53 protein-coding genes and 1 pseudogene (1 of these 54 cut by a window edge) are annotated in these 56,044 nt (G+C 63.0%); 24 read left to right on the forward strand and 30 right to left on the reverse strand.

Going from position 1 to position 56,044, the window contains the following annotated elements; genetic code table 11:
• Nucleotides 1-347 precede the first annotated feature (347 nt).
• Together ACFX4T_RS19655 and ACFX4T_RS19660 are read left to right on the forward strand one after the other, a co-directional pair.
• Entirely contained in the window at nt 348-1,652 is a 1,305-nt protein-coding gene (locus ACFX4T_RS19655) for an APC family permease (RefSeq protein ID WP_377653506.1), read from the forward strand.
• Nucleotides 1,627-2,439: a hypothetical protein gene (locus ACFX4T_RS19660; protein WP_377653508.1), complete on the forward strand. Its 813-nt coding sequence runs from the start codon at nt 1,627-1,629 to the stop codon at nt 2,437-2,439. The genes ACFX4T_RS19655 and ACFX4T_RS19660 overlap by 26 nt, the downstream gene beginning before the upstream one ends.
• A gap of 94 nt (nt 2,440-2,533) precedes the next feature.
• Here ACFX4T_RS19660 and ACFX4T_RS19665 read toward each other — a convergent pair whose 3' ends face one another.
• A complete protein-coding gene (locus ACFX4T_RS19665) occupies nt 2,534-3,442 on the reverse strand; it encodes a sigma-70 family RNA polymerase sigma factor (protein WP_377653510.1) in 909 nt (302 codons plus the stop codon).
• 17 nt (nt 3,443-3,459) lie between these two features.
• The gene (locus ACFX4T_RS19670) at nt 3,460-3,918 is read right to left on the reverse strand and encodes a carboxymuconolactone decarboxylase family protein (protein ID WP_377653512.1); all 459 of its coding nucleotides are present in this window, start codon (nt 3,916-3,918) and stop codon (nt 3,460-3,462) included.
• Between the two features lie 93 nt (nt 3,919-4,011).
• On the opposite strand from ACFX4T_RS19670, the gene ACFX4T_RS19675 reads away from it, so the two are divergent.
• Nucleotides 4,012-5,049 carry a zinc-dependent alcohol dehydrogenase family protein gene (locus ACFX4T_RS19675; RefSeq protein WP_377653514.1) on the forward strand — a complete coding sequence of 346 codons (1,038 nt, stop codon included), beginning with the start codon at nt 4,012-4,014 and terminating at the stop codon, nt 5,047-5,049.
• 78 nt (nt 5,050-5,127) lie between these two features.
• On the opposite strand, the gene ACFX4T_RS19680 is transcribed toward ACFX4T_RS19675, so the two are convergent.
• The 14 genes from ACFX4T_RS19680 to ACFX4T_RS19745 all read right to left on the reverse strand — a co-directional run bounded on the left by ACFX4T_RS19680 (nt 5,128) and on the right by ACFX4T_RS19745 (nt 19,298).
• The gene (locus tag ACFX4T_RS19680; protein WP_377653674.1) at nt 5,128-6,354 is read right to left on the reverse strand and encodes a pyridoxal phosphate-dependent aminotransferase; all 1,227 of its coding nucleotides are present in this window, start codon (nt 6,352-6,354) and stop codon (nt 5,128-5,130) included.
• Between the two features lie 52 nt (nt 6,355-6,406).
• Nucleotides 6,407-7,336 (reverse strand): PASTA domain-containing protein, encoded by a 930-nt coding sequence (locus tag ACFX4T_RS19685; protein WP_377653516.1) that lies wholly within the window; start codon nt 7,334-7,336, stop codon nt 6,407-6,409.
• A 54-nt stretch (nt 7,337-7,390) separates the two neighbouring features.
• Entirely contained in the window at nt 7,391-7,867 is a 477-nt protein-coding gene (locus ACFX4T_RS19690) for a hypothetical protein (protein WP_223947037.1), read from the reverse strand.
• Nucleotides 7,868-7,873: 6 nt separating this feature from the next.
• Entirely contained in the window at nt 7,874-8,461 is a 588-nt protein-coding gene (locus ACFX4T_RS19695) for a hypothetical protein (protein WP_377653518.1), read from the reverse strand.
• On the reverse strand, nt 8,454-11,087 hold the full coding sequence (locus ACFX4T_RS19700; protein WP_377653520.1) for a baseplate J/gp47 family protein: 2,634 nt from the start codon (nt 11,085-11,087) through the stop codon (nt 8,454-8,456). Before ACFX4T_RS19700 ends, ACFX4T_RS19695 begins: the two co-directional genes overlap by 8 nt.
• Nucleotides 11,084-11,518 (reverse strand): GPW/gp25 family protein, encoded by a 435-nt coding sequence (locus ACFX4T_RS19705; protein ID WP_377653522.1) that lies wholly within the window; start codon nt 11,516-11,518, stop codon nt 11,084-11,086. Before ACFX4T_RS19705 ends, ACFX4T_RS19700 begins: the two co-directional genes overlap by 4 nt.
• Nucleotides 11,519-11,531: 13 nt before the next feature.
• Complete coding sequence (locus ACFX4T_RS19710; protein WP_377653524.1) at nt 11,532-11,870, reverse strand: hypothetical protein; 339 nt, start codon at nt 11,868-11,870, stop codon at nt 11,532-11,534.
• Nucleotides 11,871-11,873: 3 nt separating this feature from the next.
• Entirely contained in the window at nt 11,874-13,394 is a 1,521-nt protein-coding gene (locus ACFX4T_RS19715) for a phage baseplate assembly protein V (protein ID WP_377653526.1), read from the reverse strand.
• A gap of 13 nt (nt 13,395-13,407) precedes the next feature.
• Nucleotides 13,408-14,166 carry a hypothetical protein gene (locus ACFX4T_RS19720; protein WP_377653528.1) on the reverse strand — a complete coding sequence of 253 codons (759 nt, stop codon included), beginning with the start codon at nt 14,164-14,166 and terminating at the stop codon, nt 13,408-13,410.
• A 1,159-nt stretch (nt 14,167-15,325) separates the two neighbouring features.
• Entirely contained in the window at nt 15,326-15,472 is a 147-nt protein-coding gene (locus ACFX4T_RS19725; protein ID WP_377653530.1) for a hypothetical protein, read from the reverse strand.
• 54 nt (nt 15,473-15,526) lie between these two features.
• The gene (locus tag ACFX4T_RS19730; RefSeq protein WP_377653532.1) at nt 15,527-16,006 is read right to left on the reverse strand and encodes a phage tail protein; all 480 of its coding nucleotides are present in this window, start codon (nt 16,004-16,006) and stop codon (nt 15,527-15,529) included.
• 1 nt (nt 16,007) lies between these two features.
• Nucleotides 16,008-17,474 carry a phage tail sheath family protein gene (locus ACFX4T_RS19735; protein ID WP_377653534.1) on the reverse strand — a complete coding sequence of 489 codons (1,467 nt, stop codon included), beginning with the start codon at nt 17,472-17,474 and terminating at the stop codon, nt 16,008-16,010.
• A gap of 34 nt (nt 17,475-17,508) precedes the next feature.
• On the reverse strand, nt 17,509-18,162 hold the full coding sequence (locus ACFX4T_RS19740; RefSeq protein WP_223947029.1) for a hypothetical protein: 654 nt from the start codon (nt 18,160-18,162) through the stop codon (nt 17,509-17,511).
• Nucleotides 18,163-18,365: 203 nt separating this feature from the next.
• Nucleotides 18,366-19,298 (reverse strand): NAD-dependent epimerase/dehydratase family protein, encoded by a 933-nt coding sequence (locus ACFX4T_RS19745; protein WP_377653536.1) that lies wholly within the window; start codon nt 19,296-19,298, stop codon nt 18,366-18,368.
• A 137-nt stretch (nt 19,299-19,435) separates the two neighbouring features.
• On the opposite strand from ACFX4T_RS19745, the gene ACFX4T_RS19750 reads away from it, so the two are divergent.
• From ACFX4T_RS19750 to ACFX4T_RS19760, 3 genes are read left to right on the forward strand one after another with little or no spacing between them, the layout of a single operon-like run.
• Nucleotides 19,436-20,188, forward strand: a complete 753-nt coding sequence (locus tag ACFX4T_RS19750) for a TetR/AcrR family transcriptional regulator (RefSeq protein WP_377653538.1) — start codon at nt 19,436-19,438, stop codon at nt 20,186-20,188.
• Between the two features lie 41 nt (nt 20,189-20,229).
• Nucleotides 20,230-21,036: an oxygenase MpaB family protein gene (locus tag ACFX4T_RS19755; RefSeq protein WP_377653540.1), complete on the forward strand. Its 807-nt coding sequence runs from the start codon at nt 20,230-20,232 to the stop codon at nt 21,034-21,036.
• Nucleotides 21,029-21,961, forward strand: coding sequence for a DUF817 domain-containing protein (locus tag ACFX4T_RS19760; protein ID WP_377653542.1), 933 nt, complete (start codon nt 21,029-21,031; stop codon nt 21,959-21,961). Before ACFX4T_RS19755 ends, ACFX4T_RS19760 begins: the two co-directional genes overlap by 8 nt.
• A gap of 21 nt (nt 21,962-21,982) precedes the next feature.
• Here ACFX4T_RS19760 and ACFX4T_RS19765 read toward each other — a convergent pair whose 3' ends face one another.
• A complete protein-coding gene (locus ACFX4T_RS19765) occupies nt 21,983-22,549 on the reverse strand; it encodes a hypothetical protein (protein ID WP_377653544.1) in 567 nt (188 codons plus the stop codon).
• A 253-nt stretch (nt 22,550-22,802) separates the two neighbouring features.
• Here ACFX4T_RS19765 and dnaK point away from each other — a divergent pair, with 253 nt between their 5' ends.
• From dnaK to ACFX4T_RS19795, 6 genes are all read left to right on the forward strand, one after another.
• A complete protein-coding gene (gene dnaK / locus ACFX4T_RS19770) occupies nt 22,803-24,668 on the forward strand; it encodes a molecular chaperone DnaK (RefSeq protein ID WP_216926739.1) in 1,866 nt (621 codons plus the stop codon).
• Between the two features lie 2 nt (nt 24,669-24,670).
• Nucleotides 24,671-25,330 (forward strand): nucleotide exchange factor GrpE, encoded by a 660-nt coding sequence (locus ACFX4T_RS19775; RefSeq protein ID WP_216926738.1) that lies wholly within the window; start codon nt 24,671-24,673, stop codon nt 25,328-25,330.
• A gap of 178 nt (nt 25,331-25,508) precedes the next feature.
• Nucleotides 25,509-26,486 (forward strand): DnaJ C-terminal domain-containing protein, encoded by a 978-nt coding sequence (locus ACFX4T_RS19780; RefSeq protein WP_223947023.1) that lies wholly within the window; start codon nt 25,509-25,511, stop codon nt 26,484-26,486.
• 11 nt (nt 26,487-26,497) lie between these two features.
• A complete protein-coding gene (locus ACFX4T_RS19785; RefSeq protein ID WP_223947022.1) occupies nt 26,498-26,920 on the forward strand; it encodes a heat shock protein transcriptional repressor HspR in 423 nt (140 codons plus the stop codon).
• Nucleotides 26,921-27,043: 123 nt separating this feature from the next.
• A complete protein-coding gene (locus ACFX4T_RS19790; RefSeq protein WP_377653547.1) occupies nt 27,044-27,811 on the forward strand; it encodes a carboxymuconolactone decarboxylase family protein in 768 nt (255 codons plus the stop codon).
• Nucleotides 27,812-27,970: 159 nt separating this feature from the next.
• Nucleotides 27,971-28,273 carry a DUF3040 domain-containing protein gene (locus tag ACFX4T_RS19795; RefSeq protein WP_216926734.1) on the forward strand — a complete coding sequence of 101 codons (303 nt, stop codon included), beginning with the start codon at nt 27,971-27,973 and terminating at the stop codon, nt 28,271-28,273.
• Nucleotides 28,274-28,315: 42 nt separating this feature from the next.
• Here the strand turns inward: ACFX4T_RS19795 and ACFX4T_RS19800 are convergent, their stop codons facing one another.
• Both ACFX4T_RS19800 and ACFX4T_RS19805 read right to left on the reverse strand, forming a co-directional pair.
• Complete coding sequence (locus ACFX4T_RS19800; RefSeq protein WP_377653549.1) at nt 28,316-28,774, reverse strand: hypothetical protein; 459 nt, start codon at nt 28,772-28,774, stop codon at nt 28,316-28,318.
• Between the two features lie 86 nt (nt 28,775-28,860).
• Complete coding sequence (locus ACFX4T_RS19805; RefSeq protein WP_377653551.1) at nt 28,861-29,481, reverse strand: hypothetical protein; 621 nt, start codon at nt 29,479-29,481, stop codon at nt 28,861-28,863.
• 109 nt (nt 29,482-29,590) lie between these two features.
• Between ACFX4T_RS19805 and ACFX4T_RS19810 the strand changes: the two genes are divergently transcribed.
• Nucleotides 29,591-29,929: a hypothetical protein gene (locus tag ACFX4T_RS19810; RefSeq protein ID WP_216926732.1), complete on the forward strand. Its 339-nt coding sequence runs from the start codon at nt 29,591-29,593 to the stop codon at nt 29,927-29,929.
• Nucleotides 29,930-30,197: 268 nt separating this feature from the next.
• Here the strand turns inward: ACFX4T_RS19810 and ACFX4T_RS19815 are convergent, their stop codons facing one another.
• The 5 genes from ACFX4T_RS19815 to ACFX4T_RS19835 all read right to left on the reverse strand — a co-directional run bounded on the left by ACFX4T_RS19815 (nt 30,198) and on the right by ACFX4T_RS19835 (nt 35,207).
• A complete protein-coding gene (locus tag ACFX4T_RS19815; RefSeq protein ID WP_377653554.1) occupies nt 30,198-30,890 on the reverse strand; it encodes a hypothetical protein in 693 nt (230 codons plus the stop codon).
• Nucleotides 30,887-31,819, reverse strand: coding sequence for a carbohydrate ABC transporter permease (locus ACFX4T_RS19820; RefSeq protein ID WP_223947017.1), 933 nt, complete (start codon nt 31,817-31,819; stop codon nt 30,887-30,889). The genes ACFX4T_RS19815 and ACFX4T_RS19820 overlap by 4 nt, the downstream gene beginning before the upstream one ends.
• Complete coding sequence (locus ACFX4T_RS19825) at nt 31,819-32,745, reverse strand: carbohydrate ABC transporter permease (protein ID WP_377653557.1); 927 nt, start codon at nt 32,743-32,745, stop codon at nt 31,819-31,821. Before ACFX4T_RS19825 ends, ACFX4T_RS19820 begins: the two co-directional genes overlap by 1 nt.
• 103 nt (nt 32,746-32,848) lie before the next feature.
• Entirely contained in the window at nt 32,849-34,132 is a 1,284-nt protein-coding gene (locus ACFX4T_RS19830) for an ABC transporter substrate-binding protein (protein ID WP_377653559.1), read from the reverse strand.
• 61 nt (nt 34,133-34,193) lie between these two features.
• Entirely contained in the window at nt 34,194-35,207 is a 1,014-nt protein-coding gene (locus ACFX4T_RS19835) for a hydroxyacid dehydrogenase (RefSeq protein WP_377653560.1), read from the reverse strand.
• Nucleotides 35,208-35,372: 165 nt separating this feature from the next.
• Here ACFX4T_RS19835 and ACFX4T_RS19840 point away from each other — a divergent pair, with 165 nt between their 5' ends.
• The 4 genes and pseudogenes from ACFX4T_RS19840 to ACFX4T_RS19855 all read left to right on the forward strand — a co-directional run.
• A complete protein-coding gene (locus tag ACFX4T_RS19840) occupies nt 35,373-37,313 on the forward strand; it encodes a heparinase (RefSeq protein ID WP_377653562.1) in 1,941 nt (646 codons plus the stop codon).
• On the forward strand, nt 37,310-38,461 hold the full coding sequence (locus ACFX4T_RS19845; protein WP_377653564.1) for a LacI family DNA-binding transcriptional regulator: 1,152 nt from the start codon (nt 37,310-37,312) through the stop codon (nt 38,459-38,461). The genes ACFX4T_RS19840 and ACFX4T_RS19845 overlap by 4 nt, the downstream gene beginning before the upstream one ends.
• Nucleotides 38,461-40,341: a DUF2264 domain-containing protein gene (locus ACFX4T_RS19850; protein ID WP_377653566.1), complete on the forward strand. Its 1,881-nt coding sequence runs from the start codon at nt 38,461-38,463 to the stop codon at nt 40,339-40,341. The genes ACFX4T_RS19845 and ACFX4T_RS19850 overlap by 1 nt, the downstream gene beginning before the upstream one ends.
• Before the next feature lie 67 nt (nt 40,342-40,408).
• Nucleotides 40,409-40,651: pseudogene (locus tag ACFX4T_RS19855) on the forward strand (GNAT family N-acetyltransferase); the annotation flags it as partial.
• Nucleotides 40,652-40,758: 107 nt separating this feature from the next.
• Here ACFX4T_RS19855 and ACFX4T_RS19860 read toward each other — a convergent pair.
• Nucleotides 40,759-44,196, reverse strand: coding sequence for a glycoside hydrolase (locus ACFX4T_RS19860; protein ID WP_377653568.1), 3,438 nt, complete (start codon nt 44,194-44,196; stop codon nt 40,759-40,761).
• 362 nt (nt 44,197-44,558) lie between these two features.
• On the opposite strand from ACFX4T_RS19860, the gene ACFX4T_RS19865 reads away from it, so the two are divergent.
• From ACFX4T_RS19865 to ACFX4T_RS19875, 3 genes are all read left to right on the forward strand, one after another.
• On the forward strand, nt 44,559-45,224 hold the full coding sequence (locus ACFX4T_RS19865) for a GntR family transcriptional regulator (protein WP_377653570.1): 666 nt from the start codon (nt 44,559-44,561) through the stop codon (nt 45,222-45,224).
• Complete coding sequence (locus ACFX4T_RS19870) at nt 45,221-46,399, forward strand: MFS transporter (RefSeq protein WP_377653572.1); 1,179 nt, start codon at nt 45,221-45,223, stop codon at nt 46,397-46,399. Before ACFX4T_RS19865 ends, ACFX4T_RS19870 begins: the two co-directional genes overlap by 4 nt.
• Nucleotides 46,400-46,492: 93 nt before the next feature.
• Nucleotides 46,493-46,759, forward strand: a complete 267-nt coding sequence (locus ACFX4T_RS19875) for a hypothetical protein (RefSeq protein WP_377653574.1) — start codon at nt 46,493-46,495, stop codon at nt 46,757-46,759.
• A 61-nt stretch (nt 46,760-46,820) separates the two neighbouring features.
• Here ACFX4T_RS19875 and ACFX4T_RS19880 read toward each other — a convergent pair whose 3' ends face one another.
• Nucleotides 46,821-50,270, reverse strand: a complete 3,450-nt coding sequence (locus tag ACFX4T_RS19880; protein ID WP_377653576.1) for an SNF2-related protein — start codon at nt 50,268-50,270, stop codon at nt 46,821-46,823.
• Nucleotides 50,271-50,433: 163 nt separating this feature from the next.
• Here ACFX4T_RS19880 and ACFX4T_RS19885 point away from each other — a divergent pair, with 163 nt between their 5' ends.
• Complete coding sequence (locus ACFX4T_RS19885) at nt 50,434-51,282, forward strand: hypothetical protein (RefSeq protein WP_377653578.1); 849 nt, start codon at nt 50,434-50,436, stop codon at nt 51,280-51,282.
• A 217-nt stretch (nt 51,283-51,499) separates the two neighbouring features.
• Entirely contained in the window at nt 51,500-52,465 is a 966-nt protein-coding gene (locus ACFX4T_RS19890; protein ID WP_377653580.1) for a hypothetical protein, read from the forward strand.
• Nucleotides 52,466-52,557: 92 nt separating this feature from the next.
• Here ACFX4T_RS19890 and ACFX4T_RS19895 read toward each other — a convergent pair whose 3' ends face one another.
• Complete coding sequence (locus ACFX4T_RS19895; protein ID WP_377653582.1) at nt 52,558-53,106, reverse strand: hypothetical protein; 549 nt, start codon at nt 53,104-53,106, stop codon at nt 52,558-52,560.
• Between the two features lie 161 nt (nt 53,107-53,267).
• On the opposite strand from ACFX4T_RS19895, the gene ACFX4T_RS19900 reads away from it, so the two are divergent.
• On the forward strand, nt 53,268-53,765 hold the full coding sequence (locus tag ACFX4T_RS19900) for a sigma-70 family RNA polymerase sigma factor (protein WP_216927490.1): 498 nt from the start codon (nt 53,268-53,270) through the stop codon (nt 53,763-53,765).
• Entirely contained in the window at nt 53,762-54,436 is a 675-nt protein-coding gene (locus ACFX4T_RS19905; protein ID WP_377653584.1) for an anti-sigma factor family protein, read from the forward strand. The genes ACFX4T_RS19900 and ACFX4T_RS19905 overlap by 4 nt, the downstream gene beginning before the upstream one ends.
• Here the strand turns inward: ACFX4T_RS19905 and ACFX4T_RS19910 are convergent.
• The 3 genes in view from ACFX4T_RS19910 to trmB are tightly spaced (at most 22 nt apart) and all read right to left on the reverse strand, a layout consistent with a single transcriptional unit that may run on beyond the window.
• Nucleotides 54,425-54,907: a type II toxin-antitoxin system RatA family toxin gene (locus ACFX4T_RS19910; protein WP_377653586.1), complete on the reverse strand. Its 483-nt coding sequence runs from the start codon at nt 54,905-54,907 to the stop codon at nt 54,425-54,427. The genes ACFX4T_RS19905 and ACFX4T_RS19910 overlap by 12 nt on opposite strands.
• Complete coding sequence (locus ACFX4T_RS19915; protein ID WP_216927496.1) at nt 54,908-55,291, reverse strand: hypothetical protein; 384 nt, start codon at nt 55,289-55,291, stop codon at nt 54,908-54,910. It abuts the gene before it with no gap.
• 22 nt (nt 55,292-55,313) lie between these two features.
• Nucleotides 55,314-56,044: the 3' portion of a tRNA (guanosine(46)-N7)-methyltransferase TrmB gene (trmB, locus tag ACFX4T_RS19920; RefSeq protein ID WP_223946999.1), read on the reverse strand. The gene runs 175 nt beyond the window's last position; 731 of the gene's 906 nt are visible here — the last part of the coding sequence; the start codon falls outside the window, past its right edge; the stop codon is at nt 55,314-55,316.

Genomic DNA, 56,044 nt, shown 5'->3' on the forward strand with positions numbered 1-56,044 from the left:
GGAGCGGGAGGTACCGGACACGCGCACGGTGGGGGACCGGCGTCGAACGCTGTTGATACTTCCGGCGCCGCCGGACTATTGCTGGTGATCGGACTGGAAATCACGACGGCGCTACTCGCCGCTACCTTGGTGGCGCGGCTTCGGCGTCGGGTACAAATGGCCGCTGCTTCCTGACTCTCTTTGGCGTTGGTACGGCGGATAATCAGCCCTTTTGGGTTGCACAGTGCCCCGCCAAAATTCAAAGAGGGTCAGGAAGCACAAGCGCAGCAGGAATTCGGCAGGATATTGCCCCGAGCAGGCAGTTTCCCTGCTTGTTGCACGCGCCCCGAACACTGTTCAGTAGAGGGGTGAGTAGAGCTACCAGTAATTCGGGTAAATCCGGCCTTGGATTGTTCAGGGCCACGGGAATCTATGTAGGTGCCATTCTGGGGTCGGGTGTGCTGGTTCTGCCTGCGATCGCCGCCCAAGTTGCAGGGCCGGCGTCGTTGTTAGCATGGGCGCTGCTGTTGGTGTTCTGCACCCCGGTGGCGTTCAGTTTTGCTGAAATGTCCAGGCAGCAGCCCGACGCCGGAGGGATCGCCACGTTCGTGACCCGCGCTTTCGGGCAACGGGCCTCAGTTGTGGCCGGCTATCTCTTCTACTTCGCCATCCCGTTCGGGGCGCCCGCCACAGCGGTGATCGGCGGGGAGTACATCGCTCATGCCATGGGCGGTGGGCGGGAGACGGCCCTGATAGCAGCGGGGCTGATCCTGGCGGCAGGTTTCGTGAGCAACGCGGTGGGGATCCGTGTCTCAAGCAAACTCCAACTCCTCCTCATGGTGTTGCTCGTGGCGTTGCTTGCGCTCGCCGTAGCCGTGGCGGCGCCCTACGCCAAGGCAGAAAACTTTGTACCCTTCGCCCCCAACGGCTACTGGGCAGTGGGCGGTGCAGCGAGCCTGCTCTTCTTCTGTTTCGCCGGCTGGGAGGCCGTGACGCATCTGGCCGGCGAATTCCGCCACCCCGAACGCGACCTGAAGCGGGCCACCTGGCTAACGCTCGTCGTCGTCGGGGTTGTCTACATCGGCTTGGTGGCGGCGTGCGTCGCTGTTCTCGGTCCAGGACTCTCCGGCAGCAGCGTGCCGGTGGCCGAACTGCTGGCGAAAGGACTGGGACCGGCGGCGGCTCCGGTGACGGCAGTGGCGGCAGCCGTGTTGACGTTCGGACCCCTGAATACGTTCGTGGCTGGGGCCAGCAAGCTTGGCGCCAGGTTGGCGTCCGACGGCGTGCTGCCGCGGCCTTGGGCACGTGGCGTGGGTGCAGGGGAGGTGCCTTCCGTGAGCCTGGCGGCACTCGCTGTCATGACGTCGCTTTCCTTCGCCCTAGCAGTTGTGGGGTTCCTCAGCATGGAATTCCAGATAGGCGCCGCCTCGGCATGCTTCACGGCTGTGACCGCTTTTGGTCTGGCCGCCGGGGTACTCCTGTTGCCCCGCGGAACCGCGGCCTGGTACGGCGTGATCGTGGCCGCCGTCGTGATGCTCGTGGTCTTGCTCTTCAGCGGGTGGGCGTTGCTGGTTCCGGCCGTGCTGGGTGCTGCGGCATTGTTGGTGGGGCGCTTGTATTTGAAACCCCCGGTGCCACAATTGAGCCATGGCCGCAGCGTGGTCAATTCGTGAGGGGTTCCGCAGCGGGCCAGACCCCGATGCCCTGCGCCGTCCCTTCTTCATTGCGGCCGTCGTTGTCTTTGCCCTGGTAGTCCTGGCCGAGGTGGGGATGTCGCTCTTGCTGGGGCAGACAGCCGTCGACCCCGTCTCCGCAAGCGATGCCAACAACCTTGGCGTTCCGCTGGATGTCTTCCTCAAGACGCAGCGGGCCGATGCCGAACCGCCAGGCGCGGGCATCGGATTCCTTGCATTCCTGGATGGGTTGCTGCTGTTTACCGTGGTGATGCTGGGCCTCAGCCTGATCATCGACCTGCGAACCTATGGCCGTATCCAGGGCCTGGCAACGTTCATCGTGACGCTGCTGTGGGTTATCGCGGCGTTCCTTACGGCGATGTTGGCCTTGGCGAAGCTGTTCCTGATGATCGGGTTGTTCGTGGCCACCCCGTTTGGAACCATTGCGTACCTGGCCCTGTGGGGGAGCTTTCCGAAAGGGCAGGCAGCGGGGATCCTGGGTTTGCTGCTGGTCCTGAAAATCGTGTTTGCCATGCTGCTGATTCTCAGCCAACCCAAGTTCCTCAAAGTCACAGGGCTGGTGGTGCTGCTGGTGGTTTCCGTGCTGCTTCAGGTGATCCTGGGGCTGATCCACGGGTTCCTGCCCGGACCACTGGTGTCCATTGGGGATCAGTTCTGGGCGTTGATCACTGTGGTGGTGGCACTCGTGTGGGCACTGATCATGCTGATTGCGTCCATTCCCGCGATCATCAACGCTCTGCGCGTGAGCGGCTCGGCGGGGGACTAGCCTTGCCACCAGTCCGGTGACTTCGCGGGAAGCCTGCCAATTCGCAGGGAAGTTTCCCCGCGAACGCGCAGCTTTCCCGCTACCTCGAGCCAACTCACAGCGAAACCCGCGTCAATTTGTCAGGATTCGAGATCTGCCGCAACCCGCGGATGGTGCCGTCAGGGCCGCCGTCGAGCGCCAAGACATCGAGTACCAAGACGTCGGCACGGCCCGAGTGCCGGAGTACCAGCGCTGGTTCCCCGTTCACAGCGATGAGCTCGGCGGTGATGGGCTGTACGGGATCGAAGGCGGCTGCCTTGCCGAGGATGCCCACGAAGAACCGCCCGATTCGTTCGGCCCCGAACACCGGGTTCATTGCGCTCTTGACCTTGCCGCCGCCGTCGGCCCAGAGAACGGCGTCCCGATCGAGCATGGCCACTACCGTGTCAATGTCACCTTGCTCGATGGCCCCTGCCAGCTTCTCCAAGGCCGCGCGGTCCTTGGTCCTGGGCGCGGGAGCGTCCGGGTCGATGTCCAAACGGCGCTCGGCCCTGGAAATCATTTGGCGTACGGCAGCGGGGGTCTTTTCCAGGATGTCCGCGATTTCCGGCGCGGACATCCCAAAAGCGCGGTGGAGCACAAGCGCCGCACGGGCCTCCGGCGCCAGCTGCTCAGCCAGGTGAAGCAAGGTCAAGGACAGGAGCTCGCGGTTGGCCACGGTTTCCTCCGGAAGCCTGGAGGTATCTACAGGCTCCGGCAACCAAGGCCCCGTGTAGTCCTCGCGCACAGCGGCGAGTTGGCGCACCCGGTCAACCGAGCGCCGCACGCACACCGTTGTCAGCCACGCGGGCCAGGACTCCACGCGGTGGCCGTCGGCCTTCCGTTCCTGCCGGACGGCATCGATGGCAACCTCGGAGACGACGTCCTCGGCATGGCCGAAATCTCCCAACATCCGGTAGGCGATTCCCAGCAAACGATTCCGCTCGCTCTGCCAGGCGGCCGTGGCCGATACCGCAAGACTCATGCCCTCCACGCTACCCCTCAGACGATCGGGTTCTTCTCATCTACCGGCGGCTCCATTTGCGTGCTCACGGCAATCCTGTTCCACACATTGATCGTGGAGATGGCCAGAACCAAACCACCCATCTGGCTGTCGTCGAAATGGGTGGCGGCCGCGTTCCAGACCTCGTCGGTGACGGTGTCCGGCCCCAGCTGGGTTATGGCGTCGGTCAAGGCCAGCACGGCCTGCTCGCGGGCATCGAAGAAGACCTTTGAATGCTGCCACGCTGCCACGGCATGCAGTTTGCGGGTGGGAATCCCGCGCTTCCTGCCGTCGGTGGCATGCATGTCCACGCAGAAACCGCAGCCATTAAGGATGGAGGCGCGGAGCTTGATGAGTTCGTACAAATCGGGATCAACCGACTTCCGGGCGTAGCCTTCCAGCCCGATGACAGCGGCGTAGCCGAGTTTGTTGCTACGGCCGATATTGATGCGGGTCATGCTGTTTCCCTTCTGTGGTGGTGCTTTACATCAGGGATGTCGTAAGGGAGGGCCGAAGTGTGACAGCCTTGAGGACCTTGTTAGAGTCGGTGCGTGCGAGCAGTGATATTTGATGACGTCCGGGCCCGGCCTGAAGTGCGGGAAGTAACCACGCCTGAGGCCCCGGCCGGTGGAGTGGTGGTGAAGGTCGAGGCCACTGGCATGTGCCGCAGCGACTGGCACGCCTGGGCCGGACACGACGACATCGCCTTTCCCCACGTGCCCGGCCACGAGCTCGCCGGTGTCATTGCTGCCGTGGGCGAAGGCGTCCAGCGCTGGAAAACCGGCGACCGCGTAACTGTTCCTTTCGTCTGCGGATGCGGCAAATGTGAGTGGTGCTTGGCAGGAGAGGCCCAGGTCTGTCCGGAGCAGCAACAGCCAGGCTTTACCCACTGGGGATCCTTCGCCGAGTTTGTCGCCCTGCATGCTGCGGACAGCAACCTGGTGGCCATTCCTGACAGTGTTGAATTTACGACGGCGGCCAGCCTCGGCTGCCGCTTCGCCACCGCCTACCGGGCGCTCGCTGCCCGGGCGAAGGTGAAGGGCGGAGAATGGGTGACCGTTGTTGGCGCCGGGGGCGTGGGCCTGAGCGCGGTCATGATTGCCAAGGCGCTTGGAGCGCGGGTCGTGGCCGTGGACCGTAACCCTCAGGCGTTGGCTGTGGCTGCACGCCTGGGTGCCGAACACACCGTCCTTGCTGACGGCTCGGACATTCCGGAAGCCGTCAACCGGCTGACCGGGGGTGGCAGCCACGTGGCGATTGACGCCGTCGGAAGTGAACAAACGTGCGCCGACGCGATCCTCAGCCTTCGTCGTCGTGGAAGGCATGTCCAGATCGGCCTGTTGCCTTCCATTAACGGGCACCCGCGCGTCCCGATGGATCGCGTTATTGGCTGGGAGCTTGACCTGCTCGGCAGCCACGGCATGGCCGCAGTTGATTACCCAGGCATGATGGCGCTCATCGAACAAGGCTTGCTGCAACCACAGCTGCTGATTGAACGCACCATTGGCCTGGAGGAAGCGGCGGTCCTGTTGCCGAGCTTCGATACAGCGACCGTGGCCGGGATGACCATGATCGACCCGGCCCGCTAACTGCCTGGCACCCCCAACTAGGTCGCAGTTAAGCGCGTTTTGAGCCGTCAAAACGCGCACAAATGCGACCTACTTGGGTTAGTCCACCGGGCGGTTCCGGTACGCAGCGAGGAAGTGTTCGATCCTGCGCACCGCTTCCTCGATGTCCTCCACGGTCGGCAGGATCACGAAACGGAAGTGGTCCGGTGTGGGCCAGTTGAAGGCCGTGCCGTGCGAGACGAGGATCTTCTGTTCCTGCAGCAGTTGGAGGACGAACTTCTCGTCGCTTTCGATGGGATAGATCTCCGGGTCCAGCCGGGGGAACAGGTACATTGAGCCGGCCGCGGGGACGCACGAAACGCCGGGGATCGCCGTCAACAACTTCCACGCCAGATCCCGTTGCTCACGCAGGCGCCCGCCGGGACGAATGAGTGCTTCGATGCTCTGGTATCCACCCAGGCACGTCTGGATGGCGTGCTGGGCGGGAACGTTGGAGCACAACCGCAATGAGGCCAGCAGCTCCAAGGATTCCCGGTAGGCAGCTGTTGCGGTCAATGGTCCCGTCACGGCAACCCAACCTGCACGGTAGCCGGGCATGCGGTAGGCCTTGGAAAGTCCGCTGAACGTGAGAACCGGGATGTCGTCCGCCACCGCGGCGGTATGAATGTGCGGGGCGTCGACGTAGCGGATCTTCTCGTAGATCTCATCGGAAAACAGGACGAGATCATGCTTCCGCGCCAACGCCGCGAATTGCTCAAGGATGTGCCGGGGATAGACGGCACCCGTGGGATTGTTCGGGTTGATGATCACGATGCCCCGTGTGCGCGGAGTGATCTTCGCTTCGACGTCGGCCATGTCCGGCCACCAATTCTCGTCCTCATCGCAGAGGTAGTGCACGGCATTGCCACCCGTGAGGGTCACGGCCGCGGTCCAGAGCGGGTAGTCGGGTGCCGGGATGAGGATCTCGTCGCCGTTTTCCATGAACGCCTGCAGGGTCATGGAAATGAGTTCGCTGACGCCGTTGCCGATGAAGACATCCTCGACGCCGATCGTCATCAGTCCGCGCGTTTGGTAGTACTGCGAGATCGCGGTCCGGGCGGAGAAAATGCCTTTGGAATCGCTGTAGCCCTGGGCACCACGGATGTGGTGGATCATGTCCACCACCACTGACTCCGGCGCTTCCAACCCGAACGGTGCCGTGTCCCCAAGGTTCATCTTGAGGATGCGGTGTCCCTCGGCTTCCATGGCCTTGGCGGCCTGGAGGATGGGACCACGTAGTTCGTAGCGGACATTCTGGAGTTTGCTGGAGTGCTGCATCGGACGCATGGTTGATCTTTTCATGGCAGCTGCCCAGGCAGGCAAACGTGTCCGGAAATAGTCACGGGTTCAGCCGCACCTCGCAAAGTTGGGGGTTGCTCAGACAGATGTTCACCGGATCAACGATGATGCTGGACCTCAACTCAGTCCGTACCAAAACGAGCGCGTTGACGTTGACTTTGGTGCCGACGTCGGGATTGACGCCCACCACTACGCACCTCATCAGGGAGAGGGGCGGCGAGCTTTGGCAGGCGGAACCCTGGGTGAAGTCCAATTGCAGTTGCGCCGTCTGGAATGCGTTACGGGCTGTTTCAATCCGTGATCCCAGGACGCTGGGCACGGTGGCCTTCACGGGAACAGCAATTTCCAGGTTGACCGTGCTGCCGCGCCCTACCTTCTCGCCGCCCGCGGGACTCTGGTTGACTACCGTTCCTTCAGGCGAGGCGCTTTCGATTTCCGTCGTGGCCGCTTTGAAACCGGCGTCCGTCACGATCTTGACCGCCTCAGCCTGCGGTTTGGTTTTCACGTCCGGAACGTTGGCGTCCTTGAACATGAAGTACAGGATCACGCCGATAACCGCCAGCAGCACCACACCCCCGATGATCACCCACAACCACGGGAATCCCGGCTTGGGCTTCGGCTTTTCGGCCGCCGGAACAGTCAGGGTGACCACATGCGCCTGGTCCGCGTAGTCCTCGGGTGCGTCGTCGGCGGAGTAGGCGATGAGCTTCACCGGGTAGCTGCCCTCGGAAGCTCCTGCGGTGTCGAAGTTGACCACGTACTGTTCGGTGGCCCCGGCAGCGATGGTCCGCAGAGGGTTGGGGATGGTGGTGTACGTTTTCGACGGCGGATTGGTCACCTGCCCCGGGAAGGCGCCGAGCACCACACGCTCCGAAGTGGTGGAGCCGTTGGTGACGGAAGCTGTCAGCGATCCCTTCCCGTCGTTAAGAACCACATCCGGGGAGCTCAACGTCATGGTGATGGCAGTCATGGCACAACAACTCCTGGGATCGCGGTTTGTAGTTTCGGTGCATAGCAGCACATCTCAGCCTCCAGCTTCCTGGATCAGCAACACACAGGTCCCCAGACCGGGACAGACGATTCCCAGCTGTCCGCCCGAGGTCCCGAAGGTCAGGTCCACGGTTTTCCCTGGGCCTGAATTCTGCTCAGCCCGCGTGCCCTGCACCAACAGCGAGACGGTGACCGCCTGCTGCGGGGCGAGCCTTGCCCGCTTGGTGGGAGGTCCGAAATAGAACAGGCCTCCACCGAATTCCTTCACATCGAACACACACGCGCCCGTAACCACCAGTTGGGTATCCGATGCCGAACACGAACCGCCGTGGGCAGACAGGTCTGCCGAAGTGAGTTTCGCGCCCGCGGCTGCGCCGGAGAATCCGCCCTGCCAGTCCCGTGCTGCATCGTTGTTCCCGCCCCCGCAACTGACGCCGAACACCAGCACTAACAGCGCGATCACTCCACAGGCGACCACCACGAGAATTGGGGTTCGGTTCTCCTTATTCATGCCGGGTCATCCATTTGCCTGCACCGTGACCTCATCCGTCACGTGCGCGGGTTTCATGCCTTTGACGATCCGCCGGACCAACTCCAACTGCCCGCCCGCCTCCGCAGGAACCAGCACCCTGATATGGAAGGCACCCGGAACGGATTCCACCTCGAACCCCGGCACGCCAGTGGCCAGGTGCAGGAAACGGGTGAGACCGTCCACAGTGCCGCGCCGTGCAGAGAGTTGTGCCGCGGCCGCGATGAGGTCCCGCTGCCGCGATATGGGAATGGCACCGGTCCCGGGAATGCTGCCCGATCCAGCGCCGCCCTCCGGACCGGGAAGCGTCAACCAGTCCAGATCCACCCAGCGCGAAAGAAAAGGAATCAACGACGACGGCGCGCGCCCGGGATCGGGAACGGTATGGATGCGGTCCAAGACCTGCCGGACGGGCCCATGCATATCCTCGGCCACAGCAAGAAGGGCCTGCAGGGGAGAGCTGGTGTCGGCGGCCACCTGGAACACTTCCGGCAGGACCCTCAGCAGCTTGGACTCCTGAGGCACATTGGACTCCTCAGGCCCATTGGACTCCTGAGGCACATCGGACTCAGCCATTGCCATGGACCACCTCGATCCTGTGTTCACCCGAGCAGAACAGCCAGGTGTCGGGCAGCGTCACAACATCCTCCACCACGCGCCGCGTGCAACTTTCCCACTGAACGGCGTTGTCCCAGCTGCGATAAACGCCTTTGGGGCCGGCAGCAAGGACCACGGGCTTGCCGTCAAGGATGGCGCCGGACACGGAACGGACAGGCTCGAACCGGGTACGGTCCCTCAACGGCAGATTGCAGTTAACGTCCGGCACGCTCCACTGAGCTGACGCCTGGCCCAGCTGCAGCCGTAAGACCCCGCCGCTCTGGGTAGCGGCGTAGGCAGCGTCACCCATCACGTGGACACCCCAGCAACTGCCCCCGGTCCAGCCAGTGCTGAACTGCTCCCACGAATTCATGAAGGACTCATCAAAATCCGTGCGGCCCAGCTCGTCGATCTTCAGCCGCAGGCATCCCGTCCCTGCCCCTTCCGGCACTGCGCGGCCGAGCCACACGTAGCTCGCACCGCCGTCGTATTGGATGGTCATGCAGCGGATGTCCTCGCCAGCGGCCTTGACCTGCTTGAAGCTGTCCGCTGTACCGGCATCGGGGGAGAGCCAGACGCCTGCCGAGGCCTCGGCGGCCACCACAACACCTGTTCGCCCGCGGACGTCCACCAAGGCGTCCACGGCGTAAAAGCCACGATCCGGCTGGGACGTGTCCACGACGTTCTGTACGGGAATGGCACCCTGGCTCATCGGAAGTTCGTAGAGGCCGCGTTCGCCTGCCAGCAACAGCAACGGCTCACCCTGGCGGTCCACCCAACACAAATCCGCGACGACGAACCCCAGTTCCGCTGCTTTGCGCCACGATTCGCCGAGGTCCTCGCTGAGATAAATACGGGAACCCGTACCGGTCACCGTGCTCACGGCCACCATGCCCGGGTGCCGCTCCGGACCCAGCCGGCCAGGTGCGGGGGAACGGAACGGGGCGATGGCGCGGACGGTTTCTTCCGCCTGGTCGCCGCCGGAGGGATCTCCAAAATCCGCACAGGCTTCCCAGCCGTCGGCGGCGTTGGTGGTGCGGAACAGGGTGCCGCCCTGGGCCACGAACCACGTTTTGTCCTGGCCTTCAGCCTGGACCAAGGACACGGCATCACTGTCCGGAACTTTGTCCACTTCCAGCCTGACCCGGTCCACATACTGAACGCCAGGCTCGGCCTCCTCCATGGCGCGGTACAGATTGGAGACACGCAGTGGCTTCCCAAAGCCGGATCCGTAACCGGACGAATCCGGGCTCAGCGGACTGATCCCTTCAGACAGGCGGCCCACGATCCTGGATTTCACGGCCTCGGCATCCTCGTCGGGACGAACAACGATCCGCGCATCCACCAGCACCTGTTTGTAGAGGCCCCAGCGCACTACAGGCTCGGCGCCAACCGTGGACCGCCTGCGGAGATATTGTTCCACTTCGATTCGCACTTCGTCGCGTGCGTGTGACATAAGGTCCGCTGCGCGTAATGGTTGGGCCGCGCCTGCTCCGCCGCCGGGAACGAATGGGACCAGCACAATTTCCACTTCCCCGGGCCGGGCAAACGCCCACAGATCCTTGCGTGTGAAGGCCCTCGCACGGCCCACGCCGCCGTGCCGCCGTGCCAGGACCTCGTAGTCCCGGACGGTAACTGCGCGGTCGCGGGCTTGAAAATCCTGAGGCGCGCGCCTCAGGGCGTTCTCCAAGGACTCGCCGTCGCGGCCTCCCGTTGCCGGCTCCGGATTGGTGACCTTGGCTCCCGGGACAGGAGAACGGAGCACCGTGAGCTGACCCGCGCCGACGTTACCGCCGGAACCACCACCGCTGCGGTACCAAGCGCGAACTTCGGCACCTGCCCCTGGTACCAATGGCCCTTGCCCGGTTTCCGTCCGCGTCCTGGACTCTTCGTCCCACCACGCGAACACCGCGACGCCGGCACTTCGGTCGATCCGCACCGGCATCTCACCAGGCCTTGCGTCGGCGAACGCCTCCACTTCCCTGCAGTACCGGAAGGGTTTTCCGTCGACCAGCACAGCCTCGCCACTGCTTAGCCGCGTCCCTGCCGGAACTTCGACGGCGATTGCCAGCCCTGCGCCCGAGACGATCGGCGCGTTCGGGATCACGAAGCTCTGGCCCGGCCTGCCGGTCCCGGCACCAATCGGTACGGCGTCGTACATGGTGACATCGGCTGCGGGGACCAGGACGCTGCTCTCGCCGGGAGCCAAAGTGGCTGCCGCCGTCGTCGTAAATACCGGCTGGGGTGAGCCAGGAACGCCCGGTGGGCAGCTGACCTGCGTGCCGCGGGGGATCCGGATCTCCTGGCCTGCGGTTGTGCCAGTGGCGGATGAGCGGCTGAATTCCAGCATCGTTTCGGCCGTGCTCGGCGGGTACAGCGACGTGCCCAGGAGGTTCAGGTAAACGGCGTAAAGCTTGTCCGGCACACGGTTGAGCCGGTACATGAGCGTGTCCGTAAGGTAGGCGAAGGCCTCCACGATGGTGATGCCGGGATCGTGGACCGAGAGGTCCGTCCACTCAGGGGCAATTTGCTGGATGCGCTCGCGGGCGCCGGCCACGAGGTCCGCGAAGCTGCGATCGTCCAGGTTGGGCACGGGGACACTCATACTGCACCTCCGGATTCCACGGGCAATGCGATGGCGATCTCGTCCTCAAGCTGGGTGGTGCGGACACGGTACTTCAGCCGCACCTCGAGAACTTCGGGATCCTCCGGCGAGCGTGACGCGTCCAGGGAAAGGACCGTGATGCGTCGCTCCCACTGCGCCACCGCGCGGGCCACATAGTGGATGGCCAGTCCGGCGGTGGTGTCGTCAGCCGGAGCGAATGCCAAACGGAACAAGTGGCAGCCGTATGTCGGGCGGTTGACGCGCTCGCCGGGCCTGGTGCTCAGCAGGAGGAGGAGGGCCTGACGGATGGAGGCTGCGTCCGTAACAGTCGCCAACCTGCCTGCAGGGGTGATGCGCAGACCGGGGACGCCGGCTGCTGCGTCGAAATCCGGATGGATGAAAGCAATCGATGTGTAGCGTGGGGCGCTCATGACTGTCCCTTTTTCATGAACCCGACCCCACCAACGTTTGTCCGGGCCGCCGCACGTTGTACTTCACGGCGCCCGGGGGTGTGCCGTCGGTGAAGCCCTCCACAGTGTCAAGGCAGACGGCCTTGCCCCCGATTCTGATGAAGGTTGAATAGCCTTTGGTGACCGGCAGCGTCTTATTGCAAGGCTTGATGTTGATGCCAATATGAGGGCACATGCTGATGTCCCGGCCTTGGGGATCGTTGTCCACCAGCACCGGCGACCCCTTGACACGGACCCACTCCTGCGAGGGGACGTTCTCCACTTTGCCGTCGTGCCCGCACCGCAGGATAGCCTCCTTGACCAGGATCTTCATGGCTTAGGCCTCCTCGAAGTCGACTGATTTCGCACGGATTTTCATGGCTTTGCCCGGGGCTTCCAGCACCAGGTCCGTGGCAGCGGTGATGCGGAGCTTCTCCGGGCCCAGCTCCACTGACGAGCCGTGGCCGTCCGTGAAGCTCACGGTGCGCGCACCGCCGTCGAGCATTATTTGTTGGCCGTCCGCACTCCGGAACGTGTACCGGCTCTCCCGGGGAGTGTTGACGCGGTTGTCGGGCGTCTGTTCGCTGCCGTACAGGCCACCGAGGATGATGGCCTGAGCCGGATCCGTGGCGGGAAGCAGCACCAGGACGTGGTCGCCGGGAGCTGGCGGTGTGACCATCCCCTTGCCAGGACCAGCTGCTGCCGTGAGCACGGGAGCCCATGCGGTCTGCAGGTCCGGGTAGGCCGGTAGTTGCACACGCGCACGCCCACGGGCCTCGGGATCGTCAACGTCCACCACCGTGCCCAGAGTGAAGACGTCCGGGCGCCTTTCGGGAATCGGGCTCGGTGGTCGCGTGGTAAGGGTGGTTTCGTAGCCCGTGCCATCCAAACGGTGTGAGGCGCTCGCGATCAGGTACGTTCCTTCGATGGACGGCGCCACCCCCTTGATCCGCACGCGCCCACCCGCCCTGAGCCCGGGATTGCCCTCAGCCACGAACACTGCCGTGACCTGCCCGGCTATCCTGACGTCCAGCTCGGACTGCGCCAATCCATTCGCCTCCTGGGTGGAGTCGAGCACTTCGTTGTCCCGCCGGAGTTCGCCGCCTGCGCCCACGCTGGCCAATGTTGGGTCAGCTGCCACTTGGGCTTTGGCATCGCTGCTGCTCGTTTCGGCCTGGTGGACTGAAGCGTCCTCGGCACGCCAGCCGTTGATCATTGCGGACGCGTACGCGGGTTCCTGGCTGACCTCGATCTCCGCCGAATGCAGGGATTCCCCGAGGCTGAGCTCCAAGGGTTCGCCTTCGCCGTCGAGTCCTGTGAGCCTGAGGGTGCCGTCGTGCACCACAGGGTAGGCGCCCACCCGTGCACTCTGTTCAACGAGAAGGCTCAGGTCCGTGCGGGCGCACTGGTAGACCTGCCCGAGCTTGGCGCCGCCGCCCACTACATCCAGTCCGGTGCCCTCGCAGAGTTTTCTTGCCAGTCCGGCGAGATCGACGTCCTCGTGCAGCCTGGTGAATTGGCGCTTCCTCAGCCGGTGCAGGGCATCGTAGGCCCTGATACGGATTTCCTGACCGAGGTTGGCCCCGTAGCTGTACTCCACAACGGTCACCTCCCCCACGAAGAGCGGGGTCCGGTGGCCGCCGAGCTCAACCCGGAGGGCATCACCAGGGCCCGGATCGACGCCACCCCTTGCGGCGGCAGTCCTGCCCGGACCGGGCCGCCAGCTGATGAGGCACTGGGCCGGCCTGGCCAAGGATCCCAGCACCTGGACTGAAACGATGGCTGCCGTTTCCGCAGTTGTCAGTCTTCGCCTGCCCAACGTCACGACGAGCTCGGGAAGGCCCTGGACTTGCCTCATGATGCTTCACGCCTCATGGTGCTTCACCAACCGGAGGGACGGCGAGCGGCCCGCTGAAGTGAGCGGGGTCGTCGATATCGTTGTACTCCAGGAGCAGCTTCCAGAGCAGGGGCGTCCCGAAGGCTTCAACGGAAAGTCGCCCCAACTCAGCCGGCGGCACCTCAGGAAGGAGCTCGCCGCCGTCGGGCGTTGATGCGCCTCTGTCCGTGCTGCCGTCGCCTGTGACCGCCAACGTGTCCACGGGTGGGGCCGTCAGATCCACGGCAGGGAGCCGCTGGGCGAGCTCGTAATTCTCGCCGCCTTCCTGGTCCGCGGACTGGCCCACGCGAACAAAGACCATCCGCATCCAGGACCTGAGTGGTGAACCGTCAGGGGCAAAGCGATCGAAGCGCTCCGCAACCTCGGTCACGATTCCCGGCACATTCCACGCCCGGCCCCACACAAACCGGACCGACGGCGGCCTCCGCTGGCGCTCCACCTCCGCGCTGTTCTCGGCGAGCGCCCAGATGGGCCTGGTCATTTGCCGCACGTCCTGCACATGAAGCGACGCCGGCGCGAGGTCGACGTCGAAGAGCAGATCCAGCCTCAGCTCGGTGTGGCCGCCTCCCGTGAAGAGCAGGGGGTCATCGGCCAGTCCGCTGCCGCTGAGTTTGCCGCCCGCACTTCTCCGGGGCTCCACGCCGGCCGAGCGCTGCATCACTACCGTTTCCGGGTTGAGCAGGCAGCCGAGATGCTCCCCGGTGTCCTCGATCAGGAAGGCGACACGTTCCATGTCAGACCGCCCGTTGTTCGTCGGTGAGGCGGGCTTGGCGGGCGATCGCGTCGGTTACAGGGGCGGTTGCCGGGTTTGCCGTGGGCGCGGGCCGAGGGGCGAGCTCCGGCCAGGTTCCCTTGAGCGTCGGTGCGGGTGTGTGGGTGGGCGTGTGTTGTGGGGAAGGGGTGCGTTGTGAGGAAGGCGGGCGTTGTGGGGCCTGTTCTGCGCTCCATTTTTGGCTTGAAGCACGCATTTCGGGCCCCGCAACGAGGGGTGTTTCGGTTCGGTCCGTGCGAAGGCGGAGCCTGTGGGTGTGTTGCGGGGCCTGTTCTGCGCCCCATTTTTGGCTTGAAGCACGCACATCGGGCCCCGCAACGAGGGGTGTTTCGGTTCGGTCCGTGCGGAGGCGCAGTTTAGCGGTGTGTTGTGGGGCCTGTTCTGCGCCCCATTTTTGGCTTGAAGCACGCACATCGGGCCCCGCAACGTGGGTGGGGACGTTTTGTGGGGCCTGCTCTGTGCCCCATGTGGGCCTGGAATCGCGCATATCGTGCCCCGCAACGTGGGTGGGGATGTGTTGTGGGGCCTGNGGGTGGGGATGTGTTGTGGGGCCTGCTCTGTGCCCCATGTGGGCCTGGAATCGCGCATATCGTGCCCCGCAACGTGGGTGGGGATGTGTTGTGGGGCCTGCTCTGTGCCCCATGTGGGCCTGGAATCGCGCATATCGTGCCCCGCAACGTGGGTGGGGATGTGTTGTGGGGCCTGTTCTGCGCCCCATTCTTGGCTTGAAGCACGCATATCGGGCCCCGCAACGAGGGGTGTTTCGGGTCGGTCTGTGCGGAGGCGGAGCCTGGGGATGTCTTGTGGGGCCTGCTCTGCGTCCCATGTTCGTACGGAATCGCGCATATCGTGCCCCGCAACGAGGGGTGTTTCGGGTCGGTCTGTGCGGAGGCGCAGCATGGGGGTTTGTTGTGGGGCCTGCTCTGCGTCCCTTGTCGGCCTGGAATCGCGCATATCGGGCCCCGCAACGAGGGGTGTTGTACTGGGGGTGCGTTGCGGGGCCCGCTTTGCGCGCCAAGAGCGTCCCCAGGCACGCAGAGTGGGCCTCGCAACAGGAGGGGTGTTGGTCGGAACGGCAGGAGGAACCAACCCGGCGTCGCGCAGTAACTGAACCCAGTGCTCAGGTGCGCCTTCCACGTTCAGGCCGCGCACCGGCGTCGAACTTTCCCACGAAGACGGCTCCGAACCCGAAGACTCCGAACCCGAAGGTGCCGGCGCGCCCGCACCCGGAGAACCCGAGCCCCGGCCCGGCCCACGATCCAGCCACTCAGCCACACCTCGCAACCGATGCGCAGCCGCCCGCCGCCACGAGAAGCCAGGCTCAGGCGATGGGAGCGCGGGCATCGTCGAGCTCCAGGCGGTCGTATGCGATGCTGAGGGATTCGATGGCGAGATCCTTGCCCATGGCGTCAAGGGGTGCGCCGAACCAGTCGCACGGCCAGGCCCCCAGGAGGTTCCAGCGGCGCACTTCCACGGAACCGGCATCGTTGAGCATCGCAATAGAGACGTTCCGGCGTTCCACCTTTCCGTCTACGGCTTTGAAGAGCCACTGCAGCATCTCGGTGGAGTCGGTGAGCCCGTACTTCAACGTCACTGGGGTGTATTCCACTTGCCCGGGGATGACGCGGACTGTGCTGTTTTCGCCGCCTGAGCGGTAGAGGATCCGGTCGATTTTCAGGCCGAGGCCCTCCACTTTGGTGAAGTGGCCTTGAACCACGCCTTGGATGACGAGCTTGAAGTTGTAGGCCCGGTATGGGTCCACCACGTTGCCGGGCTGCGCTGCAGGTGTTGGGGTTGTCATGTCAGGCTCCTGCGCTCTCTGTCTCGCTGGTGTTGTCCGCCGACTGCATGAGCTTGAAGATCACAAACTCGGCCGGTTTCACGGGCGCGATCCCGATCAGCGTGACCACTTGCCCGGCGTCGCGGACCTCTGGAGGGTTGGTTTCTTCGTCGCACTTCACGAAAAATGCCTGTTGAGGAGTAGTCCCGAGCAGGGCGCCGTCCCGCCACACGTTGGTCAGGAACGCCCCGATGTCGCGCCGGATCGACTTCCACAGCGTGTGATCGTTGGGCTCAAACACCACCCAGCGCGTCCCGTCCGCCACCGACTCCTTGATCATGTTGGTTAGGCGACGCACATTCACGTACCGGTATTCGCTCGCTTCGGGAGCTTTGGTCCTGGCGCCCCAAATCCGGATGCCCTCGCCCGGGAAGTACCGGATGCAGTTCACGCCAGCCGGGTTCAGGACCTCCTGCTCACCGCGGCTCACGCGCCGCACAAGATCGATCGCGCCCTGGATGGGCTCGTTGGCTGGCGCCTTGTGGACGCCGCGGGTCGCGTCAACGCGTGCCCACACGCCTGCAATATGGCCCGACGGCGGCTGGGTCACCTTTTTCCCGGACACCGGATCGATCATCACGATCCACGGGAAATACAGGGCCGTGTAACCGCCGGGGGATTGCGGGGCGCCGAGGTCCTGCTGCTCGCTGGCTTCGCTGGATGCCCCTTCCCGGCTAGCTGCGGCGGAGGGTCGTGGTGAGTCGGGCCAGTCCGGAGCATCGGAGGAAACCGAGGAGGAGGACGACGGCGTGCTGTCGCTGCCTTCCGTGTCCACGGGTTCCTCAGACGCGTCTTCGGAATCGCCCGAGCCGGCGTCGTCACTTGGGCGGGCGTCGTCCGAGTCCCCATCGTCCGGGCCAGCGTCGCCGCCCGGACCCTCATCCGCCGTCGTCCGCTCGTCTGCGGCGCCGGGATCCCTCGCCCCCACCGGAACGCCGGACGTCGCGGCCCTGGTGAGCGCCCCGACGTCGTCGACTTTTTCCACAGTGTCCATGATGGCCATGCGGTCCTGGCGGAGCGGGTGCTCCACATGCGCCGCCAGTGCCGCGTAGGATTCAGCGTCCGCGAAGCCCGGCGCAGCCACCATGGAGATGTCGTCCACGGCTTCGAAAAGCGTGAGGCCTGTGGGCTTGGTGGCCGTGCCCGTGAGGCTGCCGTTGGCCCCAATGTTCACCACATAACAACGGCTTCCTCCGTTTGAGAAGAAGCCGTAAACAGCGTTGGAGAGCGGTGTGCCCGCTGTCGCGTTGCCGACATATTGGTCCACGAACTGGGTCCAGTTGTCCAGCACACGGAGTTCATCCACCAACGCGTCCTGGTCCGGAGCCACGCCTACGAACGCCGCGATGCTGGTGTTGACCTGCCCAATGGCACGTGCGCCGCTGGGCACTTCCTGAACATAAACTCCCGGCGCCTGATAGTTCGCCATGGTGCTCTCCCTTTCCTACCCGCAATCAAGCGGGTCAGGTCCACCGGATGATGACCGGCAGGCTGCTGGTGCTGGCCGAGACTTCCTTTTCGGTGCCGCTTACCGCTACGGCAAAGTGCTGGAGTTCATCCGCCGAGGCCAGGACCTCGAAGTGGCCGGTCGCATCGCTGACGACTGCCGTGGCGGAAGAATGGGCATGGATGTAGGCGTCCGGGATGCCTTTGTTGTGTACGTCCACGAGCCGTCCGTGGATTCGGCGGGCAACGCCGGTCTTGGCAATGAGCGGTTCAAGGACAGGCGGGCCGGCAGGTTCTTCGAAGCGCAGCGCCACGGGGATCCGGACCAGGAACCCGAGCCCTTGCCGGATGGCTCCGGAGTACTCCTCGGGACGGAATTCCCCGGTGGAAACTACCGAGTACTGGCTGTGGCGTTCCACGGCGAGGAGCAGTTGCTCCATGTTGTCCAGTTGTTGGGGGCCATGGCATTCCACTGCTACCCGCAGTTCGAGGTCCAAGACCGGGCCATCGCGACGCGACCTTCCCACGCGGTTGAGCGTGACTGCATGCACGGTGACCGGAGCGTCCGGGGTGGCAGCGACGGCGTCGGGGGAGCCGTCGTCGAACCTTACGCGCTGGGGAGTGACGGCGTCGGAAAGTACCCCCAGGAGGTCGGTCAACGACGAACGCACATAGCCCACGGCAGAACCCAGAACTCGAAAGGTGACCAGAATTGCAACTGGGACTAGGTTACTCCCGCTGTTGCGTGTAGTCACTGGGGAATCAGGAGTAACTCCATTCGATTGAATCTGCAGGTGGGCGCCCGCCGTCGTGCAGGACGTCGTCACAACCGTTCTAAACGCTCCACCGCCTGCCGCATGGAAAACCCTGCTGTCTACTTCAATTCCCGGACTGCGTCCTGCCACCATGCCACTGTTGCCGCGGCAGCTTCCGGGAGGGGCGTCGGTTCGAGGCCCAGGAGACGCTGGCTTTGCGAGGAATCCATCACGAACGGCCGCTCGAACTGGTAGAGCATTTCAGCAAGCTCGCGCATATCGGTCGAAAAGAGACCCGCGGTCCTCAATACCCATCCGGGAACAGCACTCACCTTCGGAACGGAAACGCCGGCAGCGTCAGCGAACGCCGTAGCAAGTTCGCGTTGGGTTAGCGCCGGACCGGTCGGAGCGTGGAGCACGGTGTTCCAAAGCTTTGGATCCCGGGCTGCCGCGATCATGGCGGCTGCCAGGTCAGGGACAAATGTGAACGAGTGCGGTTGCCCAGCGCTGCCAATCACCTGGACCGACTTTCCCTCCACAACCAGCGGGACCATTCGTTCGCCTGCATGCGCCGTCCGCACCAGCGGACCGAAGAAGTCGCCGGCCACAACACTCACAGTATTTGCAGCGTGCGCCTGCCGCGCGTTCAGCAGTTCCGTGCGGATGCCTCGTTTGCCTCCATCCGCCGCCCGTGGACCCGCTTCGGTCATCACACTGTCCGGCCGGCTATAGGAGTAGAGGCTCTCTGGAAATACGACGACGGCGCCCGCGGCTGCCGCTGCATCCATCACCACTTGTTCGGCTTGCGGAAGCTCGGCCGCCCACGCTGCGGCCCGGTATGCGGATCCGTGAATGCAATGGAAGACCGCGACAGCGCCGTTGAGTGCTTGGCCCAACTGCTGGGCATCGGAGGCATCGACGCGCATCCGTTCAATGAGGGGATGGTCCGGGCCGCTGCCGGACCGGGTGAGAATGCGGACGTTTTCCCCCTGCTCGGCGAGTTGTTCGGCGACGGTCCAACCAACGGGTCCTGCTCCGGTGACGACGTGCATGTTGATCTCTTTCCTCTAAGTCCAGTCCTAATAAGAGAGCACTGCTCTCTGAATCCAGAATGACCGTCAATCAAGTCAAAGTCAAGAGCGGTGCTCTCATTTGTTGATGGTGCTCTCTCTTGTGGCAAGCTGGTTGCATGCCTTCCACAGCGCCGGATGCCGAAGCTGCCCCTAAAGCCCAGCCGAAAGCCAAAACCCCAACGCCCCGCGAGCGTGCACGTGCCCAAACCATCGCTGATATCGTCCGTCTCGGCCGGGAGCACCTGGCGGTCCACGGTGCGGCCGGGCTATCGCTGCGGGCTGTTGCACGGGACCTTGGCGTCGTTTCTTCGGCCGTTTATCGCTACGTGGAAAGCAGGGACGAACTTCTCACGCTCTTGCTCATCGACGGCTACAACGAGCTCGGCGACGAAGTGGATACAGCGGTAGCGGCTGTTCCTGAGAATGATTTCGCAGGCCAGTTCCGTGCCTTGGGTAAGGCTGTTCGTGCGTGGGCGCTCAGGGAACCAGCCAGCTACGCCCTGCTCTTCGGCAGCCCCGTTCCCGGATATCAGGCGCCCGGTGAGCGAACCACGGTCCCCGGAACGCGTGTCATCTTTCGCCTCGTGAGCATCTTTGACGCAGCCCATCGCGCGGGCGCCCTGAAGACGCAGGCGAGTCCCGCCGTCGTTATCCCACCAGCCTTGGCGGTAGACATGGTGAATATCCGGACTGAACTTGGGATCACGGTGCCCGAGTCTGCGCTGGCGCGGGGCGTGCTGGCGTGGACGTCCGTCTTCGGGGCTGTGAGCTTTGAAGTGTTCGGCCAGTACGGGCGCGATACGTTTTCCGCGCGCGAGGAATTGTTCGAGCACCAGCTGCTCGTCCTCCAGGGCGTGGCGGGGCTGTGACCAGCGAGCCTGTGACCAGCACCAGACGGTAAAGTATCAAGATGGTTCGAGGGCTTGCTGACATCGGCGCGGAGGGCATATTGCTCGCCGGAGCCGGGCGCGCCATCCTCCTTCAGATCGCTGATCCGAGGGTGGGGCACGGCGTCGCCGATCACAGCGACTTTGTCCAACGGCCGCAGGATCGTTTACGAGCCACCCTGACATACGTTTATGCGATTGTTTACGGTTCAGACGAGCAAGTTGCTGCGGTTCGCCGCGCCGTCAACCGCGCCCACGCTCCAGTGCGCCGGAACCCTGATGATGCGACAAAGGGCTACAACGCTTTCGATCCCGAGTCGCAGCTTTGGGTTGTCGCCACCCTGTACGACACCGCCGTCACCGTTTACGAGCAAGTGCATGGACCGCTCGACGACGAGACTGCCGACCGCATGTACCGAGACTATGCGCGCATCGGGACGGCGTTGCAGCTTCCCGCGAATATGTGGCCGCCCGATCGCGCGGCCTTCGCCCGGTATTGGGCATCGCACGTGGATCGGCTTCGACCCGATGAAAAAGCCCGCAAGATAGCCAGGGACCTGCTGTATCCGGCGGGTGGACCGGCACCAATGCGCCTGGCGATGCCACTTGCCCGCTTCCTGACCGCCGGCCTGCTGCCCGACCACTTGCGCGAAGGCTTCGGCCTGGAGTGGACTCCCATCGATGACCGCCGCTTCGAGCGGACCATGCGGTGGCTGGGACGCGTATATCCCCGGATCCCGAAGCGGATACGGCATTGGCCCAGGGACTACTACCTCAGCCACCTGGAAACCGCCCCGTTCAAGACGAAGGGCGGGGCAGGGAATGCGTAATTCGACCTCGGTGGAGCAAGCCATCGATGACCTCGCCCACCGCTATCTGGACCGCGCCCATAGGGGCCCGCTCCGCCTACGGCTAACCGAGTTCGTGGTGTTCGGGCTGAAGCAGGCGTGGGCCTGCGTCTTCGGCGCAGCACTGCTCGCGGTGATCATCGCAGCTCGTCTCTGGTATCCGGACGACGCCGCCTTGGCCCGGAATGACTTCCTGACCATCTCCGCCGTCATCATTCAGGTCCTGATGATCAGCTTCAAACTGGAGACGCTGCGCGAATTGCGGGTGATCGTGCTGTTCCATGCGGTGGGAACGGTCATGGAGTTGTTCAAGACCGATGTGGGCTCGTGGTCTTACGAGGCCGAGGGCTTCCTCCGGGTCGGGGCTGTTCCGCTGTTCAGCGGGTTCATGTATGCGGCCGTTGGCTCGTACATGGTTCGTGTGTTCCGGCTCTTTGACCTCCACTTCGACCACTACCCGTGGCGCTGGATCACCGCACTCGTGGCGGCTGGGATCTACGTCAATTTCTTCTCCCACCACTACATCTTTGACGCGCGCTGGTTGCTGCTTGCCGCCGTCGTGCTTGTCTACGGGCGGTGCGTGATGCACTTCCGGGTGTTCCGTAAGCGCTTCCGGATGCCCATTCTGGCGTCTTTCCTCTTGGTGGCGCTCTTCATTTGGTTCGCCGAGAACATCGGCACGTGGTCCCATGCGTGGCTCTACCCCAACCAGTTGAATGGCTGGCAGGCGGTCTCGATCGATAAGCTCCTCGCCTGGTTCCTGCTGATGATCATCTCCGTGGTGCTCGTGGCGTGGGTGTATAAACCTGAGCCGCCGCCCAGCCGGACAAGCGCCACGCAAATCCCTGACGCCACGCAAATCCGCCAGGGACATCCGGATATCCGTGGCGCCCGCCCGCTGGACTGACGTCGGTGCGTTTGCGTGTCGTCACGCTTCGCCGCGGGCGGCCTTGAGCGCCGCGCGCCTGGCTTGGAGTAAAGGCTCGACGTCGGGAATCTGCCTGAGTTCCATGGCTTGCGTATCGCTACGGTGGCCCCGCGCGTCGATGACGATTCCGTAGCCGCCCGCACTCCCGGCCGCGAACCAGTAGTCGGTTCCGTTCCAGAGGGTGAAATCCGCGGGGATACCGTCCACCATGGCGCTCAGGTGCTCTGTAGTGTGTGCCGCGAACGTCGCGGATTGACTCTGCCATTCCTCCATTGACTTCGGCGGCCCGGCGATGGCCTGCCACCGGTTTCGCACCACTTCCAAGGGATCACGCGTGGTTGTGACCACTTCCATGAGTGGATCAGTGGCTGGGTTCGCAGGAAAGGCGTTCCCGTGCACCACGCCACCCTCGCTGGCGTCCATCTGCCATGAACCCAGCATCAACGGCCCGTCCCAGTCCACAAGACGGAACAAGGGGAGGCGCCCGGCGCCCTGCCGGACCCTCTCTTCCAGCTCGTCGTTCATAGCCCAGAACGCATCCGGCGGCACGAAGCCAGCGAACTCCATCGCGCAAGTCTGCCAGTTCACGCAGGGCGAAACCAGCCCTGGAAGCCGCGTACTTCCGGGGCAAATTTGAGCATGAAAGCCAAACTTGAGCGTACTTCACTCAACTTTGGATTGACATTGAAACGAGGCTGAGTACAGTTGAGTGCAGAACGCTCAACTAGCCGATTGTTGAGTGGGCTCCCAAAAACCCAACCGCCTGGCGGGCCGGTGCCGGGGGCAATCTCCAACATCGGCCATTGAAAGGAAACAAGATATGTCACGTGCAGTAGGTATCGACCTCGGAACCACTAACTCCGTGGTCTCTGTCCTTGAAGGTGGCGAGCCCACCGTCATCGCCAACGCAGAAGGCGGCCGCACCACGCCGTCGGTCGTTGCGTTCTCCAAGTCCGGCGAAGTCCTGGTCGGCGAGATCGCCAAGCGCCAGGCCGTCAACAACATCGATCGCACCATCGCTTCGGTCAAGCGCCACATGGGCACCGACTGGTCTGTCGCCATCGACGACAAGAAGTACACGCCGCAGGAAATCTCCGCGCGTATCCTCATGAAGCTCAAGAACGACGCCGAGAGCTACTTGGGTGAAAAGGTCACTGACGCCGTGATCACCGTTCCGGCATACTTCAACGACGCCGAGCGCCAGTCCACCAAGGAAGCCGGCGAAATCGCAGGCCTCAACGTCCTCCGCATCGTCAACGAGCCCACCGCGGCTGCACTGGCCTACGGTCTGGACAAGGGCAAGGAAGACGAACTCATCCTGGTCTTCGACCTCGGTGGCGGTACCTTCGACGTCTCCCTCCTCGAGGTCGGCAAGGACGAAGACAACTTCTCCACCATCCAGGTCCGTGCAACCGCAGGTGACAACCGCCTCGGTGGCGACGACTGGGACAACCGCGTCGTCGAGTGGCTGCTGAACCAGCTCAAGATCAAGGGCATCGATCTCTCCAAGGACAAGATCGCCCTCCAGCGTCTCCGTGAAGCTGCAGAGCAGGCAAAGAAGGAACTCTCCTCCTCCACCAGCACCAACATCTCCCTCCAGTACCTGTCCGTCACCCCCGACGGCCCGGTCCACCTGGACGAGCAGCTGACCCGTGCCAAGTTCCAGGACCTCACCAAGGACCTGCTGGACCGCACCAAGAAGCCGTTCCACGACGTCATCGCTGAAGCCGGCATCAAGGTCTCCGACATCGATCACATCGTGCTCGTCGGTGGCTCCACCCGCATGCCTGCTGTCTCCGAGCTCGTCAAGGAACTTGCTGGCGGCAAGGAGCCCAACAAGGGCGTCAACCCGGACGAAGTTGTGGCCGTCGGTGCTGCACTCCAGGCCGGTGTCCTGAAGGGTGAGCGCAAGGACGTCCTCCTCATCGACGTCACGCCGCTGTCCCTCGGCATCGAAACCAAGGGTGGCGTTATGACGCACCTCATCGAGCGCAACACGGCCATCCCCACCAAGCGTTCCGAGACCTTCACCACCGCAGACGACAACCAGCCGTCCGTGGCCATCCAGGTCTTCCAGGGCGAGCGTGAATTCACCCGCGACAACAAGCCGCTGGGCACGTTCGAACTGACCGGCATCGCTCCGGCACCCCGCGGTGTCCCGCAGGTGGAGGTCACCTTCGACATCGACGCCAACGGCATCGTCCACGTGTCCGCCAAGGACAAGGGCACCGGCAAGGAACAGTCCATGACCATCACCGGTGGCACGGCACTCTCCAAGGAAGACATCGACCGCATGGTCCGTGAAGCCGAGGAGCACGCTGCAGAGGACAAGGCCCGCCGCGAAGCTACGGACACCCGTAACTCCGCCGAGCAGCTCGCCTACTCAGTGGACAAGCTCATCGCCGACAACGACGACAAGCTGCCCGAAGAGGTCAAGACCGAGGTCAAGGCCGACGTCGACGCCCTCAAGTCCGCGCTGGAAGGCACCGACGACGCCGCTGTGAAGACGGCCTTCGAGAAGCTGCAGGCTTCCCAGACCAAGCTCGGCGAAGCCATCTACTCGCAGGCAGCCGCAGCTGACGCTCCGGGTGCCGGTGCTGAAGGCGCTCCGGCCGGCGAGAAGACTGCAGCAGACGAAGACATCGTCGACGCTGAAATCATCGACGAAGACGAAGCGAAGAAGTAGCCATGCCCCACCACGGCAACGAAGCAGAGCACTCTGAAGGCAACGAGCCGCGCAAGCCCGTAATTCGGGACAACCGCAAGGTTGACCCGGAAACCGGGGCTGCCCGCCACCCCGAAGGCGAAGCTGCTGCTCACACCGAAGGCAACGCCGCCCCCACGGAAGGTGACGCTCTCTCCCAGGCTGAGGAAATCCTCAACGGGGTAGAAGTCCCGGCCGAGGAATCGGTAGCCTCCGGCGCCGCGGCTGAAGCCCAGGCAGCGGAGCTCCGCAACGACCTCCTTCGCCTTCAGGCTGAATACGTCAACTACCGCAAGCGGGTCGAACGCGACCGCGCCGTAGCAGGGGAAATGGCCGTCATCGGCGTCCTGAACTCCCTGCTCCCGGTGCTGGACGACGTCGACGCCGCACGCCAGCACGGTGACCTCGAAGACGGCCCCTTCGCCGCCATCGCCACCAAACTGGAAAACGCGCTGAAGACGTACGGACTGGAACGCATCGCGGAAACCGGTGTCGAATTCGACCCCACCATCCACGAGGCACTCATCCAGCAGCCCGGCGAGGACATCGACGTGGACACGGTCAGCCAGGTGCTGCGCTCTGGATACCGCTCAGGTGAGCGGGTTCTGCGAGCAGCCCAGGTGATCGTGGCTGTACCGGCGTAGTCTCACGCTCCGCCTTCGCTGATGAGGGGGCCCCGCCCCTACGCCGGGTGGCTTGGGATCTTCGATCCAAAGCCACCCGGCTCCGGTAGGCCCGAAGCCACTCCCGGGCCCCCTCATCCGCTACGGCTAAGAGGTAGTCTCGCCGTACGCTTTTGTTAGTTTTAGAAAGGAAACGCTCTTGGCCAGCCAGGACTGGGTTGAAAAGGATTTTTACGCGATCCTTGGTATCGCCAAGGACGCGTCCGACGCGGATATTAAGAAGGCTTACCGCAAACTGGCGCGGCAGCATCATCCGGATACCAATTCCGGGAATGCTGCTGCGGAGAAGAAGTTTAAGGACATTTCCGAGGCCTATTCGGTCTTGTCGAATCCTGAGGACCGGCAGCAGTACGACGCCATCCGTGCCATGGGTGGCGCCCGGTTCGCTCCCGGTGCGGGGGCGGGGCGTGGCGGCGGTGCTGGCGCCAACGGTGGGTTCGAGGACCTGTTCGGTGGTTTGTTTGGTGGCGGCGCGCGTCAGCCTTCGGGTGCCGGTGGCATCCCTCCGGAGTTTGCTGACCTGTTTGGTGGCGGCTTTGGTGGAGGCCAGACCGGGTTCCAGCGGGCACCGCAGAAGGGCTCGGATCGCACTGCGACGACGTCCATCTCTTTTGCTGGTTCCATCAAGGGCACTACTGTGAGCCTGCGTGAAAGCAACGGCCACGTGATCGACGTCAAGATCCCCGCAGGCATCAAGGACGGGCAGAAAGTCCGGCAACGCGGCAAGGGCAACGTTGGCCCAGCCGGAAACGGTGACCTCATCATCACGGTGAACGTCAAGCCGCACGAGTTTTTCCAGCGCGACGGCGACAACATCCGCATCCACGTGCCCGTCACGTTCGCGGAAGCTGCACTGGGCGCGACCATTGAGGTTCCAACGCTCGACGGCGACACCGTCAAGGTGCGTGTCCCGGCCGGAACACCGTCGGGTCGTACCCTCCGGGTCAAGGGCCGGGGCGTGAAAACGTCAAAGGCGACCGGTGACCTCCTGGTGACTATCGACGTCGCCGTCCCCCAGAACCTGAACAAGGAAGCGGAGGAGGCCGTGAAGGCATTTGCTGCCGCGACCACCGACGCCAACCCGCGTCACGACCTGGCCGCGAAGGCCCGGTTGTAAGGAGACGGGTCATGGCAATCGACGTCAACCAGCCGATCTTTGTCATCTCCGTCGCCGCGGAGCTTGCCGACATGCATCCGCAGACGTTGCGCCAGTACGACCGCCTGGGCATCGTCTCGCCCAGCCGTGCCCCCGGGAAGTCGCGGCGGTACTCCCAGAACGACGTCGAAAAGCTGCGGGAGGTGCAGCGCCTCTCGCAGTCCGGCGTTTCGCTCGAAGGCATCAGGCGCATCCTGGACCTTGAAAACCAGGTAGCGGCGTTGCAGTACCGGGTGGCTGAGCTCACAGAAGAACTGACCCGCCGTCGAAGTCCCTTGGACACGCGCATATTCGCAGCTGGAGCAGCCGGCGACGTCGTCAGTCTGGCCCGCGGCCAACGACCCCGCGCGCGGTCGCAAGCCGTTGTGGTGTGGAGGCCCCGGCCGGGGGAGTAGCCACTCGGCCGTGGTCGTCACAGAGAGAACTTGCTGGGCGCTCACTCTATTGGGCTGGGCGGCTCTATTGGACTGGGCGCGGAAAAGGGGTGTCATTTAAGGTGACGAAAGAGAGGCCCCAAGATGTCACCCACCGAAACGGCCCGACGGAATCACGACGACCTCTTTCCCGGTCAGCTCCCCGTCTTGGCGGTAACAGACCCCGAACTCGTTGAGGTCTTCAACAACTTCGCCTTTGACGAGGTCTTGAGCCACGGGAGACTGGACGCCAGGACAAGGCTCATGGTCCAACTCGCATCCCTTATCGCGTCACAAGGAATGCGTGAATACCGTGCGTTGCTCGGCGCCGCCCTTACCGTTGGGGTGACCCCGGTGGAGGTGAAGGAACTTGTCTACCAAGCCGTCCCGTACGTCGGCATGGGCAAAGTTTCCGATTTCCTGCACGCCACCAATGAAATCCTCAAAGAATTCGGCGTGGAACTGCCTGTTCCCGGCCAGTCCACCACGACGCCCAAAGACCGGGCGGAGAAAGGGCTGGCGATCCAGAAAGAGATCATAGGCGCCGAAAGCATCGACGGGATGCGTGCCGCAGCAGCATCGGATGAGATGCACATCCAGGACTACCTGGCCGGTAACTGTTTCGGCGATTACCTGACACGTACCGGCATTGACGTCCCGAGGCGTGAACTCCTCACGTTGTCCATGCTTATCTCCCTGGGAGGCTGCGAACCACAGGTCAGGGGCCACGTCCTTGCCAATCTGAACGTAGGAAACAGCCGCGGGCTGATGCTCGACGTCATCACGCAATTGCTGCCCTACATCGGGTATCCGCGTACGCTCAACGCGCTGCGAATACTGAACGAGGTGGCCCCGGCACATGAGGACCAGTAGGCCTGAGGACCAGTACGACTGTTCACCTGGGTTCAGCTGTGGATAGTGGCCACAAAAGGACGATAATGAAGTCATGGCACGGCAAGAAGGGCACGTGCTAGTGGTTGGCGTGTAGGCGCTGGAAAGCGTCTCATGCTCGTGTAGTGAGGGAAGATTCCGATGTCGTTGTCGGATGAAGAACGCAGGAGTTTGGAAGAGCTTGAGCGGGATCTCGCTTCATCGGATCCTGACCTGGACCTCCAGCTGAAGTCAGGGCGCCCGCGCGGTGCTGTGGCGCGCTCAGTTTTTGGTGTCCTGGCAGTTTTGGCTGGTTTCGCGATGGTCATTGCCGGGATCATCACACAACTCGTCCTTGTGGGTGTGGTCGGGTTCCTGCTCGCTGGAACAGGCGCCTACTTACTGTTCAGCAGGATGGTCCTCAGGAGAAGGACGCGACGACACGATGAAGCCAAGCCGGACTAGCCCGGCAGGAACCGGACCAGCCGGACACTAATCCGACCTGCTTCAGTAAGTCTCCGGCGGCACCTCCGGAGACGGGGAAGAAGCGTCATCCGGTGGGGAAGGCTTGGTGGCCTTCATGGCCTGCTCGGCAGGGGCCGGCTCTCCGGGAGGCACCATCATTCGCCATGCGAGCACTAGGCCCGCCCCGACGCCAGCGACTGCTAAGGCAACCAACCACCCGGCACGCGGGGAACTCCGCTGGCTGGTTCGACGACTCAAAGTTTGCGTTGTCCTCTTGACCGCTCTGGTAGCGGTGCGCTGAGCCCTCTTTGCAGCTTTACGGTTCCCGGTCAGCGTGAGCATTACGCCGTGCACAACAGACGGGACATCGGCGTGATTGATCCGGGACAACGCCCAACCCACAACCGCGTCAGCTTGTGACGACGTGCCCTCCGCTGCGTGCTTCACCCACTCGGCTGCGAGGTCCTGTGCTGCGGGAATGATGTTTTGTGCTTTGTACATGTGAACCCCTCACGGAGTAGATGGCCCCGTTGCCAGACTACGCTGCGGGGTGCGCGACCAAAAGGTGCCCGAACGCAGCGCTCTTTTCAGGCCGGGATTATGGCTGCCAGCTCCACGGGGTTCTCCAGTCCGGCCCACTTGCCGCTGAGGGTCAACTCGCTGTGGAGCTCAGTTGCGACTTCCAGAACCCTGGCGACCTTCAAGCGCACTCCGCCTGCGTCGATAATCGTCACACCCGTGCCCGAAACCGGGGCCGAGGCACTCAGGGCGGGGACGCCGCCGTCGAGCGTTCCGCTTCCCTTCACGTTAACCGTGCTGGGCCGGGGCTCGGGCTCGCCATCCACGATCAGTGCAGCCTCTTCCTGGCCGGTGAGGATGGCGGTGGCGAGCGCCCTGACGTAGACGGGGTCGGCGCAGGCGTCGTAGACCCACCGCTTGCCAAGGACGGAGTGATCCATGGTGCCGATAAGCCATTCCTGGGCGCCTGCCAGTTCATATCCCCTGTAACTCAGGGGGACCTGGTAGATGCGCTCACCTGCGACGACGACGTGCGTCTCCAGCCCGACTTCGCCGGCGGGATCGTCAAAACGGTAGGCCCCAATGAGCTCCGGGGCACCACCCTGGATGAACCAGGGCTGCGTTGGCAGGTACCCAGCGATGAGCTCGAGCTTGGACGGGGACAGGGTTGCCTTGTGAATAATCGCCATGATCTCCAGCCTAGGCCAGTGCACGGTCCCGTTCGATACGGGGCCCAATGCGCGGCCTTGCCCCTGCACTGTTTACAATCGAAGGGACGCGCCGACTATTGAGGGAATCATGAAGAAACTCACCACTGTCTTGATCGCTGCCGGGCTGCTTGCCACGGCTTCAGCATGCTCTTCGCCGCAGCTGACCACCGCAGAAACGTGTGACCGGGTGGGTGTCGCCGTAGCCAGCCTCCCGAGCAACGCGAGCAAGACTGCGACCATTCGCGTCGCAAACGCCATCCGCCCCATTGAACCCGTTGCCTCCAACGAGATGAAGCCCGTGGTCACGGCCATCCTTGAATACTCGGATGAACTCGTGAAGGAATCCCCGGACGAGAACAAGATGGGCGAGCTTTCCGCCGCCTACCAGGAAGCCGGCACCAAGTACGGCGAGCTCTGCCGCGGCTAATGACATCCGCGGCCTAGCGGCCACTGAACGCGAAGAAGGGGACCAGCTGAGCTGGTCCCCTTCTTGCGTCGGGATGTGCGAGAGGAACCGTGAAGACGCGTCGGGATGTGCGAGAGGAACCGATTCGGGTCAGGCAACCCTGGATGCTCTCTCACATCACAGCCCTTAATCCGGAACGTTCTCTCACATCATGTGAGGGAGGAACCGGGAAAACGCGTCAGGATGTGAGAGAGCATCGGAATTGGCGGGCACGCTGTCGCGCCCTGGGCTATGCCTCGCGCAGCACGGCGTGGAAAGCGTACGTAGCGTTGCTCCAGATCACGAACAGCAGCGGCGCGGGCGCCAGTGCGATGCCCAGGATTGGTTGGAGCACGGCCGCGGACACGATGATTCCCAGCAGGACCAGCATGGCCAGGCTCAGGTACCAGCGCTGAATCACAAGAAACAACGAGGCCTTGAGGATGCTTTTGAGCTTCGCTTCGGGCAAAAGTACGACGCCGGCAATCGCCGTAACGGCCAGGCTCACCGTTACGGCGGCTACTACGACGATCAGCGGTACCAGAAGTGCAGCAGCCGGCATGGACTGGATAATGGCCAGGTCCACTCCCAGGAACACCAGCAGCGCCACCGCGCCCAAACCCAACGGGGCGGAACGAGTGAAACTGCGCTTGTATCCCCGAAGGAACGCGACAACCGGCTTGACCGCGCCGCCGTCGTCGTTCAACGCCTTGAATGCAGTGAAGATGCCGGCGAGCGATGGCGTTATGGTGACCGAGAGCGCCAGGAAGAACGGCCACGCGGTTGCGGGGTCTGCAACCAACGCGAGGCAGAGCACCAGGGGAGCGTTGGCCACCGCGAGCAGGACGTTTCCGGCCAGGAAGGTGTAGATGAACCCGAAGATGCTTCCGAAGGTCTCGAATCCTGGCCCGGTCCAGCGCCGGGGAGCGCGCAAGGTACTCATCCCTTCATCCCGCTCGTCGCGATGCCCTGGATGAAGTAGCGCTGTCCGATGAGGAAGATGATGAGGATCGGGATTACCGAGATCACGGAACCGGTCATGATCATGGCGTATTCGGCGTCGAACTGGCCCACGAAGGAACGCAGGCCCAGCTGTACGGTCCAGAGCCGGTTGGACGTGAGGTAGATGAATGGGCCCATGTAGTCGTTCCACGTGTTCACGAACGTGAGCAGGGCCAGGCTGGCGAGGGCGGGCTTGGACAGCGGGAGGATAACGCGGGCCCAGATGCCGTACTCGCTCAGGCCATCGATGCGGGCAGCTTCGCAAAGTTCATCCGGGATGGTCATGTAGTACTGGCGCATCAGGAACACCCCGAACGCGCCGAAGGCCTGCAGCAGGATCAGGGCGTTGAAGCTGTTCGTAAGGCCGAGCTGCTGCATCATGATGTACTGCGGCACCATGTAGGCCTGCCACGGAACGGCGATGGTGCCGATGTAGCAGAGAAACAGCACGTCGCGTCCGGGAAAGCGGACTTTCGAGAATCCGTAGGCGGCGAGTGAGCCCGTGAGGACCTGGAGGCACGTGATGACCACTGCGAGGTACAGCGAGTTCTGCAGGTAACCCATCATGGGGATGCGGGTCCAGATATCCGTGTAATTGCTCCACACGAATTCGGAGGGAATCCACTGGATGGGGACGGTCAGGACCTGGTTGTTCTCCTTCAACGACGAGGAGAGCATCCAGATGAAGGGCACCATGAGCGCCACCACCAGGACCACGAGCACGCCGTAGATAATTACGTTCGCGGTGCGCTTCTTCTGCTCGCGCGGGGAGCGCTTGCGGTCAGTACGACGGCGGTCTTCCGCAGCTTCCGTGATCCTGGTACCGAGGAATGGAGCCTCGGCTTTGAGGTCTTCGGCCATGTTGGTCATCAGCGTTCCCTCCGCTGTTGGATCTTGAATTGCAGGACGGTGACCGTCAACACGATGATGAACAGGACCAGCGAGATGGCCGAGGAGTAGCCGAACTTTCCTTCGCCGATGCCTTCCTGGTAGATGAGCTGGGACAGCACGGTAGTGGACCGTCCGGGACCACCACCGGTCATGACCACGATCAGGTCGAACACCTTGAAGCTGGAGACGGTCAGCATGACCACCACAAAGAAGGTGGTGGGGCGCAAGGACGGAATGGTGACGTTCCAGAAGCGCTGCCAGGCGCTGGCGCCGTCAACTTCGGCTGCTTCGTACAGCTCGGTAGGGATGGCTTGCAGGCCGGCCAGGTACAGCACCATGTAATAGCCCATGTCGCGCCATACGCTGGTGATGATCACTGCCGGAAGTGCCCAGTCGGAGCTGGAGGTCCAGCCGGGCGCGTTGGCGATGCCAATCGAGTGCAGGAACTGGTTGATGGGTCCGCTGTCCGGGCTGAAGAGCATGTTCCAGACGACCGCGACAGCCACCAGGGAGGTGATGTACGGGAAGAAGATCGCCACCCGGAAGAAGCCGATGCCTTTGAGCTTTCGGTTCAACAGCATCGCCAGAATGAGGGCGAGCGCCATGGTGAGAGGGACGTGGCCGAGAGCATAGACCACTGTGTTGCGCAAGGCGATCCAGAAGGAGTCGCTGGCAAACATGCGCTGGAAGTTGGCCAGGCCAACCCATTTGGGGGCGCTGAACGAGGTCCATTCCATGAAGGAGAGGGCAAAAGCCGCCACAACGGGAATGAGGGTGAAGGCCAGGAATCCAAGGAAGTTCGGAAGGATGAACGTCCAGCCGATCAGCGTATTCCGCCTTGCTTGCTTCCTGTTGCCGCGGCTGCGCACGGGGGCAGGCACCTGGGTGATTGTTTCTGTAGTCATGATGACCGCTCCCGGGGCGGAAGCGTTCCTCCATTTCAGGATCAGGAGAGTTCAGGGTCCGGTTCCGGTACCGCGTAATTGGGCGGTACCGGAACCCGGGAGGCTATTGACCGAGGACTTCGCTTTTGACGCGCTTGCCCATCTCGGCGATGCCATCTGTCACAGACTTTTCCCCGACCATGATCAGGTCGTGCTCCTGGTTGAGGACCTTGTCCGTTGCGGCGGATTTGTCGCTGACGGGCATTTCCAAAGCAGTGGTGTCCGGGGTGAAAGCCTTCTTGGAGAGATCGTCCGTGGGCATGCCGTCGAGTTTGAAGTAGGCGTCCTTGACAGCGTCGTCCTGCAGGGCAGGGACTACGCCGATCTTGGAGATGGCCTTGGCGCCCTCTTCGCCGGCTGCCCATTCAATGAACTTCTTGGCTTCATCGGAATGTACAGCGTTCTTGTTCACAGCGAAGGCTGTGGGGGAGCCGAATGTGGTGACCTTGCCGTCGTCGTTCTTTTGCGGCATGGGAGCCAAGCCCCAGTTGACGTTGGTCTTGCCGTCCTTCTTGGCCTGGAGGATGCCGGCGATGTACCAGGTGCCCATGGGCATCATGGCTGTCTGGCCCGTTTCGAACATGGTGCGGTAGCTGGTCTTCTGGCTCTTGGCCGTGCCGTAGTCCAAGGTGGCGCCGGACTTCTGCAGGTCCAGGGCGGTGTTGTACTGATCTTCGAAGTAGCCATAGTCGCCGCTGGTCTGGTCCTTGCCGTTCTGCGCTGCGGAGATCGCTTCCACCACGGAACGCCAGATGTGGTGGTAGGTTCCATACACCTTCTTGCCGTCAGCGCCGGTTGTGGTGAGCTTCTTGGCCAATGCCGTGTACTGGTCCCACGTCAGGTCTTTCGGGTCATCGACACCTGCAGCCTTGAAGAGGTCTTTGTTGTAGTACAGGAGCCAGAAGTCCTGGCGGTAGGGGGCGGCGAAGTATTTGCCGTCCATGTCGAATGCGTCCAGGCCAGCCAGTTTGTCCTTGCCAACCTTGTCCACCACACCGTTGATTTCCTGCAGTTGGCCGTTGTTGGCGTAGCGGGAGTAGTCGATGACGTTCTTCATGGTGAGGACGTCAGTGGTGTCGCCCCCGGCCAGCATGGTGGTGACCTTCTGGGGGTAATCGTCAGCCAGGATGTCTACGGGTTCAATGTCCACGTTGGGGTTGGCGGCCTCGTAGCCATCAAAAAGTGCCTTGAACTCTGGGGTGCCCTCGTAGTTCCAGACGGAGACGGTAAGGCGGGTCTTGCCTTCGGCCGCCTTGGGTTCAGCAGGACCAGCGGCGCCGGCACAGCCGGTGAGTCCGAGCCCTGCTGTCACCGCCAGGGCGATTGCGGCGAGGGTTGTGCGCTTCATTGCGTTTCTCCTTAGTGAGGTGTTTAAGTCTGCCGCGGCTGCGGCTCCGGGGTGGGAGGGCCTAGGCGCTGAGGCCAAGGTCGTCATGTACTACTTGGGCCAGGAGGTCCTTGCCGGCGAGATATCGTTCAAGGTCGTCCAACGCGGCATCGGACATCCGTCTGGTTTCGGTCCCGAGGGAGCCAGCAATATGGGGTGTGATGATCACATTGGGAAGGTCATACAGTCGTGAGTCCGCCGGGAGCGGTTCTGGCTCTGTGACGTCCAGGAGGGCAGTGATTCGTCCAGTGGCACACTCCTTTTCCAGCGCTGCGGTGTCCACCAGTGAGCCACGTGCGGTGTTGATGAGTGTCGCGTGGTCTTTCATGGACTGCAGTTCTGCGGTGCTGATCATGTTCCGCGTTTCGGGCAGCGCAGGCGCGTGGATACTGACGACGTCGGACACTGGCAGGAGCTCGTCAAGGTGTACTAACCTGCCGCCGGCCGCAGCTACCTCGCGGGGATCGGCGTACGGATCACTGACAAGGCAGGTGACATCCTGGAGTTGCTGGACCAGTTGCACCACCCGGCGTCCGATTCGTGAAAAGCCAATGACACCCACCACACGGCCGATGTTGCCCACTTCACCGCGGCCAGTGATGTAGCTCCAGTCCTCGCGGAAGGTGCGGGCATCGTTGGCCAGGACGTGAGCCTTCTTACCTGCCAGGACGATCGAGGCAAACGTAAACTCCGCCACCGGGATCGCATTGGCATCGGCCCCGTTGGTGACGGTGATTCCTCGGTCCCACAGTTCGTCGCTGACAAAGCTTCTGACGGTTCCTGCACAGTGGAAAACAGCCCGAAGTTTAGGCATGCGTTCCAAACGCTCAGCGTTCAGGCGCGGAACGCCCCAGCTGGTGAGAAGGATCTCCACCTCCTCCAACCGTCCTGCGAGCCCGGGCTCGTCAAGGGAATTGGTCCAGGGGTTTTCACCAAGATCGACGAGTCCTGCCAGCCGCTCCAGTCGCGCCGAATCGAACTGGTCAGCAAAGGTTCCGCTATTCATGACCAGCAGTGCCTGGGGCTTGAGCGACATTGAGGGGATCCTCCCTTCGGAATTTCAGCCGGCTTGTTCGACCGGACATTTATGTGTTGCATCACATCTAATAATCAGTACATACTCATGAACAAGACAGTTCATTCAACTCAATCGGGATTGATCTAAAACATTCATACTCGAACAAATGAGAGAAGAATCCCTATGGCAACCGGCAACGCTGCCGTCGTAGCGCCACCTCTGCTCGCCGAATGGTCCGGCAAGACCGACGCCCCATCTTTGGCCCGAATCCTACGCGGCGCCCGGGAGCGCTTGACGGTTCGTCCAGCGTCCGACGCCGGGTGGCAGCACTTGAAGTTGGCGTCACTTGGGCAGCTGGCCACGGAAGCTGTCGAGGAGAAGGGCACGGCTTGGCCCCAACCGCTCGTTTCGCATTACGCCCGCTACTTCCGCAACGGAAATCGCACGGCTTATGAGGGACTCGTGGCGCGAAGGCAGCAGCGGCTGACCCGCGCCGTCGTGATGGCCGCTGTCTCCCAAGAGCCTGACTGGCTTGATGAAGTGATCGATGGCGCGTACCTGCTGTGCGAGCAAAGCTCGTGGAGTTGGGCGGCGCACGACGACGTGTTTACCCGTGCCGGCGACGTGGTGCCAGACCGCACCCGTCCGTACTTGGACCTGGGTGCAGGCGAGGTTGTTGCCCAGCTTGCGTGGTTGGATCTGGTGCTCGGTGATGCATTGGATGAACGGGCCCCGGGCCTGCGGAAACGCATCCGATTCGAGACACACGAGCGCGTGATCCGGCCGTTCCTGGACCGGCTTGACTGGCATTGGCTAGGCCTCAATGGGGACGTGCACAACTGGAATCCGTGGATCCACTCGAACATCATCGTGGCCGCGCTGTTGCTGGTGGAAGATGCTCAGTTGCAGGCGCAGGCCGTGGGCCGCTGCATCGAGGGATTGGACCGCTTCCTCGCTTCCGTTCCGGCGGACGGCGCGATCGACGAAGGCTTTGCGTACTGGTGGAATGGGGCTGGCCGCGCACTGGAAGGGCTTGCCCTGTTGGAGGAGGCTACGGCAGGCGTTCTCAACCCGGATCTTCCCATTATCCGCGAACTGGTGGCGTTCCCGCACCGCATGCACCTCGGTGGCAGCTGGTTCCTCAACGTCGCCGACGGACCAGCCCGCGCCCAACAGGGACTCCCCTGGGACATGCTCCACCGCTGGGCCGTCCGTCTCGGGGACTCCGACGCTGCCGCCTTCGCCGCAACCTTCATGGATGCCGCGCCCGACCCCGATCCCCGTTCCGGACTGGGCCGCGTCCTCGCCCAACTAAGTAGCAGCACAGCGCGTTTAGAGCCCTCAAAACGCGCACAACTGCGACTTAGTTGGGGGACGTGGCTGCCGTCGGTCCAGATCATGGTGGCCCGGCAAAATCCCGGGTCCACAGAGGGGCTCACCCTTGCGGCTAAAGGTGGACACAACGGCGAGCACCACAACCACCGGGACGTCGGCTCGGTTGTGGTGGCAGTGGATGGCAACCCGCTGCTGGTGGACGCCGGCCAGCCCACCTACACGGCCCAGACGTTCGGCCCCGATCGCTACGGGATCCGGGCCATGCAGAGCGGGTGGCACAGCGTCCCCGCACCGTTTGGTCTGGAACAGGGGACCGGCCAGGAGTTCGCGGCTACAGTCCTTCTGGCGCCCACATCCGAGGGACCTACCCTTGCGCTCGGCCTTGGTGCGGCGTACGGACTGGACCACCCCGAGCAATGGATCCGCACTTCGCTGCTGAACCACAAGATGGGATCTGTGGTCATTGATGACCGCTGGAACCTTCCGTCGCCCCCGCCTGAAGGAACGCACGACGTCGACATCACCTACCTCCTCGCCGGCACCGTCCGCGTCGGTGACGATGCGACGGCGACTGTCACCCCCGTCGGGATTCCCACAGTCAGCAGCACCAAAGGACTGCACTTGCGCTGGAAGCCGGCCACCGCCGTCGTGCTGGTGGACGAATGGCACCTGGACGATCCGCTCCTCAGCGATATCTGGGGCGAAAAACTTACCCGGCTGCGTTTCCGGATGCCCTATGAAAACCACGCTGCAGGCGTGTTTACGCTCACCCTGGAGGAAAATTCATGAGTTCCGAACAGACCCCGGAAGCGGGCGGCAAATCGCTGTTCTCCTTGCAACGTCGTGAACGGCTGATGGACGAATTGCGTGCGCATGGAGCCATCACCGTCAGGGACATAGCCGCGAAATTGGGCGTCAGCGAGCTGACTATCCGCCGCGATGTGAACATCCTGGCTGACGAAGGACTCGTGTCCCGGGTGCATGGAGGCGCCACGCTGCCGAGTCCCTTGGATCGCTCCGGGGTGGCGGGGCGGGCGTCGTCACACAGTTACTCGATTGGCATGGTGGTTCCGTCGCTCGACTACTACTGGCCGCAGGTCATCAGTGGCGCGCGTGGCGAAGCGGAGGCCCAAAAGCTCAGGATCCTGGTCCGCGGCTCGGCCTATGATGCCGCCGACAACCGCCGCCAGGTCCAAGCGTTGCTTGACACCCAAAACATCGATGGTCTCATTGTCGCTCCGGATATGGGTGGGGAGCATGGCAAGGAACTGCTCCGGTGGCTCAACGCACTGCCGATTCCGGTGATCCTGGCCGAACGCCGCGCCCCGTCCGAGATCCCTGCCCACAAGCTCGAATGGGTGGCCACCGATCACGCATTCGGCGCCGGGATGGCCGTACGGCATCTCTGGCAGGAAGGCCACCGGAAGATCGGCTGCCTCACGGATTCCACCAGCCCCACCAGTCCGCACGTGGTCCGGGGCTGGAAGCAAGCCCTGGCTGCGCTGAAGATTCCACTGGACAAGTCCATCCATGAGGACTCGGCCAAGCTGGACAACGGCGATCGGGCCAAGCACTTTGATCGTGTCCTGGAACTCTGCGAATCCAGCGGAACTACCGCCATGCTGGTCCACTCGGACACTCAAGCGGTTGCTTTTGTGCAGCACTGTGTGGATCGGGGCGTGGACGTTCCCGCCAGCATGGCAATTGTGGGATACGACGACGAAGTGGCCTACCTGGCCGAGCCTGCCATCTCTGCGGTGCGGCCCCCAAAAAGCTATGTCGGCAAGGTAGCGGTGCAGCTCATGGCTGCCCGCCTGTCCGAAGGAAGGATGCGACCCGTGCATCGAATTGACCTGAACCCAGAGCTGATTGTGCGGGAGTCATCCGTCGGTGCCCCGCGATTGCGCGCCGATGCTGCACTGGAGGATTCCCTCTAATGCTCGTAGTGCCGCCGCCGGACTTTTCCCTCTCGCCGTACACCGGCCTCACCCGTTCCCACTGGACCGCGTATGCCGACTATCTACTCCGCTCCGCACAGCGTTTTGGGACCGATGACCACGCCAACATCTACCTGCCCGGGGCCAACAGCCGGTACGGTCCGCGGAGTGATTCGCTGGAGGCCTTTGCCCGGACGTTCCTGTTGGCGTCGTTCCGGATTGCGGGTGACCCGTTGAACACGGGCTGGATCGCAGACTGGTACGCGCAAGGTCTCGATGCCGGGACCAACCCCGCGAACCCCGACCGGTGGCCGACGCCTTGTGAGCTGGGGCAGGCGAAGGTGGAGGCGGCGTCGTTGGCTGTTGGCTTGGCGCTGACCCGCGACGTGCTGTGGGACAAGCTGGCGCACCGCGTGCAGGAGCAGCTCATCGCCTGGTTCGAGACGGTGATTGGCGAGGAATATCCACCCATCAACTGGGTGTGGTTCCAGATTGTGGTGGAGACCTTCCTGGCCTCAGTTGGCGGACACTACTCCGACGAGGACATCGACGCTGGCCTCGCCATCCATGACTCGCTGTATCGGGGTGGTGGTTGGTTCGCCGACGGTCACGAACGCGCCTATGACCACTACGTCGGCTGGGCTTTCCAGGTCTACCCGCAGCTGTGGGCGCTCATGGCGCCTAACGATCCGCGGGTTGCGGCCAGAAAGCAACTCGACGGCGATCGGCTGGCTGATTTCCTCGACGACGCTGCCTATCTTGTTGGTGCCAACGGGGCTCCTCTCATCCAGGGCCGCAGCTTGATCTATCGGTTCGCCGCAGCCGCCCCATTCTGGGTGGGAGAGTTGTCCGGGCACACCCGTTTGGCCCCGGGCCTGACTCGTCGGGCTGCCTCGGGGATGCTGGATTACTTCGCGCGCCATGGCTCCATCACTTCAGATGGGCTTCTCTCAATCGGCTGGCATGGCGAGTTCGCTGGAATGAAGCAGGCGTACTCTGGTGCCGGTTCTCCGTACTGGGCCGCGAAGGGGATGCTTGGGCTCGCGTTGCCGGCGGACCATCACGTGTGGACGTCCGTGGAAGCACCTTTGCCCGTTGAGCTTGGCGATACACAACGGCTGATATCGGCGCCCGGCTGGCAGGTGGATGGGACCCAGGCAGACGGGGTAGTGCGGATCCGGAACCACGCGACGGATCACGCAAACGTTGGGGTTGCCGCCGCCGACTCACCCTTGTATGCGCGGCTTGGCTACTCCACGCACACATTCCCGGACCTCACCTCTGAGTCTCTGGATAACGGCGTAGTCTTTGTTGATCCCAAGCGTGGGCAGACGCACCGCACGGGGTTCGAGTACCTGGGGTCGGTTTCCGTGGACGGCGTGCAGGTGGGGGCTTCGCGGTTCACGGCCAATTGGATCGAGCCCGATCCCGCCGCCGGGCCCGATCACGGCAGCGGTGTCTCCGGGACGGCGACTCCTGGTCCCGTTGTGACTGTGGTTTCCGCAACGCGTGGTGCCGTTGAGCTGCGGCTGGTTCGGATTGAGGGGTCCTCCCGGGTTTCACTGCGGATCGGCGGGTGGCCAGTGGAAGCTGGTTCTTCCATGGTGAGCTCCGTCCGGCAAGTGCCCGGGTTCGGCTCTGCTTTGGATGAGTCCGGGACGTTCGTCCGGCCCGGCGCGCACCCGATGGGTTCTGAACTGACCATCCCCTGGGTGGGAACCTCCGGCCCGGCGCACGACGGCGACTACGCCGCCGTCGTGATTCTCGCCGGTTTGGGAGGTACTTCGCCGGGTGCCGGGGTCAGGTATGCCGGCGGCCGCTTCGAGTTTCCCGATGGCACCCGCATCTCCGCCGAGACCCTCGCCCGTTTCGGGGTTTAGCTGCGCATTCGACGTTGCGCGCGGCATGGTGTGCAGCAAGCCATCGAAACGGCTGACTACCTAGGGTGCGGGGCGCCCTGAGCCCGTCCCCGGCACGAGCTTTGCCGGGGTCTGGGGCGGTGTGACGCTCGAAGGATGACGCGGCCGGGGGATCTACCGTGCACTCACTGCCCGCCGTGCCCAATCCGCGCTCAACATGGGCAAGACGCTCATCCACAGCGACTCGACCGAATTCTCCCGCCCGATTCTGGAACGTTCAGGCCTGGTCAAAGTCTCTACGACTACCCCGTACCGATGGGAGCGTGGCTAGCGAGTCCGGGACGGCTCAGGACCAGGATGCCCTTGTTCACCGTTTATGCCCTCGGGTCTCCTCCAACACGCAATTGGAGGAGACCCGAGATGGAGGCGAAGAAGAGCTTACATCCCAGCCGCGAAGCTGCTCACGCACTGCCCCTGGTTTGCAAACACAGGCGAGGGACTCCGCTTCCACCCATCGTCCTTGCACGCCTCCTTCCCGGTCGAAATCGTCACACGATATTCCTTCACGGTCCCGTCCGGCGCGGTCACGGTGACTACCGCCGTCGGGCTTTCAGTTGTGGGCTGCCGGACCGTCACCTTGGCGTTCGTATCCAATGGGTAGCCAGCGACGGCGGGAGTCGCCGTCGCCGTCAGCGCACTGTAGCCGGTGGTTGCGGGGCCGAAACCAACCACGGATGCCTGGTTGACGAGGAGGCGCCCGAGGTCCGCCAGCCCGGCATCTGCCAAGCGGGACCCGGCAATCGCAACCTCGGCCACCTTGGTGTAGGAGCCCGTGGTCACGAACGAGACGCGGATGGCGCGTGTGGTGACCGGATCGAAGGAAACGGTAGCGGGTGCAGCAATGGAAAGCCCCGCAACTGGCCCCGCGGACGTGTCCTTCCACGCTCCCGTTGCATCCTGGTACTGCACTTTGAGGCTCTGCGCGGCCTTCTCAGCCGACGTGACGGTGACTGAAGAAACGGTGTAGTCGCGGCTGAATGAGTAGCTGAGGGAGTCGCCGTTGCGGCCGCCACTCACCCAGTTGGACCATCGCGTTGAGGTGTTGGTGTCGCAAGTGTTCCTGGCGATGTAGGAGCCCTCGGTGTAGCTGGCGGTGACTGATGTGCCGGGATCGTCCTTGCAGATGTTTACGGAAAGAACCCGGTCCACCACAATCACAGTCAGTGTTGCGGGGAGTCCGCCAGCGGTGCCCGAAACGCTCACGGTACCAACGGACTGGAGCGCGGACTCAGAAAGCGAGGACCAGTCCCATGTCACCGCAAGGGGGTTCCGCGCTGGACCGTCGGCGATCTGACCGGGGACGCTGGTTGGAGCGGCAGCCTGAACGGCCGCAACAGACGATCCAACACCCACAGTCGCCGAGACAGGATCCGTCGCGGCGTAAGTGCCCACTGTCACGGTCAAAACAGCCTCGAACGCCTGCCCGTAGGGATCGACGCCGGAACCATACAAAGTCACTTTCCCTGCCTTCTGCCAGGCAGTCGGATCAACGGAGGTCCACGTAACAGGCAGCGGCCTGCCCGGACCTGCCTCGTAAACCGGAACGACGGTGGCTGGCAGGACAGGCAGGGCGCCAACAGGCGTGCTCACGTCAATCGGGGAAACACCGAGGAGCTTCAAATCGGCGATGTCCGTGAACGCCCAGGCCTGGTGGGGGCTTGCTGAAGCAGTAGCCGTAGTCCCCGAAGACGAAGCCAACGCCACACCCGTACCGGCGGCGGTCTGGTTGCCGGAAACCTGCAGGGCAATCGCGGCGCCGGCGTTCACCAAGGTCCACTGCTTCCCGTTCTCCGTGGTCACTGTCCACTGAGCGGAAGGAGTCGCCTTGGCCTGTTCAAGTGACAGGGAGGCAAGCGAAGCAGCACCCGATTGGCTGCCATTCATTACCCCACCACTACCCGTGAGTACGCGGCCCTCCTTGTTGGTCAGGACCCATCGGCGGTCATTCGCGAACTCGTCGTCAGCATTCACAGCGTTGAAAGTCCAGATCTGCGGAGCAACGCCCGCAGCATCCACACCTAGCTCCTCGATTGACACCGCACCGTTCGCGCCACCCTGAAGGTACTTGCCGCTGGCCTCGCCGGTGAGGTGGTAGCTGTGGCCGTCGCGCACAGGTGCCGCATCGTCCGATACCCCGCTGACGCCGTCGACGACGAAAGTCACCACGGACGCTGCAGGCACCTTGAGTGTCGCGGCCTTAGCCGAGGTATCGACGGCGACGGGCTCCCCTTTCACAAGGGCGTTCTTCTCGATGTCGTCCAACGGGGACTTCGTGGTGACCACGGGGGTGACCTTGGCGTCTGGCGCGATGGATCCGAAGCGACTGAGATCGATGGTGACCTTTTCCGGCGTCGCGGTGTCATTGAAGTGGACCAGAGTCGCTCCGGTGCCGTCCGCGCGGAGGGCGCTTGCGGTCTTGGCGTTGTCGTTCGTGACGAGGAAGTCACCCGGGCGGATGTAGTGAGTGAAGTTCCGGGTGGTGTTGTATTTCTGGTTGGTCAGCACCTTGCACTTGGCTGCATCCAAGGTAGCGCCGTCATTGAGCCGGCGGTTGGAATAGCCCTCACGGCCGGCGTAGTTGCAGTCGAAATCGACGTAGATGGAACCCCAGCCTTTGTCGGCCTTCTCCTGCTTATACGTATCCTCCACAGGCTGCCAGAAGACCCAGGCGTTGGGATCCAGCTCGCGGAGATCGTTGACCATGCGGCTCGCGATGCCCAGACCGTTGGTGATGTTGGAGCGGTCCCAACCGCTGGTGGAATCGCCGAGCGCCGGGTTGCCGGTCCAGAACCCGCCTACCTCGCTCATCCATAGCGGCTTGTCGGTGGAGCTGGCCAGGTCGCGGACCCGGCGGCGGTCATTGGTCCCGTAGGTATGGACGTTGAGCTGCGAGACGGCGTCCTTGGCTTCCTGGCTGTAGCCGTTCCAGTTGGTCATGAACTTGGTGGGGTCAGTCTCGTCCATCGCGGAGATGACCGCGCCTGTGCTGCCTTTCGTGAGTTCGGCAGCCAAAAGCTTGGTGACGCGGTCCTGGGCGGCTGGATAGATCAGCGAACCTTCCTGCTTCTGCGTGTACGTCGTGGGCGGCTTGCCGGTGGTGGCGTTGATGTCGGTGCCCCAGTAACCGGAGTTGGGTTCGTTGAACGGATCGATGGTGTCAACGGTGATTCCACTGCCCTTTTCAAGGAGTTCTACAGTGTGCCTCATGTATGCGGCGAACTTGCCTTCCGCTTCCGGCAGGAGGTTCTCACCCTTGTTGGTGTTGACCTGGCCGGAGACGTAGCCGCTTTTTGTCATGAACCAAGGCGGGGAGTTGCTGAAGGCTTCCCAATGGGTAATCTGCTGATCTTGGGCGAGCCGCTCCACCCACCAACGCTGGTTCTGGTCTGCGTCGGGGTTGTAGGAGGCGGGATCGTCCGGGTCCCACGCGTTGAGGAAGGCCAGCTTGTTGGCCTGCGTCTTGTCAACGGTTCCGTCAGGGTTGTAAAGGTTCGACGCCGGCTGGCCGGGTTGAGCTTCTGGGACCGGTTTCCACCATCCCTCTACGGCGCTGCCGTCGTTGAGGTAGTTGGCAACGTCCGAAGCGTTCCCACCACCCACGTTGTAGCGGGCGATATTGAGGTTGAGCCCGTCCTCGCTGAAGACCTTCTGGTACAGCTCCTCACGCAGCTCGGGAGAGTAACCCGCGGTCGCATTCGCGAACCAGACGAGGCTGGTTCCCCAGCCTTCGAACGCTTCGCCGCGGCTGGCGGGGTTCGGAGTGATGGTGACGGCGGTTGCGTCATCTGCGTGGGCTTGCGGTGCTGTTGCGGGCACGAGAGCAAGGCTCGCTGCCGCCGTGACAGCTGCGGCCAGTACGGCCACTGGCTTTCGGAATCTTCGCGGGGTAAACGCCATAGGAGGACCTCATCGTCGGGTTTCGGTGTTGTAGGTGGATGCTTTCTGCACGGCTCCGTCGCCGCCAGGCAAGCCGAGACTATGAGGGCGCCGGGGGAGTCACAAGGCACTCGAACAGCCTCGGTCGCGATTGGTCAGAAGTGGTCGCCCTCGACTGCAACGCGGGGTCACTTCCGGCCGGTTATCGCCGAGAACATGGGCCGTAAGTGACCCCGCGTTGCTTTGGCTTCGCGGGCAACGTATAGATGTATACAAGTACACATCTTCTAGCCAAGGTAGCGATGGCAGACACACAACCGCGGAACACCGGGGCTCATCTGGTCTACAGTGAGCTCAAACGGCGCATCCTTAGCCTCGAGCTCAAACCGGGCGAGCGCATCTACGAACCCGCTATGGCCGCTGCGCTGCAAGTCAGCCGCACGCCTCTACGGGAAGCCATTCGGCGCTTGATTTCGGAGAGCCTCCTGGAACAGCAAGCCACCGGGGGAGTGGTGGTTCCGGCGCTGGACGAACATGTGATTTCCGAGCTCTACGATGTGCGTGCTGCACTGGAGTCATTAATGGCACGTGAAGCTTGCGCCCGGGCCACTCCCGCCGACATCGAGGAACTTCACGGGATCCTCGAGCGCAACGCCGCCATGGTCGGGTTTGCGGAAGAAGCCATGAAGTATGGAGTGACGCTTCACGCTACTGTCGCCAGGATCGCCGGCAACTCCTGGGCCCGGCGCTTCCATGATCAGATATCGAGCCAGGTTGAGCGCTACCGGCATTTCACCAATAACTCGCCTGATCGTCGTGATGAGGCTCTTGCCGATCATCGAGTGCTGGTGGAGGCCATAGCTTCCAAGGAGCCTGATAAGGCGGCGAAGATCGCTTTCGACCACGTCATAGCCGCCCGGGATGAGACTCTTCGGGCCATTGCTGGCCAGGGGCTCGTAGTCGAATGATCGGCGAACTCGGTGGGCGCTCGTCCACGGCTCTCCTGCTTCATTCGGCCCTCATCCAGGCAGTGACGTTCCTCGTCCGTCCAGCGGCTACCTATCGGGCACTCGAACTCGACGTTCCCGCTTTCGCACTCGGGGTCCTTGCTGCCAGTTACGCGGTATTCCCGTTGCTGCTTGCCCTGCCTATCGGTTCACTGGTGGACCGGTTGGGTGAGCGTCGGCTCATGGCGGTGGGGTCCGCCGTCGTCCTCGCTTGTTCCGCGTTCCTGCTTTTCTGGGGGACGTCAGTAGCGGCACTGATCGCGGGCACAGCGCTGCTCGGCGCGGGTCAGTTGGCGTGCGTCGTGGGTCAGCAGGCCGTGGTCGCTAATAATGCGGAATCGACGCGGCTTGATTCAGCCTTCGGATACCTGACGTTCGCAGCCTCGCTTGGTCAGGCCCTTGGTCCTTTGGCTATTTCGCTGGTTGGTGGGGCATCGGTACGCCCCAACACGCAGGCAATTTTCATTTTGTCCGTTGGCATGAGTTTGGTTCTTTTCCTGGCGACGTTCGTCGTGTCCTCCCGCGTCAGTAGGCGGAAGCGGGTGGCGAAGGGCGCTCAACGAAGTAAGGGCAGTGCTGTCTCACTGCTCAAAACCCCGGGCGTTGTCAGGGCGTTGGCTACAAGCGCAACGGTGCTGGCTGTGGTTGACCTGACAGTGGTCTACCTGCCGGCCCTGGGCGCCGAACGGGGGATCACGGCGGCAACCGTGGGCCTGATGCTGGCTGTAAGGGCAGTCTTTTCGATGGTGTCCCGGCTCGGCCTCGGACGCGTTTCCAGGAAGCTTGGGCGGATGCGGCTGCTGGTCCTGAGCCTTATTGTCTCAACTGTTTCGCTGGCCATTGCCGCCATCCCTATGCCCGTGTGGCTGCTGTTCATCGTCATGGCATTCCTGGGCCTGGGCCTGGGAATCGGCCAGCCGCTGACCATGTCATGGCTCTCCGCCCAAGCACCCGAAGGCCAGCGCGGCCGTGCTCTGGCTTTGAGGCTCGCCGGCAACAGGGTGGGACAGGTGGTCCTGCCCAGCGCAATCGGCGTCGTGGCGGTAGGGCTAGGCGCGGCGGGGGTGTTCCTGGCGTCGGCTGTGGCCGTGGGCGGAACGATGCTGTTACTGCGCGGGGTACGCCTGGACGACTGATTTAGCCGTCACTTTCCGTCCCCCACCCTCACTGCTAGTCAAGCGGGAAGTGGGGGAGACGCGTTGTCGAGAGAGAAAAGCAGTGTTTTCAAAATGCTGGATGCGGGCACTTTGCCCCTGCGGCACTACAAGGCTTGGGAGTACCTTTTGCCGGGCGACGAAGTCGAAGTGAAGATGCCCGGCGTTGGCCTCCAGCTAGGGCTGGTTTTGGACGTCATGCCTGATGGCAGTGGCGTCTGGCTCTACGTCAATGACGTTGGAAAACGTCTCTTCGGTGTTGACGAAGATGTGGAAATTACGGTCATCAAGGGCGTTGAGCGCCCGGACATCACTTCGCCGCCGACGAACAGCGGAATCTGACTGGCATTAGTGGTTGCTATCAGTGCTCATAGCAACAACTAATGCCAGTCAGTTGGGAAAGCTACTCCGCGAACAGCGCCGCCAGGTCATCAGCCGTCAACGAGCCACCGGCCAGGGCATCGCCTTCCATCACATCCGCGAACAGCTGCGACTTCTTGGCCTTCAGCGCCATGACCTTCTCTTCGATGGTGTCCTTCGCAACCAACCGGTAGACCATCACGTTGCGGGCCTGCCCGATGCGGTGCGTCCGGTCCACAGCCTGCGCTTCGGAAGCCGGGTTCCACCATGGATCCAGCAAGAACACGTAATCCGCCTCAGTGAGGTTGAGTCCGAAGCCACCGGCCTTCAGCGAAATCAGGAACACCGGAGCGGCACCGTTCTTGAACTCGCTCACCACATCCCCGCGGTTGCGGGTGCTGCCATCGAGGTAGCAATACTCCACGCCTTCGGCATCCAAACGCTCCCGTACCTTGCCCAGGAATCCGGTGAACTGGCTGAAGATCAGGGCCCGGTGGCCCTCGGAAATGATGTCCTCAAGTTGCTCGAACAGCACATCGAGCTTGGACGACCGCACTCCTGACAACGACGAATCCACCAACGACGCGTCCAAACTCAGCTGCCGGAGCAACGTCAACGACTGGAAGATCGTGAAGCGGTTCTTGTTGACGTCGTCGATCAGTCCCAGGATCTTCTGCCGCTCGCGCTGCAAGTGCGTCTGGTAAACCTTCTGGTGCCGCGGGTTCAGGACCACTTCCAGGACCTGCTCCTGCTTCGGCGGAAGATCCTTGATGACCTGTTCTTTGGTACGGCGCATCATCAGCGGACGGACACGACGCCGGAGCTTGGCCAGCTGCGCCGAGTCACCGTTCTTCTCCACCGGCTTCTGGTAGTTTTCCGCGAACCGCTTGGGACTCGGGAACAGGCCAGGCGCCACGATCGACGTCAGTGCCCAGAACTCCATGAGGTTGTTCTCCAGCGGAGTACCCGTGATGGCCAGTTTGAACCGGGCCGGCAGCTTGCGCGCGCACTGGTAGGCCTTGGATTGATGGTTCTTCACGAACTGCGCCTCGTCCAGCATGAGCCCAGCCCACTGGAACGATGCGTAGGCATCGTAATCAATGCGGAACAGCGCATAGGACGTAATAACGACGTCGGCACCCGCCAACGCGTCGACAGGTGACAGCCCGCTTTTGGCAAAGGTTTCACCGACGGTCCGCACCACAAGCCCTGGAGCGAAGCGTTGCGCTTCCGCGGCCCAGTTGCTCACCACGCTGGTGGGCGCAACCACCAGGAACGGAGCGCGGGGTGTCAGCCCGGCCGAGGAATCGGGTGCCACACCAGCAGCCAACTCCTTGGCCGCACAGATCAGCGCGATCGCCTGCACAGTCTTGCCCAGGCCCATGTCATCGGCCAGCACGCCCCCCAGGCTGTGCTTGAACAGGAAGCTGAGCCAGTTGAAACCTTCAAGCTGATACGGACGCAGCTCGGCGTTAAGGCCTGCCGGCAGCGGCAGCCCGGTCACGCCGTCGTCGAGCAATCCGCCCACGGCCTCACGCCACGCGGCGGCCTGCTCGTCAACGATGCCGAGTTGCGCGAGCTCATCCCAGAGCCCGGCCTGGAATCGGCTGATCTGCAGAGTGCCGTCCTTGTTATCCGGGTTGTCCTGCAGGGATCTGGCTTCGTCGATCAGTGCGCGCAGCTGGTGCAGCTCAGGCAGGTCGAGGGAGAAGTAGGCGCCGCTGGGCAACAGCATGCGGCTCATGCCGGCAGCGAGGGCGGAGAACACGGCGGCGAACGAGACGGGCTCGCCTTCGAGGGTGATGACGATGCCGAGATCGAACCAGTCGCCGCTCGCCGTTTCCTTCGTGGAGATGGAGACGACGGGAGCTTCGGCGGCCTCGCGGTAATCAGCGATGTCGCCGGAGGTCTCTACGACGACGTCGGGCAGGTCCTTGAGTGTCGGCAGGATCTCCTCGGTGAAAGCCAGGGTGTCCAGACCGGAAAGCTCAGCCGAGGCCGCGAGCCGCGGAGCGCCCCAGCCGCCGGTAGCGGATTCCGCCAACGCCGGAACCACGTCCCACGGCCGACCGATCGAATCCAGGATCCGGGCTTCCTCGACGTCATCTCGGTAGCCGCGGTCATCCGGGTGCCGCCACAAGGGCTGCGCGGTGACCAACGTGCCGGACTTGTAGTGCCATTCCCAATGCAGGCGCACCTTGTGATCAGTGCCGTAGTTGGCGAGCAGAGAGAGCGTCGGGACCGCCAGAGTCGGCAGTTCCACGGATTCATCCGCTGCCTTGACGGGCGTGGACTGCCGCAGCTTCGGGTAGAACGAGGTCAGGAAGCGGCTCTCATCTTCGGCCGGAATCAGAAGCGTCTCGCCCTCAGTGACAAACTCGAGCAGTTCGTCAGTGATACCGCCCTCAATCGGGGCGAGCGTGATCAGGTTGTTCTGCTGCGGCACCCCGGGCAGGGCTTCGACGCCGGAATGCGTGAAGAAGATCCCGTACGCGGGCTTGCCCAGGAAGCCCACAGTTCCGGCATCAATCTGCTCACCGCCCACCGCAACCGACGGCGCAAGCTGCAGGCCGCCGTCGGGCGTTTTCTTCCCGTCTTCGGCGCCCTGCGCTTCAAGGCGCGCCAAACTGAGTCCGACGACGGCGGGTTGGGTCTCGACGTGGACGGGCTCGCTACCAGCGGCGTGAATCAGCGGAATGCCGGCTTTTGTAGCGTCGGCGAGAAGGGGCCAGAGGTTCTTGGCAGCGAAATCATTCAGGCTCAACCACATGGCGCCCGACGGTTGCTGGCGACCATTACTGGAACCATGGGCAGCGAGGAAAGTCTGAAGCCACTCGACGTGGGCCTCATTGAACTCGCGGCGGAAACTGATGTAGCTGAGGTTGTTCCAGGAGACGTCGCCGCGGATCCACTTGCCCTTGGCGCCCATCATCACGGGCCGTGCCTTGAGTTGCCGAACACTGCGCATGGGGTCGCGGCGGCCTGTGTAGGAGAAGTGGGCTGCCGGTTCCTCAACCTCGAACTGCAGGGCGAGTGGAATGCCGGCAGTGCTCGGCGCAGTGCCCGGCTTCGCGATGAGCCTGTTGAGGGCTTGCTCCCAAGCCGGCCGCGCCGAACCGCCCTGCTCGGAGGAACCAAGGCGCGAGGTCTGGATCCCGGGAGCCTGGGACAGGAGCTGGGCACGGATGGTGGGGTGGTCTTCAGCCGTGAAAAGCAAGGCGGCCACGTGCTTGCAGTCCTTGCGAACAGGGCAGCTGCAAATACCTACTGTGCAGCTCCAGCCGCTGGGCTTGCGAACCAGCTTTGCCGACGTCGAATATGGTTGCGGACCGGTGCCGCGGACCTTGCCAAGCAAGAGGCCGGTGGCCGAATCGAACGAAATTCCGCTCACGCGGCTGCCCATGGCATAGGCCAATCCGGCCGCCAAGGAGCGGTCGTTTATGGCAGGAGTCTGAATGGCCAGTTCCCAGGTTTCGTCTGTGTGGGACGGCATGCGTCGGGCTACTTTCGGCAGGAGGTTATCTGCAATCTTAGTCAGCAGAAAACGGCTCCCAAACTTCGCCCTCTGTTAACCTCTACCTCGATTGCCGCGCCGCTCCCGCGCGTACGTTGAAAGGGTCCGGAGCACCAACAGCTTTTAGCAGTGAGGATTTCCCATGACTACCAACGAATACCCCGTCGTCCTGAGCAAGACCAGCTTCGAAGCAGGCAATGCGGATGTTGTGGATTCCAACGTCAACGTCGTGAACCAGATGTATGCGGAGCTCCTCAACAGCGACGAAATCTCGACCCCTGCGCTCAACAGCTACTTTGTTGATTTCTACCTGACCCAGGCGTTGGCCGGGGGATTTGCCCAGTACGTGTTCACCGCCCCGGAACGTGAAGAGGTGGACGCCTACGTGCGTGCCGGTCTGGAAGGCATGGGCGCCACCCGGCACCTGGACCTGTTCAACCGCACCGCTGCAGCCTTTGATGCGTTGAGTGAGGACGACGCCGAGGCCTACCTCGACGGCGAGCTGGACGATTCCGAAGCGCCTCTCGAGGCAGTTGTTGTCCTGGATGAGCTCGACGGCGAGTTTGAAGCTTTGCTGGAGGAAGAGGACATCATCGACCTCAACGCCGCTTACCTCCGGAACCAGCCCGGGCTGTTGGTTCTCTCTGACGACGAGTTGGAAGCACACATTGCCAAGCGCGTTGCGCTGATTCCGGACCTTGCCGAGCGCCAGGCCGAAGCAGACGAAGAGGCCCTGGCAAACGCTCCTGAGTTTGAGGTCATCATCCGGGAACTGTGTGATGTGGCCGGCTACGCCCTGCAGAAGATCACCATGGGAGACCCCAACTACGAGCACGACGGCGTGAAGACCCTCGCCTGGCACTTCTCCACCGACCACGGTGACTACATCATGGTGGAGGACGACGAGGAAGCCTTCATGATCCACCCGGAGACCAAGGAAATCATCGCGGCCGTGGAGTTCGAAGAGTCTGACGAGCTCGCGGACGCGTAGCCTTCTCCAGGGCTGGACGGCAGGCAACCTTTGCGGGCTGGACCCCGCTGTTCGGGTGCCTGCCGTCCAGCCCTCGCCACGACTTCGCCGGACAACTGCGACAGTCCGGGGAACCTTCCCGCGAGTTCGCACTGTTTCCGCGGTTTCGCTGGTCGGATGTCCACATAGGCGGGCCATCCCCTTACGTCACTCAAGGCGCCGCGGCCATCCTGAACCGATGGAAATAGAATCCAACGCACCCGCACCCATGTCCGTCCGCGCCTTGCCTGAGCGTGGTTACATGTGGCGGACCGACGAATTGCTTCGCTTTGGGCACAGCAGCCGAAGCATCAAGGCATTGGTAGATGCCGGCCAACTGCACCGAATGAGGTATGGCTGCTACATAAGGTCCAGTACGTGGCAAGCGCAGGGTCCTCGGAGGCAGGCCATGGAGCGGATCATCGCACACGCCCATGGCACACTCACCACGTCTACGGGTGGCTTCGTCTACAGCCACCTTTCGGCTGCACGACTTCACGGTCTTTTCGTGTGGGGTGTGGACGACAAAGTCCACATCCTGCACCCCTCCAGGCCTTCGTCGGATCGGTGGGGCATGGACGTTCGGGGACACACGGGAATCTGCGATGAAGACGACGTCGCCACAGTTAGGGGACTACGGGCGACAACGCTGGAGCGCACCATAGCCGACTGTGCCATGATGCTCAGCTACCCCAAAGCACTGGTGATCATGGACCACGGCCTGCGGCTGGGTGCCGACGCCACCCTGTTGGCCCGCATGGCAGCCGCATCCGCGGGAAAACGAGGTGTCCGAACCCTTCGGAAAGCTCTGGACAACGCGGACCCCAGCTCTGAGTCCGCCGGGGAAACGATGACCCGCAACCTCATACAAAGGCTGCGAATCAAGCCTCCACAGCCACAGTTCGAGGTCCAGTCCCGCGTGGGTCTCTATCGCATGGACTTCGCATGGAAGGAGGAAAAGCTGGCACTGGAATTCGATGGACGGACCAAGTACTTCGACTTCAAACCCACCGACGAGGTCATCTTTGAAGAACGGCGCCGGGAGAAAGCCCTCATCGAGGAAGGCTGGCGGTTCATCAGGATCGAATGGAAGGACCTCTTTCAAGAGCGCGCGTTCAAAGAGCGCATCCTTCGAGCGTTGCGGGCTTCACCGACGCAGGGCTGAGTTCGCGGGAACCCGTCACACTCGTAGGGAAACTTCCCTACGAAATGGCGGGATTCCCGCGAACCCGGTGAACGAGCCCGAAAATGAAGCCGTCAGTAGCCGGCTGCAGCCCCCTTGATCATCTCGCCGCTGGGGCTGACCAGGTACCAGACGTTCATCACGCCCTGGCCGTTGACATCGCCCGGAGCCTTGTCCTTGGCGTAGTAGTACAGCGGCATGCCGTTGAGGGTGACCTGCTTCTTCCCGTCAGGGGTCGCTATGGTTCCCACGGTGCCGCTGACGCCGTCAACGGTTGGCTTGTCCGACGTCGTCGTGAAAACGGGCCAAGCCGTGAGGCAGGCGCCGGTGCATGCGCTGGTTCCTGAGTCCTTGACGTCCTTGGTGAAGAAGTACAGGCTCACGCCCTTGCTGTCCACAACGATCTGCCCGGCGCTGGATGACGCTACTTTCATCTCTGCGCCCGCCGCCGCCGGGCTGGACATGGCATCCGTGCTTGGCGACATAGACGTAGGGGCCGTAGAGGAAGTGGCGGCCGTGGGCGCGGCAGAGGACGAGGTGCTTGTCCCGGGGCTTCCGGCGCAACCGGCAAGAGCCACGGCGAAAACCACGGCGCCGAGTCCAACGCTGAGTCTATTTCTCATGTTTAGCTCCTTTGACGGGCCGGCCGGGATGGGTCGGCGCTAACCCCTACGACGCCCGCAGGGGAAGAATGGTTCAAGCAACTGAACCTTTTCCCCGCGCGTGGCGTCGTATGGGGGTAGGGCAGGGTAGGGCAGCGGGAAACACAGCGAAGGAGGTGGCTATGCCGTTGGACGAGGACGTCGTTGCGGCAATCTACCGCGATCACGGCGTGGCCCTGAAACGCTTTGTGCTCAGCTGCACCTCGGACACTCACCAGGCCGACGACGTCGTGCAGGAGACCATCCTCAAGGTGTGGCAGCACGCGCCACAGATTACGGGCAGTCTGCGCAGCTACCTCTTCCGGACTGCCCGCAACGTCATCATCGACAACTATCGGAAGTCCCAGCGTCGCCCTCTCGAGGCTGGCGAGCACGACCTTCCGGACCATGTTGCGACGGAGCGCGTTGATGAGCTACTGAATCGCGTCCTCATGGAAGAGGCGCTCCTGCGGCTCAGCCACGAACACCGCGAGGTCCTTGTTGCCCTGCACTACCAGCGGTTCACCGTCAGTGAGGCAGCACTGCAGCTGAACATCCCTGCCGGCACTGTGAAATCCCGGGCTTTCTATGCTGTGAAAGCCCTCCGAACGATCCTTGATGAAATGGGGGTGGAACGATGAACGGCAATCCCGTCCACCAATTGCTGGGGGCCTACCTGCTGGGCGGACTCGACCCCGAGGAGGCTCGCACCTTTGAAGAGCACCTCACCGGATGTGCTGCGTGCCGGCGCGAACTTGAGGAGTTGGAAAGCCTCCCCGCGCTGCTCGACGCTGTTCCTGCCTCCGACGCCGTCGCTCTCACCACGACGGGTACCGCCGGTGCCCTGGCACCATTGGAACCGGGCCGGGAAGCACTGCCGCAGAAGATCCTGGTTGACCTTTCGGCTCGTAGGAAGAAATCACGACGCCGGTGGGCGGGTTTGGTGGGGGCAGTCGCCGCGGCGTGCCTGGCACTTGGATTCCTTGCCGGTCCACTCTTGAACCAGCCACCGAAACCCGATGCCAGCTACTCGGTACAGGCTGAAACAGGCCTGCAGCTGACAGTGGGCATGGTGAAGAAGGCCTGGGGCACGGAGCTTGAGGTGGAGGGCAAGAGCATGCCGCTCGAAGGAACTCTCTACTTATGGGTGAAGGGCAGGGATGGAGCGGAAGAGCGTACCTGCGGCTGGACGGCGACGCCGAGTGGTCGCATCAAGATCACTGGCGCTACGCCCGTGCAGCTTGGCGGCATAGCCGGTGTGGAGCTCCGGGACGAGGATGAAAAGACAGTGGCGTCGATTTCAGTCCCGTAGGTTTGCCCGCAGCTCTGCTACGAGGGCCGGGTCCTCGCATGCCCGGGCGAAGGCCTCAATCCGCCGTTCAATCTCGCGGCCCAACAGCCAGCTCCCGATCTTCTCTGCCAAAGGCTTTAGGGCAGCCGGGCGGCAGGAAAAGGTGTACTTCCAGACTGCACGAGTGCCGCCGTCGTCGGGGGTGAACCGCCAGCCACCGCCGAAGTTGTCGAAGAACCAAGGCCCGGACACCATGGTCATTCCTACATTGCGGGGCGGGGTGTAGGAGACGTACTCACTGACCATCTTCAGCCCCATTCTGGAGACGGTTCGTGTACGTACCCCCTTGCCGGCCGCCTTGGCCCCGTCCACGAAGCTTTGCGCCGAAATGAACGGATCCCATCTGAGCCTGAATTCGCCAGTGGTCTGGGAAAGCGCGAAGGCTGTCTCGGCATCCAGGCGTATAAAACGTTCAGCGCGAACCTGCGGCATTCAGGACCCCTGCCCGGAACCGAGCACCAAGAGCACCATGAAGGCAACACCAAAAACGTTGATCGCCATGATCGCCAGGCCGATGATTCCGGTAACGCGTCCAGCATTCATACGCCCCGCACGGAAGACGGCAACAAGCCCACAGACGATCGCCACGATGGACAAGAGAACTGCAAGCGCGGCAAAGGCCAATGCGCCAATCCACCAAGCATCATTTCCCTGGTTGTATCGGCTGATCTGGGACGCGACTGCCGCAACGCCCAGGGGAATGCTGACCACCGCGGCCACTGGCGAAAGCACAGCCGAAACAATACTCGTGATGCCCGCGCCCAACCCGGGTGTTCTGGACCGATGCTGGTACTCGACCGGTGGCTGGTAGCTCATGATTCCCCCCAAAGTCCGTGCGCTAGATCTTGCGATACGTGAGGTCGAAAATCATTCGGCCAGCCTCGTGGGCCTTGTTTTCAAAGCTCGTGCGGATACGGCCCTCGAACCTGGGAGCCCAGCCGCCTTCCTCGTCCACGCCCTCGTTCGGACCCGTGTGCTCGGTGCTGACAGGTGCGCGCCCTTCCCGCACCGGCGCCCCTCCCACAACAGACTCGACGCCGGATTGCCACACTTGCGTCAGCGGGCTCTCCTCGCCGCTGCGCTCGCCTTCGTGCATGTTTTCAAATTCCGTCGAGCCTGCCAGGACCTCGCGGACGTGCACTGCGTAATTGGACCAATCGGTGGCAATCCGCCAGTAGCCACCCTTTTCCAGGGCCTTGGCAGCTACGGAAGCGAAAGCCGGCTGGATCAGGCGGCGCTTATGGTGGCGTGCCTTGTGCCATGGATCGGGGAAGAATACCCAGAGCTCACTGACTGAGCCCGCCGGAAGCATCGACTCCAAAACCTCGGGTGCGTTGGCTTCCACCACCCGAACGTTGGTCAGGCCACGGCTGTTGATCTTGATGATGGTGTTGGCCAGGCCGGGCGTGTAAACCTCGACGGCCAAAAAGTCCTTGTCCGGATTCTGTTCGGCGGCATGGACCACGGCGTCACCCAAACCCGAACCGATCTCGACGATCAGGGGAGCTTTGCGCCCAAACACGGCCTCGGCGTCAAAGGTGTAATCGGGGTGCACCGAAGTGTTGGCCA

The sequence above is a fragment of the Paenarthrobacter sp. YIM B13468 genome (genome assembly GCF_042788025.1).
In the GTDB taxonomy this organism is placed as follows: domain Bacteria; phylum Actinomycetota; class Actinomycetes; order Actinomycetales; family Micrococcaceae; genus Arthrobacter; species Arthrobacter aromaticivorans.

Excerpts from the sequence above, each read along its gene's own strand:
- ACFX4T_RS19735 (WP_377653534.1), bottom strand. The coding sequence starts at position 17,474 with ATGGCGAACTATCAGGCGCCGGGAGTTTATGTTCAGGAAGTGCCCAGC.
- ACFX4T_RS19835 (WP_377653560.1), bottom strand. The coding sequence starts at position 35,207 with ATGTCGCTCAAGCCCCAGGCACTGCTGGTCATGAATAGCGGAACCTTT.
- ACFX4T_RS19820 (WP_223947017.1), bottom strand. The coding sequence starts at position 31,819 with ATGACCAACATGGCCGAAGACCTCAAAGCCGAGGCTCCATTCCTCGGT.
- ACFX4T_RS19705 (WP_377653522.1), bottom strand. The coding sequence starts at position 11,518 with ATGAGCGCCCCACGCTACACATCGATTGCTTTCATCCATCCGGATTTC.
- ACFX4T_RS19755 (WP_377653540.1), top strand. The coding sequence starts at position 20,230 with ATGGTTCGAGGGCTTGCTGACATCGGCGCGGAGGGCATATTGCTCGCC.
- ACFX4T_RS19865 (WP_377653570.1), top strand. The coding sequence starts at position 44,559 with ATGGCAGACACACAACCGCGGAACACCGGGGCTCATCTGGTCTACAGT.
- ACFX4T_RS19905 (WP_377653584.1), top strand. The coding sequence starts at position 53,762 with ATGAACGGCAATCCCGTCCACCAATTGCTGGGGGCCTACCTGCTGGGC.
- ACFX4T_RS19825 (WP_377653557.1), bottom strand. The coding sequence starts at position 32,745 with ATGACTACAGAAACAATCACCCAGGTGCCTGCCCCCGTGCGCAGCCGC.
- ACFX4T_RS19805 (WP_377653551.1), bottom strand. The coding sequence starts at position 29,481 with ATGGCGATTATTCACAAGGCAACCCTGTCCCCGTCCAAGCTCGAGCTC.
- ACFX4T_RS19875 (WP_377653574.1), top strand. The coding sequence starts at position 46,493 with ATGCTGGATGCGGGCACTTTGCCCCTGCGGCACTACAAGGCTTGGGAG.
- ACFX4T_RS19680 (WP_377653674.1), bottom strand. The coding sequence starts at position 6,354 with ATGCGTCCGATGCAGCACTCCAGCAAACTCCAGAATGTCCGCTACGAA.
- ACFX4T_RS19900 (WP_216927490.1), top strand. The coding sequence starts at position 53,268 with ATGCCGTTGGACGAGGACGTCGTTGCGGCAATCTACCGCGATCACGGC.
- ACFX4T_RS19850 (WP_377653566.1), top strand. The coding sequence starts at position 38,461 with ATGCTCGTAGTGCCGCCGCCGGACTTTTCCCTCTCGCCGTACACCGGC.
- ACFX4T_RS19665 (WP_377653510.1), bottom strand. The coding sequence starts at position 3,442 with ATGAGTCTTGCGGTATCGGCCACGGCCGCCTGGCAGAGCGAGCGGAAT.
- ACFX4T_RS19910 (WP_377653586.1), bottom strand. The coding sequence starts at position 54,907 with ATGCCGCAGGTTCGCGCTGAACGTTTTATACGCCTGGATGCCGAGACA.
- ACFX4T_RS19795 (WP_216926734.1), top strand. The coding sequence starts at position 27,971 with ATGTCGTTGTCGGATGAAGAACGCAGGAGTTTGGAAGAGCTTGAGCGG.
- ACFX4T_RS19685 (WP_377653516.1), bottom strand. The coding sequence starts at position 7,336 with ATGACTGCCATCACCATGACGTTGAGCTCCCCGGATGTGGTTCTTAAC.
- ACFX4T_RS19845 (WP_377653564.1), top strand. The coding sequence starts at position 37,310 with ATGAGTTCCGAACAGACCCCGGAAGCGGGCGGCAAATCGCTGTTCTCC.
- ACFX4T_RS19810 (WP_216926732.1), top strand. The coding sequence starts at position 29,591 with ATGAAGAAACTCACCACTGTCTTGATCGCTGCCGGGCTGCTTGCCACG.
- ACFX4T_RS19880 (WP_377653576.1), bottom strand. The coding sequence starts at position 50,270 with ATGCCGTCCCACACAGACGAAACCTGGGAACTGGCCATTCAGACTCCT.
- ACFX4T_RS19790 (WP_377653547.1), top strand. The coding sequence starts at position 27,044 with ATGTCACCCACCGAAACGGCCCGACGGAATCACGACGACCTCTTTCCC.
- ACFX4T_RS19765 (WP_377653544.1), bottom strand. The coding sequence starts at position 22,549 with ATGGAGTTCGCTGGCTTCGTGCCGCCGGATGCGTTCTGGGCTATGAAC.
- ACFX4T_RS19710 (WP_377653524.1), bottom strand. The coding sequence starts at position 11,870 with ATGAAGATCCTGGTCAAGGAGGCTATCCTGCGGTGCGGGCACGACGGC.
- ACFX4T_RS19885 (WP_377653578.1), top strand. The coding sequence starts at position 50,434 with ATGACTACCAACGAATACCCCGTCGTCCTGAGCAAGACCAGCTTCGAA.
- ACFX4T_RS19785 (WP_223947022.1), top strand. The coding sequence starts at position 26,498 with ATGGCAATCGACGTCAACCAGCCGATCTTTGTCATCTCCGTCGCCGCG.
- ACFX4T_RS19830 (WP_377653559.1), bottom strand. The coding sequence starts at position 34,132 with ATGAAGCGCACAACCCTCGCCGCAATCGCCCTGGCGGTGACAGCAGGG.
- ACFX4T_RS19745 (WP_377653536.1), bottom strand. The coding sequence starts at position 19,298 with ATGCACGTCGTCACCGGAGCAGGACCCGTTGGTTGGACCGTCGCCGAA.
- ACFX4T_RS19800 (WP_377653549.1), bottom strand. The coding sequence starts at position 28,774 with ATGTACAAAGCACAAAACATCATTCCCGCAGCACAGGACCTCGCAGCC.
- ACFX4T_RS19870 (WP_377653572.1), top strand. The coding sequence starts at position 45,221 with ATGATCGGCGAACTCGGTGGGCGCTCGTCCACGGCTCTCCTGCTTCAT.
- ACFX4T_RS19720 (WP_377653528.1), bottom strand. The coding sequence starts at position 14,166 with ATGGAACGTGTCGCCTTCCTGATCGAGGACACCGGGGAGCATCTCGGC.
- ACFX4T_RS19815 (WP_377653554.1), bottom strand. The coding sequence starts at position 30,890 with ATGAGTACCTTGCGCGCTCCCCGGCGCTGGACCGGGCCAGGATTCGAG.
- ACFX4T_RS19670 (WP_377653512.1), bottom strand. The coding sequence starts at position 3,918 with ATGACCCGCATCAATATCGGCCGTAGCAACAAACTCGGCTACGCCGCT.
- ACFX4T_RS19695 (WP_377653518.1), bottom strand. The coding sequence starts at position 8,461 with ATGGCTGAGTCCGATGTGCCTCAGGAGTCCAATGGGCCTGAGGAGTCC.
- ACFX4T_RS19700 (WP_377653520.1), bottom strand. The coding sequence starts at position 11,087 with ATGAGTGTCCCCGTGCCCAACCTGGACGATCGCAGCTTCGCGGACCTC.
- ACFX4T_RS19840 (WP_377653562.1), top strand. The coding sequence starts at position 35,373 with ATGGCAACCGGCAACGCTGCCGTCGTAGCGCCACCTCTGCTCGCCGAA.
- ACFX4T_RS19730 (WP_377653532.1), bottom strand. The coding sequence starts at position 16,006 with ATGACAACCCCAACACCTGCAGCGCAGCCCGGCAACGTGGTGGACCCA.
- ACFX4T_RS19915 (WP_216927496.1), bottom strand. The coding sequence starts at position 55,291 with ATGAGCTACCAGCCACCGGTCGAGTACCAGCATCGGTCCAGAACACCC.
- ACFX4T_RS19715 (WP_377653526.1), bottom strand. The coding sequence starts at position 13,394 with ATGAGGCAAGTCCAGGGCCTTCCCGAGCTCGTCGTGACGTTGGGCAGG.
- dnaK (WP_216926739.1), top strand. The coding sequence starts at position 22,803 with ATGTCACGTGCAGTAGGTATCGACCTCGGAACCACTAACTCCGTGGTC.
- ACFX4T_RS19775 (WP_216926738.1), top strand. The coding sequence starts at position 24,671 with ATGCCCCACCACGGCAACGAAGCAGAGCACTCTGAAGGCAACGAGCCG.
- ACFX4T_RS19890 (WP_377653580.1), top strand. The coding sequence starts at position 51,500 with ATGGAAATAGAATCCAACGCACCCGCACCCATGTCCGTCCGCGCCTTG.
- ACFX4T_RS19690 (WP_223947037.1), bottom strand. The coding sequence starts at position 7,867 with ATGAATAAGGAGAACCGAACCCCAATTCTCGTGGTGGTCGCCTGTGGA.
- ACFX4T_RS19660 (WP_377653508.1), top strand. The coding sequence starts at position 1,627 with ATGGCCGCAGCGTGGTCAATTCGTGAGGGGTTCCGCAGCGGGCCAGAC.
- ACFX4T_RS19760 (WP_377653542.1), top strand. The coding sequence starts at position 21,029 with ATGCGTAATTCGACCTCGGTGGAGCAAGCCATCGATGACCTCGCCCAC.
- ACFX4T_RS19750 (WP_377653538.1), top strand. The coding sequence starts at position 19,436 with ATGCCTTCCACAGCGCCGGATGCCGAAGCTGCCCCTAAAGCCCAGCCG.
- ACFX4T_RS19895 (WP_377653582.1), bottom strand. The coding sequence starts at position 53,106 with ATGAGAAATAGACTCAGCGTTGGACTCGGCGCCGTGGTTTTCGCCGTG.